Here is a 56959-nt window from a genome sequence, read left to right on the forward strand (position 1 = left end):
CTTGATTCAGGGGCAGCTAACTGCAACTGCTCCAATACCTCAATGGAAAGCGGGTAGGCTTTGCGGTTCAGGTAGTTTGCTGCGAAGTAACCGATAATCCCTACCGGAATACAGATCAGCAGGCCGATAATCGTCAGCCATCCTATGTCGGCGTGCAGTAACCCCGCAGCGGCCACCGGGCCCGGGTGCGGCGGCAGCGCAACGTGCACGGTCAGCATGACGCCCGCCATCGGCAAGCCGAATTTCAGCGGGGAAACTTTAGCCACCTTGGCAAAACCGTAGATAATCGGGGCCAGAATGATAAAGCCGACGTCGAAGAACACCGGGATGCCCAGAATAAAGGCGGCCATGGTCAGCGCGGCGATGGTACGTTTTGGCCCCAGCGCTTTACTGAAGCGCTGCGCCAGCGATTCGGCACCGCCGGAGTGTTCAATCATTCTGCCGAGCATAGCACCCAGGCCGATGATAATCGTCACTGAGCCCAACACGCCGCCCATGCCGGCGGTCATCACTTTCATCACTTCACCGGTTGGGATGCCGCTGGCCAAGGCGACCAGCAGGCTGACTACCAGCAGGGCGACGAACGGCTGAACTTTGGCCTTGATCACCATCAGCAGGAGCAGCAGTACGCCCAAAAGGGCGATGATCAGTAGCATAGAGGTAGACATGGTATAGCCTTTATTCTGATAAGAGTCCGGCACCGCGATCGCCCAAAGGCGATACGGGTGCGTTTGATGTTTTTATAGGGTTTAGAACCTGGTGTTGGCCGATGCCCGATTACAGGTAAGGTTTCACCCAGCCGAGCCCGGCGGTAGTTTCACCCCGCGGTTTATATTCACAACCGATCCAGCCCTGATAACCCACCTTGTCCAACAGCGCGAACAGCCAAGGGTAATTCAATTCCCCGCTGTCTGGCTCGTTACGATCAGGCACCGAGGCAATCTGAATATGGGCATAACGCCCGGCCAGTGAGGTGACCAGATTACTGATGTTGCCGTCCACCAACTGTGCATGGAAGAAATCGAACTGGATAAAGGCGTTGGGGCGATCGATCGCGCTAACCAGCTCCGCCGCCTGATGTTGGCTGGCGAACAGGTAGTTGGGCTTGACCGGCGGGCTGAGTGCTTCAATGAGCACCTTGATGCCATGAGGCGCGAAGCTATCGGCAGCGTAACGGAGATTGCTGATAAAGGTTTCCTGGTAACGGGCACGGTCCTCACCCGGCGGCACCACGCCAGCCATGACGTGCACACAGGGGCATTTCAGCGCGATTGCGTACTCCAGAGCGCGGTCAATGTCCGCGCGGGCATCCGCTTCGCGGCCGGGCAGCGCCGCCAGCCCCCATTCGCCTGCGCTGACGTCACCGGGGGCGGTATTGAACAGCACCTGTGAGAGCCCGTGCTGGCGCAGTTTTTCTGCCAGCAAATCGGCAGGATATTCATAGGGGAACAGGAATTCTACCGCTTTGAATCCGGCGGCTGCGGCGGCAGCAAAGCGATCCAGAAACGGCAGTTCGGTAAACATCATCGATAGGTTAGCAGCAAATTTTGGCATTTTTTCAACTCCGTAATTCGGCAATTTCATCGGCGGTTAAATAACGAATCGGGCGATCGCCGAGGGTGAAAATCAGCTTCGCCGCATCTTCCATTTCTTCGGTATTGTTCGCGGCTTCGCGCAGGCTTTCACCGGTTACAACGGGCCCGTGGTTGGCCAACAGGAAAGCCTTATACGCCGGTGCCAGCTTGGCGAGATCTTCCGCCAACCGCGTATCGCCAGGGCGGTAGTAAGGCACAACCGGCACCTGGCCGACGCGCATCACCACATACGGGGTAAAAGGCTTGATGGCATTTTCCGTATCCAACCCCTGCAGGCAGGAAAGGGCGGTGAGGTAAGTGCAGTGCAGATGTACCACCGCCTTGCAGGCCGGGTTATGTTGATACAGCGCACGGTGAAAACTGATCTCTTTTGACGGTTTATCACCGGAGATCCACTCACCGCTCAGGCTGACTTTTGACAGCCGATCGGCCTGTAGCTCCCCTAGGCAAGAGCCAGTGGGGGTCGCCAACAGGGTGCCATCTGGCAGCAGCAGCGAGAGGTTACCCGCTGAACCGGTGGCGTAGCCACGTTGGAAGAAAGAGGCGCCCAGGCGCACCATTTCTTCTCTGGCCTGCAGCTCGGCGGCAGAGGGCTGTGCAGCAGCGATCGTCATACAGGAAACTCCGTTTGTGCTCTGGCGAAAAAGTTTTCATCGCCGAAGTTGCCCGATTTCAGGGCCAGTGAGACAGGTTGTTCGATAGCGCGTACCCAAGGGACGCCGGGGGAAATGCAGGGGCCGATGTGGAACCCGCGGATCCCCAACGCCTGGGTGACGACGCCAGAAGTTTCGCCGCCAGCAACGATGAAACGGCTGAATCCACGCTGCTGCAGGCGTGTGACCACGTCGGCAAACAGCGCCTCCACCGCCTGACTGGCCGCCTCAACACCATATTGCTGCTGAGTCTGCTGCAACTGCTCCGGTTCGGCGGTGGCATACAACAGCGGAGCCAGCGCTGCTCGCGCATGCTGTTCCACCCAACTGCTGAGTTCGTCGGCATAGGCGCTGCGATCGGCGTTATCCATGCAACGTGCGACCTCAATGGCCTGAGCGGCAGCCTGCTGGCGATAGCGGGCAACCTGCTTATTGGTCATGGTCGAGCAGGAACCGGAAAGCACCACGGCTTTTTGGCCCTGTGGTGCCCCGGCGGATTGCGCCTTTTCCTGGCCCGGCTGCGCCCATTGGCGAGCAATGCCGATCGCCAGCCCGGAACCACCGGTCACCAGCTTCATGGTTTTCAGCGCTTCACCTTGGGTGAGCAAATGCTGCTCATTAAGGGTATCTAACACGGCGTAGCGCACGCCTTGCTGTGCTAGCTGCTGCAGTTTCTCTTTTACCGCACCGGCCCCGCGATCCATCTCTGCCGCATTAACCAGCCCACAGCGCCCGCTTGCCTGCGCCTCCATCAGCCGCAGCAGATTACTGTCGGTCATCGGTGTGACCGGGTGGTTGCGCATGCCGGATTCAGACAGCAGTTGATCCATCACGAACAGATACCCTTGATACACCGTGCGCCCATTGACCGGCAGCGCAGGGGAGATCACCGTTTGCTGTTCGCCCAACGCATCGAGTAAGGCATCGGTCACCGGGCCGATATTGCCCTGCGCAGTGCTGTCGAAGGTGGAACAGTATTTGAAATAGAACTGACGGCAGCCTTGCCGTTGCAACCAGGCCAGCGCCTGCAGCGATTGCTCTACTGCCTGATCGACCGGGCAGGAGCGTGACTTCAGGCTGATCACCACAGCCTGAGCATTCACCGGGGCATCGTCCTGTGGCACGCCGTTCAGTTGAACGGTGGGTAAGCCGTTTTCTACCAGGAAGCTGGCGATATCGGTCGCACCGGTAAAATCATCGGCAATCACTCCGAGTAGCATTAGGCGTTCCTCTTGTTGTCTGGCAGGTTGATGCCGGAGAAAATCTTGATCACTGCGCTGTCGTCTTCTTTACCGTAACCGGCATTGCTGGCGGAGGTGAACATATTGAATGCCGTGGACGCCAGCGGCAGCGGGAAGTGCAGCGCTTTGGCGGTGTCGGCCACCAGCCCGAGATCTTTAACGAAGATGTCCACGGCGGATTTTGGCGTATAGTCGCCATCTACTACGTGACGCATACGGTTCTCAAACATCCAGGAATTCCCCGCAGCATGCGTGACCACATCGTACATGACGTCCAGCGGAATACCGGCGCGTGACGCCAGCGCCATCGCTTCGGCCCCGGCGGCAATGTGCACGCCAGCCAGCAACTGGTGGATGATCTTCACCGTAGCACCCAGGCCGATCTCTTCGCCGATGCGATAGACTTTACCGGCAACGGCGTCTAATACCGGTTGTAACTGGGCGAAGGTAGCTTCGCTGCCGGATGCCATTACCGTCATCTGGCCCTCAGCGGCTTTAGCTGCGCCGCCGGAAACCGGGGCGTCCAGCATGTTAAGGCCATAGGCTTTCAGCCCCTGTTCAATCTCTTTGGCATCGGCGGCGGCAATAGTGGAAGACACCATCACTGCGGTGTTAGGTTTTAGCTGTGGTGCCAACCCGTTGTCGCCAAAAAGAATGTGTTTGACCTGTGCTGCATTGACCACCAGCAGCAAGACGGCATCCAGTTCAGCCGCAAACCCTGCTGCGCTGGTGGCCGCCTGTTTGGCCCCGGCCTGCTGCAGTGCAGCCAGTGCCTGTGGGTTGAGATCGACACCATAAGTGGTGAGCCCGGCGTTGATGCATGAGGTTGCCGCGCCCATGCCCATGGAGCCCAAGCCGACGATACAGACTGAATAATTTCCTGGCTGTGTCATGAGATACTCCTGTTAATTTTAGTGATTATTTGTTTTGTTGTGTTAAATGTAAGCGTTTTTTCGCCTGATATCGGTGATCGCCTTCACAATTATTAACAATGTATAAGAGCATCAATCACAACAGAAAATCTAATTAATATAATGTTTTTAAAGGTTTTTTATGATTGCGTTCGGTTTCGCAGTCTGAAAAGCTTTGTTTTCGCTGCACGAGAATTGACGTAAAATCACAATTATTATCACTGCGGTCATTGAGAGGAAATCGTGATACCTGTTGAACGCCACCAACAAATTCTCGCGCTGGTGTCTGAGCGCGGCGTGGTCAGCATTGCTGAACTGACCGAAAGGCTGGGGGTGTCGCATATGACTATCCGGCGTGATCTGCAAAAGCTGGAAGAGCAGGGCGCGGTATTGACCGTGTCTGGCGGCGTACAGTCTGCTGAGCGGGTGGCGATGGAGCCTTCGCATCAAGATAAAGAGGGCATGTTCAGCCAGCAGAAAGCGGCAATTGGGCAACTGGCCGCGCGCCAGATCCCCATTAACAGTTGTATCTACCTGGATGCGGGCACCACTACGTTGGCATTGGCCCGGCAGATTGGCGATCGCGACGATCTCACCGTCGTTACCAACGACTTTGTGATCGCGGCTTACCTGCTGGAGCACAGCCAATGCAAGCTGATCCACACCGGGGGCACCGTATGCCGTGAGAACCGTTCCTGCGTCGGGGCCGCAGCGGCTCAGGCTTTGTCTCATCTGTTTATCGATCTGGCGTTTATCTCAGCGTCTTCGTGGAGTATGCGCGGGCTGTCAACGCCCAGCGAGGATAAGGTGATGGTGAAAAAGGCGATTGTTGAAGCCAGTCGCCGCTGTATTCTGCTGAGCGATACCTCTAAACATGGCAAGGTGGCGACTTATCTGGCGCTGCCGATTTCTGCGTTTGATGCCATCATCACGGACAGCAATCTGCCGGAAGCGGTGCAGGCTGCGATTCGGCAAGCAAATATTACGCTGCTGATGGCCAATATCTGACCTATTACTTACCGGTTTGTCGAGTTCGCCAGCAAAGCACCCGCTGGCGGTAGCTGGCAAGTTCTCTTTGTTAACATTTTTTCACTTATCTGCAGATGGAAATGCTGATTTTAACGTGATGTAATGAAAGTTTTTATTTTCATTTGAGAATAGAAAACGTTAAATCATATTGATTTTAAAGCCAAATCCTCGTCAAAAGTCACTGCTTACTCTCATTTATCTCTGATCAGATTTATTTTTAAGCTTAAAGTGTCACTATTTTTACATTAAAAATTAATGAAAAATGTAATTTATATCTTTTTTGGGCTTAAAATTGATTATTTTCAATATAAAAAACTAACTTTAAGATGTTTAACATATAAATATATCAATGTGCGGCATGTTTGTATAACCTTGGCATCGGGTTATGAGAAAATTCTTACTCCAGGGAGGGGGAAGCCAAGATGGGAGTTTCTTGGTGTTAACATATTGAAAATAATGCGTAAAGCAGGACTTACGAAAGTTAGCTTCTTACACTTTAGTTAATATTTTATTAACAACAGATGCCAGGATTAGGCTGTTCTTATAGTGAAAACCCGTGGATAGAATGAAATATAGATTTAATGACCGTATTCTTTTCGACGCTGATACCGGAGCGTTGAGCCTGTGTGATTTCTCCGATGACCCAGTACCCATCTCGAACCCTTCAAAACGCTTGTTGCAGTTATTGATTGCTCACCATGGCGAGGCTGTCAGCCGAGAAGTGATATTCAAGAAAGTATGGGACGACTACGGTATGGTCTCGAGCAACAATAACCTTAACCAGTGCGTAAGTAAATTACGTAGAGTGATCAAAGCATTAGGTATTGATGATGATATCATTGTGACCGTACCTAAAGTGGGTTTTATGCTGCGGCGCGAAATATTGGTGGAAGTTTGCGAACATGAGGCCGCAGCGCTTAACGATGATGAAGATGTGCTATTAGTCAAACCACCGGTCTACGTGGAGACGCCGCCGCCCTTACCGACGGTGCGAACTTCGCCTCCCAAGTATGCGCATTATGGTTGGGGATTGTTGGTGTTCTTATTCGTGGTGATTAGCGGCCTGGTGATTTACACCTTTGCTCCCATCTCTCGTCAGGAAACCTACCTGGGTCAGGCTGTGGGATGTAAGGTATTCATGTCACCTTCGACAGATGCAGAACTTGGTAATGACGTTCTGGCGTATGCCGAACGGCAAAAAGTACAATGCAACGCGGATGAATATCTCCTGCTGGTGCGCAGTAATCAGGTTAAATCGTATATATCTGGCATCTCGAGGCTATTTTTTCTGCGCTGTAAGGTCTTCCGTGAGTATAAAGTAGAAATATGTTCAGGGCTGGAAAGTGAAAGTTCATCGCTAATGTAATAAGGTTCATCGGGTTTCAGGATGAAACACATGCAGGGGGAATGGATTATGCCACCAAAAAAATACCCTTAGAATTAAATGTCCAAGCCATCGCGGTTTAACAAATGTCCCTTTATATTCGGGCAGTGAAAAGCTTCGTGTATTGCGTTTGCACCAATACTCTTATAGTTATTATATGGTGAATTTTCATGAGTAAAGTCATCTATGAAGGCGATTTCATTTTTTTTGATCCTTCTCCTTTGGTGAGAAAAGGATTACAAACGCTAATTGATCCTGCTTATACGCGTACTTTTAACTTTCAACACCTGAAAGAGATCGGTGTGGCGCTGGATAGTAATGAGAAGCAAACCGTTATTATGGAACTCTACAGCCACTCCGAAAATCTGTATGACGTTATTCAGTTTATTCTCACTGCCAGAGTGTTCTGGCCTGAGGCTGCCTTTGTGATATTCACCGATATTACGCATCCTGGCATTCTCGCTATTTTGGCAATGGAACCGCACTTATCTTTGGTGTCCAAGCGCGATGCATTGGATTGTCTGCCTACTGCGATTAGCGCTGCGCGCGATATGCAAGGGTATCGCAGCCCATCGATTCAGAGCCAGCTTCCTTTAGGCGAACCGATACAGCCACTTTCGCACAGCGAATGGCGTATTTTGGCGTTAATGACCGGTGGTGCCGACCCGCAGCGTATTGCTCAAGTCACCCAACGCAGTTATAAAACGGTCAGCACCCATAAGCTTAATATCATGCGCAAGCTCCAGTTAAATCAGGCGGACTTTATGCGCCTTATTCTGGTATTCCGTACCCGCTATACGCCTTTATGAATGGCATACTACGTGGTCTATTTACCGCTAACCTTGAGCATTAAATAAAACCAGCGGTTGATTTTTACAGAACACTTGCCAAGTAAATAAAGGCCAATGATTGCAATTGCCCTTAATGCTCTCAGTACACCGGAACTGAAAAGCGGAAACAGGCACCCAGATGCGTCTGTTCCACCAGGGTAATATCGCTGTCATGTAATTGCAGAATGCGTCTTACAATCATCAGGCCTAAACCCCCGGCATGGCGGCGAGCATTATTTAGAATTGACGGGCGGACAAACAGATCTGCCCGCAACTCCTGCGGGATCCCTGGCCCGCTATCATTAACCTGTACCAGTACCTTATTGCCTTGCGCCCATAGGCGTACCATGATTTCACCGCCTTGCGGCGTATGCCGGATAGCGTTGTCCAGCAGATTGGTCAGTACTCGCTCCATCATGCTCAGATCGGCATTCACCAGCGGGATGCCCGGCTGAATATCGGTGTGCAACTGCTGCTGGCGCGCTTCCGCAGCCAGCTCAAATTTCTGAAACACATCCTGCACCAATTCACTGAGAGAGAAGGGCTCCTTCTGCGGTTTGACTACCCCATATTCCAGCCGCGCCAGTTCGAACAACTCCTGAGCCAAACGGCCTACTTTGCGGCTCTGTGCCAGTGCGATCTCCAGGTAACGCTGGCGATCGTTTTCCGTCAGGCTGGCGGATTTCACCGACAGCGTTTCCAGATAGCCATGCAGTGAAGTGAGCGGGGTGCGCAGATCGTGCGAGATATTGGCGATAAACTCGCGCCGTTGCTGGTCCTGTTGCGACAGCGTTTGCCACTGCTCAGCAATCCGCTGCGCCATGCGGCGAAACGCTTGCCGTAACTGGCTGACCTCGTCACGACCAGAGTTATCGGGGGTGCTATGGGCGTAGGCCTGTAGGGCCGCAATGCCATCGCTGTCCAATTCACTGACCTGTTGCGTGAGGTGGCGGATAGGGCGTGTAACCCAGCGGAAGGCAAAAGCCCCCGCCAGCAGCCCGAACAGCACCACCAGCCCCATCGACCATAGCGCCGAATAGAGTGCAGAATTCATCTGCGCGCTGTTGGCCAAGGCATCGTAATCTTCACCGAGCAGCACCACATACAGGTAGCCTTCGATCTCACCGTTAACCTTCAGCGGTGCAACGCTAAACACTTTGCCGCTATGCAGATTACGTGGATCGTCGCCATAAATCGGCATTTTTGCCCCATCCAGTAGTGCCTGAATCGGCGACAGATCGACTTTCTGACGTTTTAGCCGCCCGGGCGGAGCGGCATTGCCAACGATATTGCCCTCCTTATCCAGCAGGTAAACCTCTACGCTCGGATTGACCGCCATCAGGCGATCGAACAGGGTATGCACCGAGCTGTCGTCCCAGCCTTTGGGGCTTAGTAGCGGATTGCTGGTGGCAATATGCAGCGCCAGATTAGCAGAAAGCCGTTGGATGACCGCCTGGCTGTATTGAGTGCTGCTGCGTACCTGCAGCACGCCGGAGATCGAACAGCAGATCAGCAGCAACAGCGCGAAAACCAGCGTCAGACGTTGTGTGAGCGTGAGATTTTTCATTATTCACTCTTGCGGCGTGGCCGCGAATTTATAGCCCATACCCCATACGGTGAGGATGCGCTCGGGTTCCGCCGGGTTGCTTTCGATCTTGATTCGCAGCCGGTTGATATGCGTATTGACGGTGTGTTCATAGCCTTCGTGCTGGTATCCCCACACCTGATTCAGCAAGCTGAGGCGTGAGAACACTTTGCCCGGGTGGCGGGCGAAAAAGTACAACAGATCGAATTCACGCGGGGTCAGCTCCACCGCTTGCTGGTTCAGATGCACCTCGCGGGCGATAGGATCGATGCTCAGCCCGTGGAAGCTCAGGGTGCCCGCCTCCATGCGCAGGTTACGAGTCATCGCCTCCTGGCGGCGGAATAGCGCTTTCACCCGCGCTACCAATTCCAGCATAGAGAAAGGTTTGGCGAGATAATCGTCAGCGCCCAGTTCTAACCCCAGCACCCGGTGAACTTCGCTGGAGCGCGCGCTGGTAATGATGATGGGGGTGTAACGCGTCATGTTGCGCGCGCGGCGGCAGATCTCCAGCCCATCAATCCCCGGCAGCATCAGATCGAGGATCAGGGCGTCCCAACCGCCTTGTTCCAGCATCGCCATCCCCAGATTGCCGTCGGCGGCGTGGCTGATGACATAACCCTCATCGCGCAGATGCAACTGCAACAGTTCAGCGATATCAGCATCGTCCTCGACGATTAAAATACGTTTTGCCTTATCCATGCTTCCCACCGCGTTTTTTGGCTATTAGTGAAGTTTACACAACCGCCGCCGTCAGAGTTGTCACATTTTATTTAACTTTGCGTGAGGTATTGGGGAACACATCTGGCCAATACTCAGCTCATCGAAACAGGTGCTGTCAGGAGAGACTCCATGAGTATGTCGATGACGCCAGAAAAAATCAGCCTTATCCACCCGCTGTGGCTGCGCTTGACACACTGGCTGAATGCGTTGGCGATGCTGATTATGGTGACTAGCGGTTGGCGGATCTACAACGCATCGCCGCTGTTTAATTTCCGCTTTATGAATGAGCTCACTTTAGGAGGTTGGTTGGGGGGCGCACTGCAATGGCATTTTGCCGGGATGTGGCTGTTCGGCCTCAACGGCCTGTGCTACTTGCTGATTAACCTGTTCAGCGGCCGTTTTAAACGCCAGTACTGGCCACTCAGCCCGCGCCAATTTTTTATCGATCTGTGGGCGGCGCTGCGTGGCAAATTACAGCATGCCGATTTGCGCCATTACAACATGGTGCAACGTGCGGCTTATCTGTTGGTGATGGTTGTAAGCATCCTGAGCGTGCTTTCTGGGTTGGTGATGTGGAAGTCGGTGCAGTTTCCGCTGCTGCGTGTGCTGCTGGGGGGCTATGAGATGGCTCGCTATATCCACTTCTTTGCCATGTCGGTGCTGGTAGGGTTTGTGGTGATCCATCTGGTGATGGTGGCCTTAGTGCCCCGAACTCTGCTTGCCATGCTGCGTGGGCGCTAAGGAATAGGTGATGAAAACAGAAAAACAGTCGATGAGCCTGCAAGAAGGCCAGGAGCTGATTAAAGAAGCGCAGCGCCTGCTGGCACGCCAGCTTGAGTCTTCATCCCGCCGTCGTTTTCTGCGCAACGGGCTGACTCTGGGGGGCATTGCAATGCTTACCGGGTGCGATCTGAGTGATAACACCCACGTCGAACAGGCGCTGAGCCGGATTTCACGCTTTAACGATCGGGTTCAGGGCTGGCTGTTTAATGCCGAGGATCTGGCACCGGTCTACCCAGAATCGATGATCACCCGGCCATTCCCATTCAACGCATTTTACGCCGAGGATGAAGCTCCAGAGATCGATGGGGAAGACTACCAGTTGGAAGTGGCTGGCCTGGTGCTGCACAAACAGCCCTGGACGCTGCCGCAGTTGCACAAGATGACGCAAATCAGCCAGATAACACGCCATATCTGCGTTGAAGGCTGGAGTGCCATTGGTAAATGGAGTGGGGTGCCGTTTGCGGCGTTCTTACAAGCGATCGGGGCCGATCTGCAGGCGAAGTATGTCAGCTTTAAATGTGCTGATGACTATTACACCAGCATCGATATGGCTACTGCGTTGCATCCGCAGACCATTATGGCGTTGACCTACGACGGGCAAATTCTGCCGCGGAAATACGGTTACCCGATGAAGCTGCGTATGCCCACCAAATTGGGCTACAAAAATCCGAAACATATTCAGGTGATCGAAGTCACCAATCGCTTTCCGGGCGGCTACTGGGAAGATCAAGGTTACAACTGGTTTGGTGGCAGCTGACAGCTGCTCTGAACAACCCTAATGCACTGAAAGGTGCTTTTTAAATGACAGAAGGAAATACCATGAAAAATTTATTCGCAGTGATGATGTGCAGCGCGTTGATGTTGGGGGCCACTGGTGCTTATGCGGCAGACAATATGAGCCACGACGGGATGAAGAAAGATGAGATGAGCCAGATGTCACACGACGGCATGGCCAAAGACGATATGGCAAAGGACAGCATGAAAAAAGACTGTATGGGCAAAGACTGCGATAAAAAAGATCATATGAAGAAAGATCATATGGGTAAGGATGCCATGAAGAAAGATGAAATGAAAAAAGGTGCAATGAGCCAGTAAATCCAGGCCGACATCCGGCGGCTAAGGTCGCCGGTCATTTCCAGTTATCGAGAGGGTTTTATCATGAAAAACATTATTCTGGCCGCAGTTTTGGCCTGTATCAGCAGTGCCGCGTTGGCCGCTATGCCAGTAAGCAGTACCGACGCGCAAAAATTGCAGAAAATCGGTGTAATTTCCAGCCAGGCAGGCACCTTGAGTGATTTTGAACGGATGATTGCCACCGATGCTCAACGGCAGGGGGCCAGCGCTTACCGCATTACGTCGGCTACGGTGAATAACCATGTCTACGGCACCGCGGAGCTGTATAAATAGGGAGAGTTATGCCTTCAAATACTGGCATATTTAGGAAACGGGACGGAGTCTGACTGCGTCCCTTTTGTTATCAGCGCTGCCCCATCCACTGGGTGCACTTACCATCGGTACACTTACCGTTGTACAACAGATGCAGGTTGGGTGATTCGTTGTGATAATTGGGCTGCTGCGCGCTGCTCTGTGGAGATGCTTCTGTCATACCTTGCGCTGGCGTGCGGCGATAGACCGCTGGCGTTTTGCCAAACTGCTTTTTAAATGCCCGTGAAAATGAAGGCTGGGAATCAAAATGAAATTGCAGGGCAATATCCAGAATTGATCGAGGGGTGGAACGTAAAGCCTGCGCTGCTTGTGACAGACGGCGCTCGCGTATATAGCTGCCAAGCGCATGCCCGGTGGTGCTGCGGAACATACGCTGTAGATGCCATTTAGAGTAGCCTGATTTTGCCGCCACGTTGTCCAGCAGAAGCGGTTGATCCAGATGTGTTTCGATCCAGTCCAGCAAGTCGTGAATGATATTGGCGCGATCCATTGTTTAAATTCTCCCGCAGTTACGACATTCAGGTCACAAAATATAAGAGTAATAATCCAAGTTTATTCTTTGATAATGGGCCTGTGTGACAGGTGACGCAAGCGTTAACTGGGGGCATCCAGGTGGCGAAAAATGCTCTACTACGAAAAGGGAGATTAGGTGAGCACGATGTACGTTTGTTGAGGTTTTATATAAACTCTTTAATATCATATTGTTATGCTATTTTTTGTTTTATTTTGCTTTTCTTATGCTGGTTTTTTGTTCATTATCGGTTTTTTTTAAAGAAACTTGTGCATAAATTTGGAAAGGAATATAATTTTTACAGAAATATATTCTATTTTCGTAGAAATAAATAATGTAGTTTCTTGCATGAACCTAGACTTGTCTGGTCTGGCCTTGTTAGAACAATACTGTGATTTTTATTTTTTTATACTTAACTATCAACAGGTTATGGTCTAAGAGCACTAGTCTCGGTATGCTACAGGTATAATATTGAGCATCCGCGAATAGTGTTAATTTAGTGAAGATAGCAATGAAAGTGAGGCTGGTCTTGTGTATATCTGTGCCTCAATAGAGTTTTCTTAGGTAGCGTGCTAATGGTTTAGTTTTGAGCGGTGTTAGGGGGTTCTCATGGCGACTTGGAACTTGGTCTGTTGATAGAGTGTTAAGTGATTAATGGAATTTTAATAACAATGAAACTATCTGAGATTATAAAGAAGGGTAATAATAATTTAGATATATTCAGATTGATTGCGGCATTGATGGTTATCTATGGGCATGCATATGCCATATCTCCTCAGGAAGGAAAGGAAGATGTTTTACTTCACATAATTGGTTTTGATTACTCTGGCTCATTAGCTGTGAAAATCTTCTTCTTCTTAAGTGGGTTAGTGGTTACCAATAGCTTAATGGCTAATCAGAATGTTGTTAAGTTTTTCATTTCAAGGCTGTTCAGAATATGGCCTGCATTAATTGTTACAGTGGTTTTTTCGTCACTTGTTTTAGGCCCGTTGCTTACCGAGTTAAGTTTTCTAGATTATCTGTCGAGCAGGGAAGTGTATAGCTATATTTATAAAAATATTTTTATGGATATACAGTACTCTTTACCGGGTGTTTTTGTTGATAATAAACGTGATGCAGTGAATGGTTCATTATGGACTATTCCTTATGAAGTGTCAGCTTACCTTATTCTTGTGGCTGCATTCATGCTTGGTGTTTTGAAAAGGAAAATTTTCGCAAGTATACTTTTTTTGATTATAGTGGCTGAGCCGTTGTTTGGTAATAAAATTCTTTTTACATGGATTTCTGCGGATAATCGAGAAATATCTATGTTGGCACCATGTTTTGCTTTTGGGGCGATATTAGCTATATGGAAAGATGAGATATTTATAGATCGATACTCTTTCTTAGGTGTTTGGATTTTATTTTACTTCTTCAGAACTTCAGAGTTTTCATTCTATTTTTTTTACTTTTCTATTTTCATCAGTATGTTATATATATCAACAACGCCTTTCTTCATTCGTTTGAAACCGCCATTTGATATATCTTACGGTGTTTATCTTTGGGCTTGGCCAATTCAACAAGTAATTGCTAGAAGTTTCGATTATAAAGGAGTCCTCTTTAATCAGTTATCATCATCGATATTGGCTATAATTATGGGGCTGATATCATGGTATGTCATTGAAAAGAAATGTATCAAGGCAGGCGTTAACTTCTCAGTATGGTTATCGGATAGATGGTCGAATTTGAGAAGTAATGTAGCTGTCAAAAGTGATTCATGACTTTAACTATCGTACATAATGACTGTTGGCAATAGGTTGTAAGCAACCTATTGCTAATTTTTATGTCTTTTTAGACTCATTTGCTGGTGATAGATCTTCATATATAGGTAAGTTGGCTCTGAAATAATGCTAGCAAGATTCAAACCATCAACTGTTATTAAGTTGCGAGCGGTGGTTTAAATATGCACTGCTCGCATTGAATGGATTAACTCTTGGCAGGAATATTCACTCCGTGCTGCACTGCTGGCCTGGCTAATCCGCGTTCCAACCATTGGCCGACCAGCGGGAAGCTGTCGAACTCCACCAGTTCCCGTGCGTCGTAGAAACCAATCAGATTGCGTACCCAACCCAGCAGTGAAATATCGGCAATAGTGTAATCGGCACCCATGATCCAGCCACGCCCTGCCAACCGGTTTTCCAACACGCCGAGCAGGCGTTTTGACTCTTGTTGATAGCGCTTCAATGGTCGTTTGTCTTCGTACTCGCGTCCGGCGAATTTGTGGAAAAAGCCGAGCTGACCGAACATCGGGCCAACCGCGGCCATTTGGAAGAAGACCCACTGGATCGTTTCATAACGCAGCGCCGCATCTTTCGGCAGGAATTGGCCACTTTTTTCTGCCAGATACAGCAGGATCGCGCCCGATTCGAACAGCGCCAAGGGTTTGCCATCTGGGCCGTGTGGATCGAGGATCGCCGGGATTTTACCGTTTGGATTCAGCGCCAGAAACTCTGGCGTCCAGGTTTCGTTTTTACCGATATCAACCAGATGCGCTTCATAAGGTAAGCCGATCTCCTCCAGCATGATGGAGACTTTCACCCCGTTTGGCGTTGGCAGAGAATAGAGCTGCAAGCGCTCGGGATGCTTAGCGGGCCAGCGTTGGGTGATCGGGAATTGAGTTTGATCGAACATGGTCACTCCTCAGACTTTACGGATTCGTCAACAGACTATCCTATGAATGTGGCAGTAAACCTAGCCTGTTAACCTGCTAAAAGGATATGCCAAAATGTGCGTTCAACGCCTTTTTACCCGCGGCAGTAAGTTGCAAGGCGCGGCTGTCTAACTGGCGCTGAACCCAGCCACGTTTTTCAAACGCCGCTAGCAGTGCGGCACCGAGCGCGCCGCCAAGATGGGCTTTGCGTTCGCTCCAGTCTAGGCAACCGCAGGCAAAACGCCGTCGGGAAGAGGCCGGTGAACAGTTAATGCCCAACTGCGCCAATGCCTCTTGCCCTTGGTTGCTGAGCTGATAGTCGTTGTCGCCGTTCAACCATGCCAGCTCAAACAGGCGGTTATGCAACAGAACAGCGACTTCGCCCGCCATATGATCGTAACAGGTGCGAGCAAAGCGCAGCGAGGTTGGCGTGGTGCTTTTCACCACTGGCTGTTCAACGCCCGCCAGTGCCATTAAGGTTTCCAGCACCTCGGCCACAGCTTGACTAGCCAGCCGATAAAAACGGTAGCGCCCTTGCTTTACACAGGCGATCAAACGTTGTTCCTGCAGGCGCGCCAGATGGCTGCTGGCGGTTGAGGCGGCCACATCCACCGCTGCGCTAAGCTCTGTGGCCGTATAGGCTCGGCCATCCATCAACAGGCACAGCATGCGCGCTCTGGTGCGGTCGGCGATGGCAGCAGTCAGTGCCGTTAGGCGATCTTCAATATCGGTATCATTCATATTTCGAGCATAAACGAAGTGTAATCGTTCGTCTAACGCCACAATGCTGATTCTTTTGTTTAACCTGAAGGTATACCTATGGCGCTCTGCCCCTTTTCCGTTGCGACGCCGCAAGCGGTGCGCGCAGCCTTAACCCATGCCGATCTTGGTGTGCGGCCACCGCATGAACCCGTGCCAACGCTGTTACTGGCAACCCCGGCACAGCCCTTGTTTGCCGCATTGGTACGTATGCGGGATGACGCCGGGCACCCTGAACTTAAGGCGGCAATCAGCTCGGCTTTAGCGTCGTTCAGCGATAATGAAATCTACCAGCTAGCAACCCGTGTGGCGCAATCATTGGCTCCCGGCATGTTAACCGCCGAACAACTCACCCGGTTCAGTTACGCGTTACCGATTGGCGTATTGGCAGAACTGCTGGGGGTGGCTTATCAGGAACGCACCGTGCTGGTAGATAATGTATTGGATTTTGTGCGCTGCATTGCCCCTGGCGGCAGCGAACAGCAGATGGCGAGCGGTGCCATTGCCGCCGGGAAATTACATGAATGGCTGCAGGCTGCCGATGGCCCGTTGTTCATTCGCCTGTGCCAACACATTGGCGATCGTACGGTGGCGATCGCCAACGCTATCGGGCTGTTTTTCCAGGCCTGTGAGGGCACCGCCGGATTATTAGGGCAAACGCTGTTATTGATGCAGGAGCGGCATATAGCAGCAGAAGAAGGCATTTCTAGCGTGCTACAGCATACGCCGCCGATCTATTCCACCCGCCGTTTTGCGTTGCGCGCTACCGAACTGGGTGGGGAGCCGTTAACCATCGGGCAGGCGGTGCTGATATCGTTGCAGACCGAAGGGGAAAGTTTTGCCTTCGGTTATGGCAGCCACCGCTGCCCTGGAGCCGGATGGGCGCAAGCTATTGCCTTGAGCGGCATTCACCATTTGTTGACGCTCAAGATTGAGCCAGAATTATTGGCTCACTTTCGCTGGCGCGTTTCGCAGAATGCGCGGGTGCCGGAATTTTTTACTGCTGAGGAGTGATGATGATCGCGGTTATTTTTGAATTACGGGCTGCCGAAGGGCAGCGGGAAACCTACCTTGATCTGGCGGCAGAGCTGAAACCGCTGTTGGCGGAGATCGACGGATTTATTTCTATCGAGCGCTTTCAGAGCCTGAGCGATCCACAAAAATTGCTGTCGTTATCCTTCTGGCGCGATGAAGCGGCGGTGCAGCAGTGGCGTAATCTTGAACAACACCGCAGGGCGCAGGCGCGCGGGCGGCACGATGTGCTGGAATACTATCGGCTGCGGGTAGCTGATGTGGTGCGTGATTATGGGCTTGAGCCGCGCGAACAGGCACCGGCAGATAGCCAGAATTTTCATCAGATGTAGAAGTCGTCTGGGGCGAGCTTGAAGGTAGCCCTCACCAAAAGTTATTAAAAGCAGTCGGTTAGCCAAGTGATTTTGTCACGTCAGCCTGAACAGTCGGTGTCAGTTGTGCCTGTTCCAGCGTAACGATTTTCCCTTGCCGGGTTATCAGCACCTGTTGCAATGGCTGGCCGCTTTCTTTTTCTGTCAACATGACATGGGGCGCATTGCCCAGCAGATACTTGTGCCCCCATTCCATCGTCGCCATCAGAATTGGCCCCAAGCTGCGGCCTTTTTCGGTTAACACATATTCATAGCGTTCCCGTGTTCCCGGTTCTTGATAGGCACTTTTGCTCAATAAGCCCCCTTCGACCATAGCCGCCAGACGGCTGCTCAAGGTGTGCCTGGATGCGCCAATATCAGTGCGTAAATCTTCGAACCGCGTCACGCCATAGAAGGCTTCACGCAGGATCAAGAGCGTCCAGCGATCGCCGATGATTTCTGCAGCCTGCGCTAAGCCACATAATTCGGCAGAGAGAGGGGGGATCCTGAGCATTTTTGACACGGGCGGTAACCTTGCTTATCCTGAGTCTGATATTCAGACTTATATCAATACAAGGAGATTAGCGTGCCTTTTGTTAATGTGCAAACCATCAAAGGAATTATGAACGAGGAACAGAAAAGCGAGCTGCTCAAACGTATCACTGATTTAATGGTGGAAGTTGAAGGGCGGGGAGATCCGGCTTTCAGAGCGTCGGTTTGGGTCAGAATCGATGAACATGAGCCAGAGCAATGGAGCCTTGGTGGGCTGCAGCCCAATGCCGCGATGATCGCCGCCAAGTTTCCGCCACGAGAATAATATACTGATCATTGCGGAGATATTTCTTGAAGCCTATCTCCGCAGCTTCCTCACCGCACAAATCTTCATCAAAACTCCCCACGATATCTGCGTTCCGTTATGGCATAATGCGCGCCAAATCACATTCCTTATGACATAAAGAGCGAGCGCTGTGTTAAGCACTAACAACATCACCATGCAGTTTGGCAGTAAGCCGTTGTTTGAAAATATCTCCGTCAAGTTTGGCGGCGGTAACCGTTACGGCTTGATCGGAGCTAACGGCTGCGGTAAATCCACCTTTATGAAAATCCTCGGCGGCGATCTGGTGCCAAGCGCTGGTAACGTGTTCCTCGATCCGAACGAGCGCCTGGGTAAACTGCGCCAGGATCAGTTCGCGTTTGAAGAGTTCAGCGTGCTGGATACCGTGATCATGGGCCATACCGAGCTGTGGGCGGTAAAAGAAGAGCGCGATCGCATTTACGCCATGGCGGAGATGAGCGAAGAAGACGGCTACAAAGTGGCCGATCTGGAAGTCGCCTACGGTGAGATGGACGGTTACACTGCTGAAGCCCGTGCGGGTGAACTGCTGCTTGGCGTGGGGATTCCGGTTGAACAGCATTACGGCCCAATGAGCGAAATCGCGCCAGGCTTTAAGCTGCGGGTGCTGTTGGCGCAGGCGCTGTTCTCTGATCCAGAAATTCTGCTGCTCGACGAACCCACCAACAACCTGGACATCGATACCATTCGCTGGCTGGAGCAGGTGCTGAACGAGCGTAACAGCACCATGATTATCATTTCGCACGACCGTCACTTCCTGAACATGGTGTGTACTCACATGGCGGATCTGGACTATGGCGAACTGCGCGTTTATCCAGGCAACTACGACGAATACATGACGGCAGCGACTCAGGCGCGTGAACGTCTGATGTCAGACAACGCCAAGAAGAAGGCGCAGATTAACGAGTTGCAGGCATTCGTCAGCCGCTTTAGCGCCAACGCTTCCAAATCCAAGCAGGCGACTTCTCGTGCCCGTCAGATCGACAAGATCCAACTGGAAGAGGTGAAAGCCTCCAGCCGTCAGAACCCGTTCATCCGTTTCGAGCAGGATAAGAAGCTGTTCCGTAACGCGCTGGAAGTGGAAGCGTTGACCAAAGGTTTTGACAACGGCCCGCTGTTCAGCAAGCTCAACCTGATGGTTGAAGTGGGTGAGAAAGTCGCGATTCTGGGCGCCAACGGTATCGGTAAATCCACCTTGCTGAAAACGCTGGTCGGGGATGAGCAGCCGGATCACGGTAGCGTGAAATGGTCGGAAAACGCCAAGATCGGTTACTACGCGCAGGATCACGAATACGAGTTTGATGACCAACTGACGGTGTTCGACTGGATGAGCCAGTGGAAGCAGGAGAAAGACGACGAGCAGGCGGTACGTAGCGTGCTGGGCCGTTTGCTGTTCAGCCAGGACGACATCAAAAAGCGCGTTAAGGTGCTGTCGGGCGGTGAGAAGGGCCGTATGCTCTTTGGCAAGATCATGATGCAGCGCCCGAACATTCTGGTGATGGATGAGCCAACCAACCACATGGATATGGAATCTATCGAATCACTGAATATGGCGTTGGAAATGTACGAAGGTACGCTGATCTTCGTTTCCCACGATCGCGAATTCGTGAGCTCGCTGGCTTCCCGTATTCTGGAGATTACCCCGAACAAGGTGATCGACTTTACCGGCAACTACGAAGATTATCTGCGTAGTCAGGGTATCGCTTAAGCTCTGCTCCTCACCTTCCCTGTGGGTGAGGGAACCGCTCGAGTCTGAGTCTGCCGATGAATTCTTCTTTCTCGATAGCAGCAGGCGTAACGCAAATCTGCATCGAACGGTGAGCTTCTCCCTCTCCGTGTGGGAGGGCGGGGGTGAGGGGCTTGTCGTCCGGCGATTGTCCCCTCACCCTAACCCTCTCCCCAAGGGAGAGGGAGCTGGTTAGTCTTAACTGACAAATAGTTGCCGCTGATGCGGCCTTTTTAGCATTCGGCTTTGTTCAGCCGCACTCCATAGCGGCTAACCTGTTCTACCACGTGTATCTTATCCATTCCTTTCTGACGGCAATAATTCAGCTCTTCACTATTTGATCTTATTAGCTATGGAGCGCAATACGCTCCGTTTACGGTAAATAAACATAATCGGTTGGTTTATACCCTTCATACTTCAAGTCGCTTGGGTGTTGGCTGCGTTACTCGGCCCATATTGGGCCTCGCCCCTTCGGGGCCGCTGCAAGCAGCGTTCAAATCTGCTTGCGCAGATTTGTCACTCACCCCAGTCACTTACCTGAGTAAGCTCCTGGGGATTATGAGCCTCTTCGAGGCTCACCCTACGGGCCAGCGCAAGCGCTGTTCAAATCAGTCTTTGACTGATTTGTCGCTCAGTTGCCGCCTACAAGCAACTCGAATTATTTTGGGTATATGCATCCTTGCGGGGAAATTCAGGTGTTTTTGCTACACACTTCGCACTGCGGATCCTTCGGCAGCTTCATCTCGCGGAACTGCATGCTCATGGCGTCAAACATCAGCAATTTCCCCACCAGCGGTTGGCCGTAATGGGCCAGCAGTTTGATTGCTTCCATTGCCTGTAGCGTGCCGATCGTGCCGACTAACGGTGCCATTACCCCGGCCTCCACGCAGGTGAGGGCATTTTCACCAAATAAGCGGCTCAGGCAGCGATAGCAGGGTTCCCCAGGCTGATAGGTAAACACGCTGAGTTGGCCTTCCATGCGGATAGCAGCACCCGAAACCAGCGGCTTACGCTGTGCATGGCACAGGCGGTTTAGCAGATCGCGTGTGGCAACGTTATCGGTGCAGTCCAGCACCACATCACAGGCGGCAATCTGCGCCGCCATGTGTGCCTCATCCAGCTGATCGGCGAGCGTATCGATACGGATGTGCGGATTGATCGCGCTCAGCTCAGCGCGCGCCGAATCCACTTTCGCCATGCCGATGCGGGCATCGCGGTGCAGGATCTGGCGCTGCAGATTAGAGAGTGAAACGGTGTCGAAATCAACCAAGGTCAAGTGGCCGACGCCTGCGGCAGCCAGATAAGGCGCTGCCGCACAGCCCAAACCGCCGAGCCCGACGATCAACACGTGTGCAGCTTTCAGCTTTTCCTGGCCGTCGAAGTCAAAACCACGCAGCACGATCTGGCGGTTATAACGCAGCGTTTCAGCATCGGTTAATTCCGGCAGCATGTTCAGTTCCCCAGTAATCCGTTGAAAGGTTCGATATCCACCATTTCACCGGCAGCGACAAATCCGCGTTCGCGCTCCAGTACGATAAAGCAGTTGCCCTGGCTGTAGGAACTGAACACGTGTGAACCTTGATGGCCGGTGCTGCTCACTTCCAGCTCGCCTGCGGCGTTGCTGCTGAAGATGCCGCGTTGGAAATCGAGGCGGCCCGGTGATTTCTTCAGCGGCGTCAGCGCGCGTGCTTTCAGGCGGGCCGGTAAGCGCCATTCGCTGTGCCCGGCCAGCTTGGCGAGCAACGGTTGCACCAATTGATAGAAAGTCAGTGCGGCAGAAACCGGGTTACCCGGCAGGCCGCAGAACCAGGCGTGTTGCAGCTTACCGAAGGCGAAAGGTTTGCCGGGTTTGATCGCCAGCTTCCAGAAGCCGACTTGGCCGAGTTCATCCAGCATCTGCTTGGTGTAATCGGCCTCACCGACCGAAACGCCACCGCTGCTGATCACCACGTCCGCCTGGCTGTCTGCCTGATTGAACGCGGCGCGAAGGGTTGCCTGATCGTCGCGGATAATCCCCAGATCGATCACCGTGCAGCCAAGCTGTTCCAGCATCAGGCGCACCGCAAAGCGGTTGGTATCGTAAATCTGCCCCGCCTGTAACGGTTGGCCGACAGGTTGCAGTTCGTCACCGGTAGAGAACACCGCGACCTTCAGCTTGCGCATCACCTGCACCTCGGCCACGCCCAGCGAAGCCAGCAGCGGCAACTGTGCCGCCCCGAGCTTAACCCCGGCAGGCAAGACGCTGGCACCCTGACGAATATCTTCTCCCGCCAGCCGGATATTCTGCCCGCTGCGTACTGGTGCGTTGAAGCGCACACCGGCCTCGCTCACCTCTGCCTGTTCCTGCATGATCACCGCATCGGCCCCCGTTGGGATCGGCGCGCCGGTCATAATGCGGATACAGGTCTTGGCTGGCCACTCGCCGGTGTATGGCGCGCCGGCAAAGGCTTTACCCGCCACCGGTAACGGCGCGTTGGTGTTTAATTCGTTGGTGCGCACCGCGTAACCGTCCATCGCCGAGTTAGCGAAAGGGGGCACATCGATAGGGGAAATCACTGCCGCGGCCGTAATGCGCCCGGCGGCGCTGGTCAGCGCAATGGATTCACTCTCTTGCAGTGGCGCAACCTGGGAGAGCATGGTCTCCAGTGCCTGCTCAAGGGAGATAAGGTCGGAAGTATGGCAATGATCCATAAAATAAGCTCCATAATCAGCGTGCGCGAGTTTTTCGGCAAAGTGCGGCTATTATGGCAGATAACGCCGGAGGGGAGAATGATGCCCCTGAGGTCAACAATAGGAAACGACAATGCACAGACAGATACTGGATTTCTGGTTTACAGAGATTAACCCGGTGATGTGGTTTAAAAAAGACGATGATTTTGATCGTCTGCTACATACCCGCTTCAGCCAGGTTTGGCATGCGGCGTCACAGGGGGAATTGGCACACTGGCGCGCCACGATAGAAGGGCGGTTGGCGGAGATTATCGTGCTCGATCAGTTCAGCCGTAATCTGTTTCGCGACACGCCGCGTGCTTTTTCCTGTGATGGTATGGCACTGGTATTGGCACAGGAGGCGATCGTGAGCGGATTATGCGAACAGCTCAGCATTGAGCAGCGCGGTTTTCTTTATTTGCCGTTTATGCATTCCGAATCCGTGCAGATCCATCAACAGGCATTGGCGTTGTACAGCGAATTAAATAATGGCGATCAACTGGAATATGAAATACGTCATAAAGCCATTATTGAGCGTTTTGGCCGTTATCCACATCGTAATGCGATATTAGGCCGGGAATCGACGCCAGATGAGCGTGAATTTCTGCTGCAACCGGGCTCGGGGTTCTGAATATTTTGCTGCGCGTCCAGCGGGCTGGGCGCGACAGCATTACGTTGCAGGTACGGAGATAACAGGATGTTTTTATTCTATTAAGTTCTTTCAACGTACAAAATAATCTAAGCAAATCCTGGCCGAAGACTTTGTGCTTTACATCGTATGCCGGGCTAAATATAGTCGAAAAAGACAGAATAATAATTATCCCCTTCAAGTATGACGGGTATATCAGTTCCGCCAGATATTGAGTTAACACAGGATGTCAGGTCAATGAGCAAACCAGTGATTGCCATTCATGGCGGAGCGGGGGCAATTACCCGTGCCGCGTTGAGTGCTGAAAAGGAACAACGTTATATTCAGGCGCTTTTCGATATTGTTGCCGCCGGGCAGGTGATTCTGGCACAGGGCGGCAGCGCGCTGGATGCGGTTACGGAAGCAGTCAGGCTGTTGGAAGAGTGCCCGTTATTTAATGCGGGCAAAGGGGCGGTATTTACCCATCAGGGCACCCATGAGCTGGACGCCTGCGTGATGGATGGCCGCACCCGTGACGCAGGGGCGGTTGCCGCTGTCAGCCGGATACGTAACCCAATCCTCGCGGCGCGTGCGGTGCTTGAGAACAGCAATCACGTGCTGTTTGCCGCTGAAGGTGCCGAACGCTTTGCCGCTGCCCACGGCCTGGAAATGGTCGAGCCCGACTTCTTCTTTACTCAGGAACGCTTTGACCAACTGCACCGCGCCCAGGCGGAGCTGGGGCGCGTGCTGCTCGATCATGACGGTGCGGCGCTGCACGGTGACGATCCCCTCGATCCCGATCGCAAGTTTGGCACCGTAGGGGCCGTGGCGCTGGATGCTTTGGGTAACCTGGCGGCCGCGACCTCGACCGGCGGCATGACCAATAAACAGGCTGGGCGCATTGGCGATACGCCGATTATTGGCGCTGGCTGCTATGCCAACAATGCTACCGTCGCGGTGTCCAGCACCGGCACCGGTGAAATCTTTATGCGTAATGTCTCGGCCTATGACGTTTCCGCATTGATTGAATATGCTGGGCTAAGCCTGCAACAGGCCTGCGATAAAGTGGTGATGGAAAAGCTGCTGGCGATGGGCGGCAGCGGCGGGTTGATCGCCATCGATCGCTTCGGCAATGTAGCACTGCCGTTCAACAGTGAAGGCATGTACCGTGGCTTTGGCTATGTCGGTGATGCCCCTTCCGTCGGTATCTATCGCTGAACGTTAAGCGGAGGGGCGCATGAGCGATGCCATCATCTTGCCGCCGCAGCGCGTGCTGGCGGTGAGCGATCTGAGCGTACAATTCCGTCAGGAAGGAGAAACCATTGCGGCGGTGCGCAATCTGGCCTTCAACGTGGATCGCGCCGAAACGCTGGCGATTGTGGGTGAATCCGGTTCCGGTAAATCCGTCACCTCGCTGGCGCTGATGCGTCTGGTGGAACAGGGCGGCGGTGAACTGACCCGCGGGGTGATGCAGTTTCGCCGCCGCAACGGCCAGGTGCTCGATCTGGCGCAGGCCAGGCAGAGCACCTTGCGCACCCTGCGCGGTGCCGATATGGCGATGATTTTTCAGGAGCCGATGACCTCGCTCAACCCGGTATTCCCAGTGGGGGAGCAGATCGCCGAGTCGTTACGCCTGCATCAGCACATGGATCACCGCAGCGCCAAACGCGAAGCGTTACGCATGCTTGATCGGGTGCGCATCCCCGAAGCGAAAAATGTGTTGGATCGCTATCCGCACCAGCTTTCCGGCGGTATGCGCCAGCGGGTGATGATCGCCATGGCGCTGTCGTGCAAACCGGCGTTGCTGATCGCCGATGAACCCACCACCGCGCTGGATGTCACCATTCAGGCGCAAATCTTGCAGTTGATCCGCGAATTGCAGCAGGAAATGCAAATGGCGGTGATCTTTATCACCCACGATATGGGCGTGGTCGCCGAGATTGCCGATCGGGTGCTGGTGATGCATCAGGGAGCAAAGGTAGAAGAAGGCGACGTGCGCGCGCTGTTTGCCGCGCCGCAACAGCCTTATACCCAAGCGCTGCTGGCAGCGGTGCCAAGGTTGGGTTCGATGAAGGATCAAGACCTGCCGGCCAAATTCCCCTTGCCCGGCAGTGCAAACAATGGCGCACCGCAGGATACCTTGCAGGCCGGAGCGGCACCGATCCTGCAGGTGGAAAACCTGGTCGCGCGTTTTGATTTGCGCAGCGGCATTCTCAACCGCGTCACCCGCCGCGTGCACGCGGTGGAAAACATCAGTTTCGATTTATACCCCGGCGAAACGCTGGGGCTGGTGGGGGAGTCCGGCTGCGGCAAGTCCACCACCGGGCGCGCGCTGCTGAAGCTGGTCGATAGCCAGCACGGCACCATTACCTTCAACGGCCAGCGGATCAATCAGCTTAAAGGCGCGGCGTTGCAGCATTTGCGGCGCGATATCCAGTTTATCTTTCAAGACCCTTACGCTTCATTGGATCCGCGTTTGACCGTGGGTTTCTCGATCATGGAACCGTTGTTGGTGCATAACGTGGCGCGCGGTGCCGAGGCGGAAAAGCGCGTGGCCTGGCTGCTGGAGCGGGTTGGGCTGCTGCCGGAACATGCGCGGCGTTATCCGCACGAGTTTTCCGGCGGCCAACGCCAACGGATCTGCATTGCGCGCGCGCTGGCGCTCAACCCGAAAGTGGTGGTGGCGGATGAAGCCGTTTCTGCGCTGGATGTGTCGATACAGGCGCAGATCGTGAATCTGTTACTCGATCTGCAGCGTGAGTTTGGCATCGCTTTCCTGTTTATTTCCCATGATATGGCGGTGGTGGAGCGCATCAGCCACCGCGTAGCCGTGATGTATCTCGGCCAGATTGTCGAGATCGGCCCGCGCCGCAGCGTATTTGAAAACCCACAGCATGCCTATACCCGCAAGCTGATGGCTGCGGTGCCGGTTGCCGATCCGGCCCAAGCTCATCAACGCCAGCCACTGCTGGTGGATGACATACCCAGCCCGATCCGCGCGCTGGGCGACGACCCCATTACCGCACCTCTAGTGCAGGTTGGGCCGGGGCACTTTGTGGCCCGCCATCCGATTGCCGGTGCCTTTTAGCCTTGCCTCAGGAGAGAAAACGATATGACCATGCAGAGATTTAAACGCAATGTTCTGGCCGCCGCTCTACTGGCTGTGGCCGCTGGCCCGGCCTGGGCCGCCAAAGATGCGGTGATTGCCGTGGCGTCTAACTTCACCACGCTCGATCCGTACGATGCCAACGACACTCTGTCGCAGGCGGTGGCTAAATCCTTCTATCAGGGGCTGTTCGGCTTCGACAAAGACATGAAGCTGGTTAACGTGCTGGCGGATAGCTATGAGGTGAGCCCGGACGGCCTGACCTATACCATCAAGCTGCATCCGGGAGTGAAATTCCACGATGGCAGCGATTTCAACGCCGAAGCGGTGAAAATTAACCTGGATCGCGCCAGTAACCCGGAGAACCGCCTCAAGCGTTACAACCTGTTCAGAATGATCGATAAGACCGAGGTGGTGGCACCGGATACCGTCAAGATTGTGTTGAAAACGCCTTTTGCGGCGTTTATCAACAACCTGGCACATCCGGCAGCGGTGATGATCTCCCCGGCGGCGCTGAAACAGTACGGTAAGGAGATCGGTTTCCATCCGGTGGGAACCGGCCCTTACCAGTTTGAAACCTGGAACCAGACCGATTTTGTCAAAGTGAAGAAGTTTGACGGTTACTGGAAAGCCGGGCTGCCGAAACTCGATACCATCACCTGGCGCCCGGTGGTAGATAACAACACCCGTGCGGCGATGCTGCAAACCGGCGAAGCCACCTTTGCCTTCCCGATCCCTTATGAGCAGGCCAGCGTGCTGGAAAAAAACGCCAAGTTGGATCTGGTGGCCGCCCCGTCAATTCTGCAGCGCTATATCAGCATGAACGTAACGCAAAAGCCGTTCGACAACCCGAAAGTGCGCCAGGCGCTGAACTACGCCATCAATAAAGACGCGCTGATTAAAGTGGCGTTTGCAGGCTATGCCGTGCCGGCCGAAGGGCCGGTGCCACCGGCAATCGACTTTGCTGCTCGCTATCAACCTTGGCCCTACGATCCGGCTAAGGCGCGTGAACTGCTGAAAGAAGCCGGTTACCCGAACGGTTTTACCACCACGTTATGGTCTTCTCATAACCACAGCACCGCGCAGAAGGTGCTGCAGTTTGCCCAGCAACAGCTGGCGCAGGTTGGGGTGAAGGTGACGGTTACGGCAATGGATGCGGGCCAGCGCGCGGCGCAGGTGGAGAGCGTGGGCGTGAAGGACACCGGCGTGCGGATGTTCTATACCGGCTGGTCGGCGTCCACCGGTGAGGCCGATTGGGCGCTGTCGCCGCTGTTTTCCACCCAGGCGGCACCGCCGAAGCAGTTTAACACCGCGTTCTACAGCAACCCGCAGGTGGATGAGGATCTGGCTGCGGCGCTGGCAACCACCGATCGCACCAAGCGGCAGGCGCTTTACCAACAGGTGCAGGACCGTATTTGGGCCGATGCCCCGTGGATCTTCCTGGTCACCGAGCGCCTGCTCTCGGCCAATAACAAACAGTTGAGCGGTTTCTATGTGATGCCGGATACGTCATTCAACTTTGACAACGCAGACCTGAAATAAGGCACCTCTGCACAGTATCAGGTCGATAATAAAAATCTCCTCCGGCAACATCTGCCCGGAGGAGAAAAGGGGCGATTATTTACGCGCATCCAACAACTGCTGAGCGTTGTCGGCGGTCACCACGGTCCATGGAATGTAGTAATGCTTCTGTGTACCACCATCCCACTTCATCTCTTGTGCGTACTGCTGCCAGATATCGGACTGCGGCTGGTAGCTCTCGCCTTTTACCGCACGCAGCGCCACGTCGATAGACCCCTGGATCTGGCCTTTCGCATCTTGCAGGATGGAAACCATTTCCCCGGCCTGTACAGCATGAATGGCGTCGGACACACCGTCTACTCCGGCAATAGCGAAGTCTTTCACGTTCAGGCCCGCGCCTTTGATGGCTTCAATGGCACCCAGCGCCATTTCATCGTTCTGACCAATCACGCCGTTGATTTTGCCGCGGTGTTTTTGCAGCCAGTTTTCCATCAGCGGCTGGGCTTCGGCGCGCGACCAGTTAGCGGTTTTACGTTCCAACACCGTCACCTGGCCTGCGCCGCACTCCGCGATGGCTTTGTCGTTCCCTTTACCGCGTTGGATTTCACCGCTGCCGCCTTTCGGGCCTTCGATGATCACCACGTTCACCTTGTGGTTCTTACAGTCGAGCTTATCCAGTACCGCTTTGGCTTCAAGATAGCCGCCAAGTTCGTCGTTAGAAACCACTTCGGCAGTCATCTCTTCGGTATTCAACCGTGCATTTGTCACCACCACCGGGATTTTGGCTGCGTTGGCGTTGGTGACGATATCGATATTCGCTTCAAAATCCATCGGGTTGACGATAATCGCATCGGCACGCGTCTGGATGGCGGTTGCTGCCTGATCGTTCTGCACTGAGGCATCGTAACGCCCGTCATAGAAGGTCAGCACGGCTTCACCGCTTTTCACCGCAGGATGTTCTTTACCGTATCTCTCCATCAACTGCACGAATTCAGCTTTGTTGCCGTACATCAGTACCGCAATTTTGGTTGGTGCAGCCTGGGCGGCCGCCATACTGCCGATCATCATGGCTGAAGCAAACAAGGCAATTTTAGTTTTATTCATTACTTTCTCCTGGGAGGGTTGTTGCAGGTTTATACCCTTCATACTTCAAGTTGCATGTGCGTTGGCTTTGTTACTCGACCCATCCGTGGGCCTCGCCCCTCTGGGCCAGCGCAAGCGCTGTTCAAAAACGCACTGCGTTTCTGTCAAGCAACTCGAATTATTTTGGGTAATTAATCGCGTTGTTGCTTACGCGATGGGTCAAGCAATACGGCGACGACAATCAAGGCGCCTTTAATGATTTGTTGGTAATACGACTGCACGCCGAGCAGATCGAGGCCGTTATTCATTACCCCGATAATCAGCACGCCGAAGAAAGTCCCTACCAGCGTACCGACGCCACCGGCCATGCTGGTGCCGCCAATCACTACCGCAGCGATGGCATCCAGCTCATAGCCTGCGCCGGCGTTGGTTTGTGCCGAGCCGGTACGGGCGGTGAGGATCAACCCCGCAATGCCCGCCAGCGCACCACAGAGGGTGTATACCAGCACTTTAATGCGGGTGACGTTAATGCCTGAGGTGCGAGCGCTTTTCGGGTTACCGCCAACTGCGTAAACGTAGCGGCCAAAGATGGTTTTATTCAGCAGCAGCCAGGCGAGGGCAAACAGCAGAATGAAGATAATCACTGGCACTGGAATACCGGCGGTATAGCCGTTACCCAGCCAGCGGAAATCGTTGTTCAACTGCGAAACCGGATTGCCATCGGTGGTCAGCATGGTCAACCCGCGCGCTGCGGAGAGCATCCCCATGGTGACGATGAACGGTTGCAGACGATAACGGGCTAACACCGTGCCGTTGATCAACCCGCAGACGATGCCGATACCCAGCGCGACAATCAGCGGCATCATCACCGCCGTCGCGGTATCGCCAATCGCCAGCCCGCTGTTATTGGTGGCGAAACGGGCGGCGACGATGCCACTGAGTGCCAGCACCGAACCGACCGACAGATCCACCCCGGCGGTGATAATGACGAAGGTCATGCCAATCGCCAGAATGCCGTTGATAGAAACCTGGCGCAGCACAATCAGCATGTTTTCATTACTGAGAAAATAGTTACTGCTCCAGGCACCTTGAGCCAGTTGATATTCGCCAATCAGCGCCACGATCAGGCACAGGGCGAAGAAGGCGATGATAATGCCGTACTTGTGCATACGGCGCTTATTGCGGGTGAAAAACGATGCCCCTGGTGCTAAGGAGTGGGTACTGTTCATGTTATTATCTCTCTGTTAAACCGCGAGTTTCATCAGTTCAGTCTGGGTAGCGTTGGCTGCCGTCAGCTCTCCGGCCAACTGGCCGTCGCGAAACACCAGAATGCGATCGCTCATGCCAATAATTTCCGACAGCTCGGACGAAACCATGATGATTCCCTTATTTTTCAGGGCGAATTCCGACATAAAGCGGTAGATCTCTTTCTTTGCCCCCACGTCGATGCCGCGTGTCGGCTCATCCAGCAACAGAACCTCAGGATCGAGCAACGCCCAGCGCCCCAGCACCACTTTTTGCTGATTCCCGCCGCTGAGATGACCGACGGGCTGTTCACCGTCGTGAGTTTTTACGTTAAAACGTTCAATCATCTCTTGGGTGCGCACCTGCTCCTGCTTTTCATTGATAAAACCGGCGCGGCTGATATCCGCGAGCGAAGAGAGGTTGATGTTTTCGCTGACCGAGCGACACAGCACCAGACCGGTATCTTTACGATCCTCGGTGACATAGGCGATGCCGCAATCGATCGCTTCTTTGGGTGAGTGGCGGCCAAGCGTCTTATCTCCTAGCTGGATGGTGCCGCTATCAGCATGCTGAATGCCGAAAACCAGATCGAGAAACTCGCTGCGCCCGGAACCAACCAGGCCATAGATACCGAGGATCTCGCCGCGCTTGAGCTGTAGGCTGATATCTTTGATCTTGTTGCGCCAGTTCAGGTTTTTCACTTCCATCATCACTGCTTCGCCAGGCTGATTGAACTTGGCGAACTCGCTGTCGTACTCGCCGCCAATGATGTGCTCAATCAACTGCTCACGGGTGATATCCGCGATATAACCTTCGTGAATGTATGCGCCATCGCGAAAGATGGTGTAACTGTCGGCAATCTGGAAAATCTCTGACAGGCGGTGTGAGACATAGATGATCCCTTTGCCCTTGGCCGCCAGGCGCGTGATGGTCTGGAAGATCTTCTGCGCATCTTCTTCACCAATCGCCGATGTGGGTTCATCCATAATGATGATGTCGGCGTTGGCGTGCGACAGCGCTTTGGCGATCTCCACCAGTTGCTGCTCGGCAACGCTCAAGTTGCGCATTTTCTCCGTAGCGTCGATATGGAATTCGAGCTCGTTGAGCAGGGCGGTGGTGCGCTGATTCAGCGTGGCGAAGTCAACAAAACCAAAGCGCCTGGGTTCGCGGCCAAGCCAGATGTTCTCTGCCACCGTCAGATCCGGGATCGCGCTCAATTCCTGCTGCACAATTGCCACTCCGGCATTCAATGCATCACGCGGATGGTGAAATTCGCAGCGTTCGCCGTTGATAAAGATGTCGCCGCCGTCGGGTTGAATAAAACCCATCAGGATGCTGAGAAATGTTGATTTACCCGCGCCGTTACCACCGCACAGTGCGTGGATCGAGCCACGGCGCAGACAGAACTCGGCGTTCTTTAATGCAACGACCGGGCCGAACGCTTTTTTGACTCCGGTGACTTCCAGCAGATAGGCAGGTTGTTGTGTATGCGGATCGCGTGTCACAGTTGTACCTCCGGATGAGTCTGTTGCAGGCGTTGCAGATACCGCTGATAAAGTGCGTTGTACTGCACCTGACGGGCGGCATCAGGCTGCGCGCGGGTAGAGGGATCCAGTGAAACAAAGCGTTGGCACAGTTGTGCCAGCAACGCATTAGCATCCTGATGGGGGTTTTCTGCCAGCGTCGTTGCCCACATGGCCTGAATTGCGCCACCCAGGGCGGCGGTTTCTTTAACGTTCAGGCACACGACCGGGCAACCCATCACATCGGCAACAATCTGCCGCCAACGTGCGCTACGGGCACCGCCACCGGTCAGGCGGATCTCGCGCGCTTCGATACCCTGGCGGCGGAACAGTTCGATGCCGTAGCGCAACCCGTAAGTGGCACTTTCCACGACCGCCATGCACAGGTTGGCGCGGGTAAAGTTATCGCTATCGAGGTTATGCAGGCTGGCGCGGGCGTGCGGCAACTGGGGGACGCGTTCGCCGTTGAAGAAGGGCAGCATTTCCACGCCGCCGGCACCGGGAGTTGCCTGTTCCAGCAGCGCGTTAAAGCTGTGAATATCCTCATCCAGCAAGGTTTGTATTGAGGTAGTGGCTGAGGTGACATTCATGGTGCAAATCAGCGGCAGCCAGCCGTTATTGCTGGAACAGAATCCGGCGATCATTTCAGATGCCGCAGAAACCGGCTCGGCGGACCAGGCGAATAGCGTACCGGAGGTGCCGAGACTCATGGTAACCGTGCCGGAGGTGATATTGCCGGAACCGATGGCCGCCATCATGTTATCGCCGCCGCCGGTGGAGACGCGGGTGGCAGGGCTGAGGCCCAATTTTGCCGCCGCTTCAGGGCGCAATGTGCCAATACAGCTTTCTGCGCTTCTGAGCGGTGGCAGTGCGTTCCACAACCGTCCGCTGTTATCGATCAGATCAACGGTGTATTGGTCCCACTGACGGGTGCGCACATTGAGCAGACCCGTGCCGGAGGCATCGCCATACTCGGCAACGCGCTCACCGGTCAACCAGTAATTCAGGTAATCGTGGGGCAGCAGCACGCTGTGCAGACGTGCCCAACGTTCCGGGTGATGTGTCTTGAACCAAAGGATTTTCGACGCAGTGTAGCCAGTTGCCACCAGCAGACCCAATTTTTCCAGCGACCCCTGAATTCCGCCGAGTTGCTGCAACAAGCGTGCGTTTTCTGCCGCCGTTTCGGTATCACACCAGAGCTTAACGCTGTGCAGCACGTTACCTTGCTCATCCAACGGCACGAATCCGTGTTGCTGGCCGGAGACGCCCAACCCCTTAATGGTATGAGCATCGACGCCCGCTTGAGCAACCGCTTGCTGAAAAGCGCTGACCAGTGCCTCTATCCACCAGTCGGCCTCCTGTTCGCGGCGGCCGTTGGAGTCGCTGATAAGGCGATGAGGAGCGCTGCCCTCACCGAGGATCACGCCCTGTTCGCTGTCGACAATCACGACCTTCGTGCCTTGCGTACCGCAGTCTATACCAGCATAGAGCGTCATAAAGTTACTCCATCTCCAGCATAATCTTGATGTCAGCAGCGTGCCCGGCGGCGGCGCGTTCGAAGGCGGCCACGCTGTCGGCAAATTTATAGGTTTGACTAATCAGTGGTTGAACGTGCAGTTTGCCGCTGCTGAGCAGGCGCAGCGTACGTGGATACATGTTGGCGTAACGGAAAATGGTCTTAAAGGTGATCTCTTTCGCCTGCGCGGCAACGATGTCCAGCGGCGCGGCGTCAATCGGCATACCGACCAGTACGGCGGTGGCTCCAGGTGTGGCGTGCTCGGTCAGCGTGGCAATGGCAGCTTTTGCGCCGCTGCATTCGAAAACGATGTCAACACCGTTGCCGCTGGTTAACTCGGCGACCTTTTGCGCCAGGTTGCCGGTTTTAAGGTTGACCGCGTGCAGGCCATCATAATGCGCCGCGACTGCCAGCTTCTCATCAAACAGATCGCAAATGATCGCTTCAGAACAGCCGCCAGCCAGCGCCGCCAGAGCGGTAACGACGCCGATGGGACCTGCACCGATGATCAGTGCGATATCACCGGGTTTGATCGAGGCTTTAGTGGCGGCATGCATACCAATAGCCAATGGTTCAACCATGGCACCTTCGGCAAAGCTGACGTTGTCAGGCAGCTTGAAGGTGAAGGCCGCCGGGTGAATAACGCTTTCCCGCAAACAACCGTGGATCGGTGGCGTAGCCCAGAAACGGACGGCCGGGTCCAGGTTGTAGAGCCCTGCGCGCGATTGAGATGATTGAGGATCAGGAATGCCTGGTTCCATGCAAACACGGTCACCTGGTTGCAGATGGTGAACATTTTTACCGGTTGCCAATACAACACCAGCGGATTCATGCCCGAGAATCATTGGAGAATTGACCACGAAAGGCCCAATACGGCCATGCTGGTAGTAATGAACATCGCTGCCGCAGATACCGACAGAATGAATCTTGATATGCACATCGTTATCGCCGAGCACTTCATCAAACTGGCAATCCTGGATGGCGATCTTACCTTTCTCTTCTAGGACCAATGCTTTCATTTTTTCATCCTTTTGCATCATTTAATGGTATCGATAACATTCAAGTGAACAAGATATTAAGCATTTGATAGCATCTGATATGTGATTTTGGTTGCACTTTTTAAATTAATGTTAACTTGCACCCATTTTATGGGAATGAATAGCCATAAAGATCACAATAAGTCATCTTTCACTTTACTTATAATGACAACGATTTCATTACCATTGGAGAGGGGATGATGCAGACACGACAAGAGGCAGTAGAACAGACCGTGATGTTTCTTGAGCGCTGTGGAATACAGTTGACTGACAGCGAGAAACAAATGATTGAGGTTGTGGATTTTGGCCTGCACGACTACCCCCGCTCGGGGCTACAGTTACTGACTTATATCAACACACCGCGCTATTGTGCTAAAGAGCTAGTGCTGTTTTCACACCAGACCTGCCCCGAACATCGTCATCCGCCCTTTAACAATACGCCGGGTAAACAAGAGACCTTTCGTTGCCGCTGGGGGGAGGTCTATCTGTTTGTTGAGGATGAAGAATTGACATTGAATACCGCTCAGGAGGAGCCTGTATGCGAGCCGCCAAAAGGTTTCGAGCAGTGGTATACCTGCCAGCGTTATATTTTATTGCGTGCAGGTGAGCAATACACCATTAATCCTAATACACGTCACTGGTTCCAGGCGGGGCAACGGGGAGCAGTGATTTCTGAGTTTTCCTCAGAAAGCCGTGATGATCTGGATATTTTCACCGATCCCAGTGTTAATCGTGTCGGTTAATGATGGAGTAAAATGGGAGCATTTATACTCGTCATACTTCAAGTTGCATGTGCGTTGGCTTTGTAACTCGGCCCCTTCGGGGCCGCTGCAAGCAGCGTTCAAATCTAGATTTGTCACCCCCAGTCACATAGTGGTCTATGCTCTTGGGGATTATGGGCCAGCGTTTGCCGCCTGACTGCAACGCGAAATATATTAATAGTGATAATATTTAATGATTCTTTTATGATACAAAATGACGCATTCCAGTCAGGAGTAAAACGTGGCAGTTGAACGACCACAGAAAGCGACGCTTGAGAGCGTCGCGACGCTTGCAAATGTCAGCAAAATTACCGTATCCCGTGCTTTCTCCCAACCGGATAAAGTTCACCCCGAGACATTGCGTAGGATACTCAGCATGGCGGAGAGTGTCGGGTATGTGGTGAACAGGGCGGCACGTAATCTTCGGACTAATACGAGCAAAACGATAGGTATTGTCAATCCTGATATGACGAACCCGTTTTTTGGTACGCTCACCAAGCTGATGACACTTGAGGCGCAAAAAGCGGGTTATGATACGCTGGCCTTTGACTCTTATGAGTCGCAGATGAATGAGGATCGTATCATCGATAAGCTGATTGGCTACAATGTGGACGCTATCATTTTATCGGTGCTCTCTTCTGATCGTAACTATCTGCCCGGTTATCTGAAAAATTTGGAAAAACTGGGTATTCCGGTGATTTTGGTTGACCGGGAACTGGTGGGGGCAGATTGCAGCGGCGTTTATATCGACAATCTCGACTGTGGGTTACAGGCTGGTCGCTATCTGATAGAGCAGCACTGCCAAAAGGTCGTGGTGGTTTCCGGGCCTGACGATTCTAATGTGGCAAGAGAGCGCATTACTGGGCTGACGGCGGCGTTGCAAGGTAAGGTGACGAGTCTGGATGTTATCTATGCGGATTTCTATATGGATGCTGCCTTGCAGGTGACAAGCGATTATCTCAGCCATCATCAGGCACCTGACTATTTTGTGGGTTGTAATAACCAGATTTCGTTAGGCATCATCAAGGCTTGTATGGACCACCAGCTCATTTTGATGAAAGACGTCTCGTTGTTCAGTATTGATGAAGTCTCTTATGCATCGATTTATGGGTTTAATTTCCCTTATATTTCCCATGATTTATATGAAATTGCCTGGCAGGCGGTAGGGTTGGCTATCCGCCGGGCGGTGGATCACAATGTCAAGCCGGGGAAAGTTATTGTCAGAGGAAAACTGATCGCGGGGTAGTTGATGGCCCCAGGTTCAAAATGCAGTCTTTCAGGTCATTGCTCGCTACACACAGGTATTTGACACCCGGCTTTTTGAGCGGCAGATAGAGAGCGTGAGTGTCAGAAAGTTTGTCATCCTTGGCAGTGTTTTTGGCTGTTTCGATGAGTCATGAAGATTGGCAAAGGGCAGAGAGAGGTTTGTTGAATCAGGGTGAGAGCAACAGACTCATTTGCAACCTCGCTGTAGGAGAGGGTTGGTTGAAGGGACTTGCACGCAATGTTTAATTACTTTCTCAAACGCCTGCTGGGGCTGATCCCAACGCTGCTGATTGTGGCGGTGCTGGTATTCCTGTTTGTGCATCTGCTGCCGGGCGATCCGGCGCGGCTGGTGGCCGGGCAAGACGCCGACGAAGCGGTGGTGCAACTGGTGCGCCAGGATTTGGGGCTGGATAAACCGCTGCCGCAGCAGTTTGTGCGTTTCTTCGTCAACATTCTGCAGGGCGATTTTGGCACCTCGATGGTCTCTAAGCGCCCGGTCAGTGCAGAGATCGCCTCACGCTTTATGCCCACGTTCTGGCTGACGATCGCCAGCATGCTGTGGGCGGTGGTCTTCGGTATGGGGATCGGTATGACTTCCGCCGTGTGGCGCAACCGCTGGCCGGATCGGCTGGGTATGACGCTGGCGGTGTCAGGCATCTCTTTCCCGGCCTTTGCGCTGGGGATGCTGCTGATGCAGGTGTTTTCAGTCAACTTGGGCTGGTTGCCCACGGTGGGGGCAGATAGCTGGCGGCACTATATTCTGCCCTCCGTCACGCTGGGCGCGGCGGTGGCTGCGGTGATGGCGCGTTTTACCCGTGCCTCGTTTGTCGAAGTGATGCAGGAAGACTATATGCGCACCGCGCGCGCCAAGGGCGTGCGGGAGTCGCTGGTGATCGTCAAGCACGGGCTACGCAACGCGATGATCCCGGTGGTGACCATGATGGGCCTGCAGTTTGGTTTTCTGCTGGGTGGCTCGATCGTGGTGGAAAAGGTATTCAACTGGCCGGGATTAGGGCGCTTGCTGGTGGATTCGGTAGAAATGCGCGATTACCCGGTGATCCAGGCCGAAGTGCTGTTGTTTTCCCTGGAGTTTATTCTGATTAACTTGTTGGTGGATATGCTGTATGCGGCGATCAACCCTTCCATTCGCTATCAATAGGCGGCCGCATGATTAAGCATTGGCGGCGAAATGCCGCACTGAAAGCGATGCCGCAGGTGAACCCTCATGCGGTGCGTACCCCTTGGCATGAATTCTGGCGGCGTTTCCGGCGGCAGCATGTGGCCATGGTGGCCGGGCTGTTTGTGCTGTTGCTGGTGGTGGCGGCGCTGTTGGCACCCTATCTGGTGCCCTATGATGCGGAGAACTACTTCGATTACGATCGGCTGAACGACGGCCCTTCGCTGCTGCACTGGCTGGGGGTTGATTCCCTCGGGCGCGATATCTTCAGCCGTATTCTGATGGGCGCGCGTATTTCCCTGGCGGCCGGGGTGTTTTCGGTCTTGGTGGGTGGGGCGATTGGCACGCTGCTTGGTTTATTGGCCGGGTACTATGAAGGCTGGTGGGATCGCATCGTGATGCGCATTAGCGACGTGCTGTTTGCCTTCCCCGGTATTCTGCTGGCGATTGGCGTGGTGGCGATCATGGGCAGCGGCATGGCCAACGTGATTGTTGCAGTGGCGATTTTCAGCATTCCGGCGTTTGCCCGTTTAGTGCGCGGCAATACGCTGGTGTTGAAACACCTGACCTACATTGAATCGGCGCGCAGCATTGGCGCTTCTGATTGGACCATTATCCTGCGGCATATTCTGCCGGGCACCATTTCATCCATTGTGGTCTATTTCACCATGCGTATCGGCACCTCGATTATCACCGCCGCCAGCCTGTCGTTTCTTGGGCTGGGCGCTCAGCCGCCCACGCCGGAGTGGGGGGCGATGCTTAATGAGGCCAGGGCCGATATGGTGATCGCACCGCACGTGGCGATCTTCCCCAGTTTGGCGATTTTCCTCACCGTGCTGGCGTTCAACCTGTTGGGCGATGGGCTGCGCGATGCGCTGGATCCGAAGCTGAAAGGTTAGCAGGGCGTTCGGAGATTTCAGGAAATAAGTGAATTTCAGGCGTAAAAAAACCGACTGGTGAAGTCGGTTTTTTACTTACCGGAGCGGAGTTGGTAACTCTGGCCGGAATGAAGCAGTCCACATCTAACAGGGCAAGTATACGCCGAATATCTTCCATGTTCAAATCACTATATAGTCGGTATCATCAACTGGTTAGCTCTGTTTTACTGCTGAGTTCTGGCATGCGCGTAAACGTATTCAAGCCCTGACTGGATTACGGGTGGTGCCGGTTCCGGTGCTCTGGCCGGAGTGAAGCAGTCCACATCTAACAATGAAGGGCAGCCTCTGTGACAGGCAGTGTAAGGGTAAGCAGGGGTGTTCTCACTCCATTTAATGGAGAAACGGGTGAAAACTTTGATTGATAAAGTTCTCATCGTTCTGAAGGCGCTTGTTGCGCTGCTGGAACTGATCCGACAGTTCATCGATTGATGATCGTGGAAACGTAGCTAAGGCCGGGGGGCTGACCACTCCCCGGCCTTTAACATTTCTGTTCATAAATGCAGTAGTAGCGGTTATTCCTGCATCCAGGTGACTTCATAATGGTAGTGATTCGCCGTTAGCAGGAACTCGGGGCTGACGCTGGGGCTCCAGGAGTCATCACCGCCCACGCCCATATGGAAACCGTCCAGGTTGAGCCAGGTGCCCGCTTCTTCCTGCAGCAAATGCTGATGCGTTGTCTCCATCAGCTGCTGCTGGCTGTAACGGCTCAGGCCAAAGTGGAAACGGCCCTGCCACTGCCAGCGGCCAAAGGTGAGCTGGCGGGTATCACAGCGCAGGCCGTTTTCACTGGGGAAGATATACGGCGTGTGCAGGGCTGCTAACGGCAGCACCCAGCGCCCTTGCTGCGCCGCGAGCTGGCGATCCGGGTAGTTCTCGTGCGGCCCCAGGCCCAGCCACTCAACCGCTGCGGCGGTTTCTGCCAACTGGCAGCTCAAGCCGATGCGCGCGGGTGCAGGTACGCCGCAGGCGAGACCGACATCCACGCTGATATGCAGCTTTCCAGCGCGATCGAGCAAATAGGTTTTGCGGCTGATAAACAGCGATTGTTGCTGGCTGCTGTAGCTGTGCACCGTCGAGATTTGCACGCCATGCCCAAGGGCGTCGGCGTTGAAGGACAACAGTTGGCTTTCCAGCGCGTACATACCGGCTTTTTTCCAGCGTTCTACCCAGGCATTGGGATCGATACGCGTTGCTTCGCTGACGCCGATATCGTTATCCAGCGGTGCCCGCACAAACTGGTCGCGCAGCGGGCTCAATAATTGCGGCTCACCGTCACGCCACCATTGGCTGAGTAAACCGCGGGTGGTACAAAATTGCCAGCGTTGCTGGCCGTGGGTGATTTCCACCGTCTCTGGATGAGCGATCAACTGCGGCAACGGGCCGCTGCTGATATCGGGCAGTGCCAGCGCGTGCGGTAAGCGCCATTGGTCCCAGGCGCAGCGGTGGCCCGCGGCGGCCCAGGCCGTTGCCCTTGGCTGGCGGACCTCAACATTCAGCCACAGCTCACCGCTGCCTTGTACCTGTGGCATCTCACCCAGCACTAGGCGTTGGGTGCCTTGCGGTGGGATGTCCAGTAACTGCTCGCCTTGGGCGATGCACTGCCCGTCCAGATCCAGCCGCCAGAACAACTGTTCATTGTCGGTAGCGCGGAACAGGTATTCACTGGTGACCTCAATGGTCAGCGGCGCCTCTGGCTGATGCTGAAATTGGAAAAACTGCTGCGCGCGCTGCGCCTCATACAGCGCGGGATGGGGGGTACGATCGGGGAACACCAGGCCGTTCATACAGAACTGGCGATCGTTAGGGGTATCGCCGAAATCACCGCCGTAGGCCCAGTAACGTGTGCCATCTTCACCGGTGCGGGTCAGCGCCTGATCCACCCAATCCCAGACAAAGCCGCCCTGCAAGCGTGGGTGCTTACGGAATGCCTGCCAGTAGCGGTCAAAACCACCGAAGCTGTTGCCCATCGCGTGAGCATATTCACATAGGATCAGCGGGCGATGTTCATTCGGCAGGCCGATCCATTTTTTGATCGACCACTTCGGCACCTGCGGGAAGGGCTGGTCCTGATCTACGCGCGCGTACATCGGGCAGACAATGTCGGTGGCAGCGGTATCGGCACCGCCACCTTCGTACTGCACCGGTCGGGTTGGATCGCTGCTCTTGATCCAGCGGTACAGGGCGTCGTGCGTGCTGCCGTGGCCGGACTCATTGCCCAGTGACCAAATGATAATGCAAGGATGGTTGCGATCGCGCTGCACCATGCGCGTGACGCGCTCACTCAGGGCAGGAAACCATACCGGATCGTCCGTCAGGCGGTTCATCGGCTGCATACCATGGGTTTCGATATTGGCTTCATCCACCACGTACAGGCCGTAGCGATCGCACAACCGATACCAAAGCGGATGGTTAGGATAGTGAGAGCAGCGCACCGCGTTGAAGTTATGCCGCTTCATTAGCAGGATATCTTGTAGCATGGTGGCTTCGTCCATCACCTGCCCCTGTTCCGGGTGATGCTCATGGCGGTTGGTGCCGCGAATCAGAACGGGTTTGCCATTCACCTTTAGCAGGCCGTCGCTGATTTCTACCTGGCGGAAACCCACGTCATAGGCTTCTGCCTCAATCAATGAACCGTCGGCCGCCAGCAAGGAGACCACGGCGCGGTACAGATGAGGCTGTTCGGCGCTCCACAGCGCGGGCTGTTCCACCGCTAAGCGTAGGGTGGTGCGATCGTCATAGCAGCCGCGTTCGTCAATAATTTCGCTGCCCAGTGGCTGCTGGTGTGTGGCGGTGAGTTGCTCACCCTGCCAAAGCTGAACGCGTATGGAGCAGCCCGCCGTTGGCGATTGAACCTGTACCAGCGCCTCTAGCTCAGCGTGATAAAAACCCGGGGCTAGATGGGTGCGTAACTGAATATCGCTCAGATGGCTGCTTGGCTTATGCAACAGGCTAACATCGCGGAAAATACCGCTCATGCGCCACATGTCTTGATCTTCCAGATAGCTGCCGTCGCTCCAGCGCAGCACCATCACCGCCAGTCGGTTTTCGCCGGGCCGCAATGCGTTGCTCAAATCAAACTCGGCGGGCAGGCGGCTGTCTTGCGAATAGCCAATCCAAACACCGTTACACCACAGATAGAACGCTGAATTGACGCCGTCGAAAATAACCCGCGTCTGCCCCTGTTGCAGCCAGCTTTCGGCTACCTCAAAGGTGAGCGAGTAACAGCCGGTAGGGTTCTGCTGCGGCACGAATGGCGGTGTGACCGGGATCGGATAGGTGATATTGGTGTAGATCGGCACGTCGTAACCGGCCATCTGCCAGTTAGACGGCACCTGCAGCGTATCGGCATCGTCCAGATCCTGCTGTAACCAGCGTTCTGGCACGGCTTCTGGCTGGGTGAAATAGCTGAACCTCCAGGCACCGTTGAGCAAGGTTCGCTGCGCTGAAGGTTGGTCAAGCCGTGCCTGCTGTTCGTCACGCCAGCTGGCAAACGGCGGGTGTGCTGGCAGGCGGTTATAGTGGGTACAGGCTGGGTTTTCCCAGTCGCGCCGGGCAAGGATTGAGGCTAATGAGGCAGGAGCAGACGGAATATCAACAGGATTCATGGGGATACCTTGGCTGAAATGTCGTATCAATGATGTGCGGTAACATGAAGGGCAAAGATCCGCTTGTAAAGGCGTTCACGCCGCTAAAGCGAAGAGGATCACAAATGGGGGGCAGGCCGGTAAAACCGGGGCCTTAAGCGATAAGGAAATCGCTGTTTGTGGCTACCGAGTGCAGCCACAAACAGCTAAAAAAATCAGCGGAAGAGATGCTCGGCGTGGAAGCGCAGGTGATCTTCGACAAACGTAGCAATAGTGAAATAGCTGTGGTCGTAACCCGGTTGAGTACGCAGCGTTAGCGGCCAGTCGAGCTGGCGTGCCAGCTCGGCCAGCTTCGCCGGTTGCAGTTGATCGGCCAGAAACTGGTCGCCATCCCCCTGATCCACCAGGATAGGCAGTTTTTCTGCACCGTTCGCCAGCAGGTGGCAACTGTCGTACTGCAGCCACTGGCTCTCGTCGTCACCCAGGTAGGCGGCAAAGGCTTTGCGCCCCCACGGCACCTGACAAGGGTTAACAATCGGAGCAAAGGCCGATACGGAGCGGAAGCGCTGCGGATTGCGCAAGGCCATCATCAGCGCGCCGTGGCCGCCCATCGAGTGACCGAAGATGGAATGACGATCGCTGATGCTGAAATGCTGCTGAATCAGCGCGGGCAGCTCATCACTGATGTAATCGTACATGCGAAAGTGCTTATCCCAAGGGGCCTGGGTGGCGTTGAGATAAAAACCAGCCCCCTGACCCAGATCGTAACTCGCGTCGTTGGGCACGTCGTCGCCGCGCGGGCTGGTGTCGGGCATCACCAATACCAACCCCAGTTCGGCAGCGATGCGTTGGGCACCCGCCTTCAGCGTGAAGTTTTCATCATTGCAGGTCAGCCCCGACAGCCAATACAACACCGGCGGGGGATTGTCATCGCGCGGCGGCGGCAGATAGATGCTGAAAGTCATGTTGCAATTCAGGCTCTGCGCCGCGTGGCGGTAACGCTGTTGCCAGCCACCGAACATGCGGTGCTCTTCGAGAAGTTCTAATGACGTGTTCATCTCCCTGCCTCCAGGCTTATTGGCCAAAATGGATCACCGAGCGGATCGACTTGCCTTCATGCATCAAATCGAAGGCGTCGTTGATCTGCTCTAACCCCATGGTGTGGGTAATAAAGTCATTCAGGGCAAATTCGCCGTCCATGTAGCGCTGCACAATGCCGGGGAGCTGGCTGCGGCCTTTCACGCCACCGAACGCGGAACCGCGCCATACGCGGCCGGTTACCAGTTGGAATGGGCGGGTAGCAATCTCTTCACCAGCACCGGCAACGCCGATAATCACCGATTCCCCCCAGCCTTTGTGGCAGCACTCCAGCGCCGAGCGCATCACGTTGACGTTACCGATGCATTCGAAGGAGAAATCAACGCCGCCGTCGGTCAGCTCAACGATCACTTCCTGAATCGGCTTGCTGTAATCTTGCGGGTTGATCAGATCGGTGGCACCCAGCTTACGTGCCAGCTCGAACTTGCTGGTGTTGATGTCGATGCCGATAATGCGGCTCGCACCGGCCATCTGAGCGCCGATAATCGCCGAAAGGCCAATGCCGCCCAGGCCGAAGATTGCTACAGTATCGCCCGCTTGCACTTTGGCGGTGTTCAATACTGCACCCATACCGGTGGTGACGCCGCAACCCAGCAGGCAGACCTCTTCCAGCGGCGCTTCTTTGCTGATTTTGGCCAGCGAGATTTCTGGCACCACGGTGCGTTCGGCGAAGGTGGACGTGCCCATATAGTGGAAAATCGGCTTGCCGTCTTTAAAGAAGCGGGTGGTGCCGTCGGGCATCAGCCCCTTGCCCTGGGTAGCGCGGATCGCCTGACACAGGTTGGTTTTACCGGATTTACAGAATTTGCACTCGCCGCATTCCGGGGTGTAGAGCGGGATGACGTGATCGCCCACGGCGACGCTGGTTACGCCTTCACCGATCGCTTCCACGATGCCACCGCCTTCGTGGCCGAGGATCGCCGGGAATACCCCTTCAGGATCTTTACCAGACAGCGTGTAGGCATCTGTATGGCAAACGCCGGTGGCGACGATCCGCACCAGCACTTCGCCTTTCTGCGGTGGCATCAGATCGACTTCTTCGATCGTCAGCGGCTGATTCGGGCCCCAAGCTACGGCCGCGCGGGTTTTGATCATCTCCATTCTACTTCTCCTCAGTGTTTTCAGTGGCCGCAGTATCAGCCTGCTCAATAATCAGTTCTTTCAATGCGCGGACGTTGGGCCCGAACGCATCGCGTCGCCACAATAGCCAGGTGGCGGTTTCTGCAATTTCTGGCGGTAACGGGTGCACTTTTACCCGTTCAAAGCCCGGTAATAAATTAAGTACCGAATGCGGGATCATTGCTAACCCGGCACCGCTGGCCACGCAGGCCAGCATGGCGTGATAGGACTGGATCTCCATAATCTGGCCGGGCACTGCGCCGCTGTGTTTGAACCAGGATTCCAGCCGCAAACGGTAAGAACAGCTGGCACGGAAGGCGAACAGGGTTTCCCCTTTGGCATCGTGCGCGTTTTCGATCGGGGCATGGTCCAGACAGGAAATCACCACCATGCGCTCTGGGAAGGCGATACAGCCGTTCAGTTCATCGTGCTGCAATGGGCCATCTACCAACGCTGCTGCCAGCGTACCGGCGCGGACCCGTTCGATAATTTCCCCCGAGGTGCCGGTAGTGAGCGACAGCGCGGCCAGCGGGTAACGCTGGTGATAGGCTGCCAGCAAACTCGGCAGGCGGGTGGCGGCGGTGCTTTCCATTGACCCCAGGGCAAAGTTGCCTGCCGGTTTCCCGGCATGAGTGATGCTCATGGCCTCTTCGCTCAGCGCCAGGATCCGCTGGGCGTAACAGAGAAAATTATGGCCCATTGGCGAAAGCCGTAGCCGCTGTTTTTCACGAATAAACAGATCGGCCCCCAACTCCTGCTCAAGCTGGCGCAAACGCGTGGTCAGGTTCGATGGGACGCGGTGCAACTGCTCGGCGGCACGGGCGACGGAGCCGGTTTCGGCCACGCTGCAAAACATGCGCAGTTGGGTCAGATCCATTACTTTCTCTTTTTGTGATGAACTTGGTGAGTATTATTCAGTTTTTGTGAGTGTAATACTGCTGCATGATAGTCGCAACTTTCTTCTAACATTCAGGAATCACCCATGGCGTTAAGAATTGCTCTGAGTGGCTTTATTGCGTTGATTGTCGCGATGGGCATTGGCCGTTTTGCCTTTACGCCACAGGTGCCGCTGATGATAGCTGAGCAGCAGTTTACCCTGACCGGGGCCGGGCTGGTGGCAGCGCTGAACTACCTGGGCTACCTGTGTGGCGCTTTTGACGCCATGCGCGCCAGCCGCCACGTCGAGTGCCGTTTGTGGCTCGGTGTTTGGGGTGTAGTGCTCCTCACTCTGTTGTCGGCAGTGGTTGATGGCGTATGGTGGCACGGAGCGGTGCGCTTGGTGATTGGCTGGGCCAGCGGCTGGTCGATGGTGCTGGTGGCGGCGTGGACCAATGAGCGCTTGGCTCATTTTGGCCGCCCGGCGTTAAGCGCCGCCGTATTTGCCGGGCCGGGAGCCGGGATTTTTATCAGCGGTATGTTGGCGGTGGCAATCAACAGCCTGGCACTGAGTGCAGCACAGGCATGGCTGGTGTATGGCGTGCTGGCCTTGGTGTTGGTTGGTGTTATCAGCATTAATCTGCCGCGGGCTGGAGATCTGCACCGCCCGGATACGGCTCCGGAACCGCTGGTGCTGACTCCGGCCTTGAAGCGCCTGGTATGGAGCTATAGCCTGGCTGGCTTTGGCTATATCCTGCCCGCCACCTTTCTTTCGCAGATGGCGGCGGCGCGTTTCCCCGGCAGCCTGTTTGCCCAGTTTGTCTGGCCGATTTTTGGTGGTGCGGCGGTGCTGGGGATCGTCATCGGTATTCTGACGCGCCATAAGCTCACGACGCAAAGCCGGTTGGCCATCACCTTATGGGTGCAGGCGCTGGGCGTGCTGTGTGCTGAGTTGGTGCCGGGTGTAAGCGGGCTGGTGCTGGGCGCACTATTTACCGGCGGTGGCTTCCTCAGTGTGGTACAGCTTTCCATTCTGCACGGCAGGGAGTTGGCCCCTCATCATGCGCGCTACATGGCAGGGTTGCTGACCACCGGTTATGCGTTAGGGCAACTGGTTGGCCCCGTCTTGTCGGCGGTTTCAACCGCCCTGACCCAACGGTTGGAGCCCGCACTGTATGTCGCGGTGGTGGCGTTGGCGATCGCCGGTTTGCTGGTGATCAATACGCCGGCGCGGGCCGCGACAAAAAACGAGCATAACGCTGATTGAATTCCGTACAAAAAACACGGGATAGCCGCAGCCCGCCTGCCAGGGGCTGGATGCGGATATTTCACTCAATGATGAAGCACAATCACTGGATAAACGCTTCGCTCTCATCTAGAGTGGGTGAAAATCTTGACCGAGTTCACGCTATACGGCGTATGAACTCAGTAGTTAAAAAGAATGAGACACCGCAAATCTGCTAGTGATTGGCCTAGCAGGCATTGTCGGAGCCGCCTGCCGGAGAAATATACCCATGACATCGTTAAGTAATGAAGCTGCACTGGTGCACGCAGCGCTTGAAGCGCGCGGCCTGGAGACCCCCCTGTGCGGGGAAATGTTAGACCGAGAAACGCGTAAAAGCCGCATCAAAGAACACATGACAGAAATCATGAAGTTGCTGAATCTCGATCTGTCTGATGACAGCCTGGCAGAAACGCCGCATCGCATTGCGAAAATGTATGTCGACGAAATTTTCTCCGGGCTGGATTATGCCAACTTCCCGAAAATCACCGTCATTGAGAACAAAATGAAGGTGGATGAAATGGTCACGGTGCGGGATATCACCCTGACCAGCACCTGCGAACACCATTTTGTGACCATCGATGGGAAAGCCACGGTGGCGTATATCCCGAAAGACGCGGTGATAGGCCTGTCGAAAATCAACCGTATCGTGCAGTTCTTCGCCCAGCGCCCGCAGGTGCAGGAACGTTTGACCCAGCAGATTCTGGTGGCGCTGCAAACCTTGCTCGGTACTAATAACGTGGCGGTATCGATTGATGCGGTCCATTATTGTGTTAAGGCCCGTGGGATCCGCGATGCGACCAGCGCCACGACCACCACCTCTCTGGGAGGGCTGTTTAAATCCAGCCAGAACACCCGTCAGGAGTTCCTGCGTGCGGTGCGTCACCATCAGGGGTGAGAATGAGTGCTTCGGTAACGAAGAGAATAGGCGCCTGCGGGTAATACCGGTCGGTGAGGCGCAAAGCGGCATAATCTGCGTTAATTGCTCAAGGCGTCGCCCCCTCTCCCTGTGGGAGAGGGCCGGGGTGAGGGGCAAATCGCGCACAGATCATCCCCTCACCCTAACCCTCTCCCCAAAGGAGAGGGAACTGGCTAGCCTTAACTGACCAGCATTAGGCGCCTGCGGGCGCCTTTTTAACGATCTGAATACAGCGGTATAACATGAACCATCATGCAACAACGTCGCTGCCGCGTATTGCGACGTTGGACTGTGCTCGCGGTATCGCCATTCTCGGCATTCTGCTGATGAATATTAGCGCTTTTGGTCTGCCGAAAGCGGCCTATCTCAACCCGGCTTATCTCGGTATCCCTCCGGCACGCGATGCCTGGACCTGGGCGTTGCTGGATCTGTTTGCTCAGGCCAAGTTTCTGGCAATGTTTGCGCTGTTGTTTGGTGCAGGTCTGCAACTGTTGTTGCACCGCGGTAAAGTATGGATACGCGCCCGCCTGTCGTGGCTGGTGCTGTTTGGTTTGGGGCATGCGGTTTTCCTGTGGGATGGCGACATTCTGCTGGCCTACGGGCTGATCGGCCTGGTGTGCTGGCGCATGATTCGCGATGCCAAAGATACCATTACGCTGTTGAAAACCGGGGCGGTGCTGTACGCGATCGGCATTGCTGTATTGCTGCTGCTGGGATTGATATCGCACGCTGAACCGGGAAGTTTCTGGCAGCCGGGTGCGGCGGAATTGCAGTATGAGAAATTCTGGAAGCTGCAAGGGGGGATGGAAGCCTGGCGCAGCCGCCTGGATCTGCTATCCTCCAGCCTGTTGGCAATTGGCGCACAATATGGCTGGCAACTGGCCGGTTTGATGCTGTTTGGCGCGGGCCTGATGCGCAGCGGCTGGCTGCGAAACAGGTATACCCCTGCTCACTACCGGCGTTTGGCGGCCTGGCTGATACCGCTTTCATTGTTGATTCAGCTGCCGGGTGTGGCGCTGCAGTGGCACCTGAACTGGGACTACCGCTGGAGTGGTTTCTTGCTGCAGGTGCCGCGTGAGCTGGGGGCGTCATTGCAGGCGATGGGCTACCTGGCACTGGTTTACGGTTTCTGGCCCACCTTTTCCCGCTGGCGTATCAGCCATTGGCTGACGCAGGTTGGGCGCATGGCGTTGAGCAATTACCTGCTGCAAACGCTGATCTGCACCACGCTGTTTTACCGTTTTGGTCTTTACCAGCAGTTTGATCGCTTGCAGCTACTGGCGTTTGTCCCGCTGGTGTGGCTGGCTAACCTGTTGTTTTCTAAACTGTGGTTGCGTTATTTCAAGCAAGGCCCGATGGAGTGGCTGTGGCGCTGGCTGACGGCCATGGCCGCTGGTGACAATGCGCAGCAGAAAGCAAATTGAGATCTGGCGCAGGCAGGTTAAAAAAATGTATGTAAACGTTTTCTTTCCTGTGACGTAATTCACGCTGAGGAGGAGGACAATCGGAGTAGGATAGTGCCATTGTCAACTTTTCTGACTCCAGGGCGCTCCATGAATTCTGTCCATCCGATCACCATTCGCGACGTTGCGAAGCGTGCAGGCGTGTCTGTGGCTACCGTCTCGCGGGTGCTGAACAACAGCGCTCTGACTAGCCCGAAGACGCGTGAACAGGTGCTGCAGGCGGTTGCGGAACTGGGCTATCGGCCAAACGCCAATGCCCAAGCGCTGGCCACGCAGAGCAGCGATACGCTCGGTGTGGTGGTGATGGATGTCTCCGATCCATTTTTTGGTGCCTTGGTGAAAGCGGTTGACACCGTGGCGCAGCAAAACCACAAATACCTGCTGATCGGTAACAGTTATCACCAGGCGGACAAAGAGCGTCATGCGATAGAAGTGTTAATCCGCCAGCGGTGTAATGCCTTGATTGTCCATGCAAAAGCGCTGAGTGATGCGGAACTGATCGCCTTTATGGATCAGGTGCCGGGCATGGTGCTGATTAACCGGGTGATAACAGGTTACGAGCATCGCTGCGTCGGGCTGGACAACGTATTCGGGGCCGAGATGGCGCTGCGTCTGCTGTTGTCGCAGGGCCATCAGCGCATCGGCTATCTGGGTTCCAATCATCCGATCGAAGACGGCCCGCTGCGCCAGCAGGGTTACAGCCAGGCCATGATGGCCGCCGGTATTTCGCCAGCAGACAGTTGGCGTGCCTATGGTTCACCCGACTTACAGGGGGGCGAAGCGGCGATGGTGGAACTGCTCGGCCGCAACCTGCACCTGAGCGCGGTCTTTGCCTACAACGATGCCATGGCCGCCGGTGCCATGGCGGTATTGAAAGAAAACGGTATCACGGTGCCACAGCATTTCTCGCTGGTGGGATTCGATGATATTCCCATCGCGCGCTACACCAGCCCAAAATTGACCACTATCCGCTATCCCATTGTTTCTATGGCAACTCTGGCCACCGAACTGGCGCTGAAAGGCGCCGCTGGGGCGCTGGAGCCGCAAACCTCGCATATTTTCATGCCGACGCTGGTGCGCCGCCATTCTGTGGCACCGTGGCAAAGTGAGGTAGCGGTCACTCTCTAAACATTTAGTGTTGTGTAACCGTTTTCAATCTGTGAGAAAATTCACAGAATATTAACATCACGCTGTCTATGCTCTATAACCAAAGTACTGGAAGTAGCAACCTTGTCAGGTGTCGCTTCAAGTACGGTGGGTATCACTTTCATACCGAGTACGACCCTCTACAAACCGGAGACAGACAATGAATAAGAAGGTTTTCACCCTGGCCGCGCTGGCCGCAAGCATGATGTTTGGCGCTGCCGCTCACGCAGAAACTCGTATTGGTGTCACCATTTATAAATACGACGACAACTTTATGTCGGTAGTGCGTAAGGCCATTGAGAAAGATGCCAAGGCGTCTCCGGACGTCACGCTGTTAATGAATGACTCGCAGAATGACCAATCCAAGCAGAACGATCAGATTGACGTGCTGATTGCCAAAGGGGTGAAAGCTCTGGCGATCAACCTGGTGGATCCGGCCGCCGCACCGGTGGTGATTGATAAAGCGCGGGCCAACGATATTCCGGTGGTGTTCTACAACAAAGAACCTTCGCGCAAGGCGCTGGACAGCTACGACAAAGCCTATTACGTCGGTACCGATTCTAAAGAATCCGGTGTGATTCAGGGGGAACTGATTGCCAAACACTGGAAAGCCAACCCGAACTGGGATCTGAATAAAGACGGCCAGATCCAGTATGTGCTGTTGAAAGGCGAACCAGGGCACCCGGATGCCGAAGCGCGTACCGCTTACGTGGTGAAAACGCTGAATGAGAAAGGCTACAAAACTGAGCAGCTCCAGCTGGATACCGCGATGTGGGACACCGCTCAGGCTAAAGACAAGATGGATGCCTGGCTGTCTGGCCCGAATGCCAATAAGATCGAAGTGGTGATTGCCAACAACGATGCGATGGCCATGGGGGCCGTAGAGGCCCTCAAAGCGCATAACAAAACCAGCATTCCAGTCTTTGGCGTGGATGCATTGCCAGAAGCGCTGGCGCTGGTGAAATCGGGCGCGATGGCCGGCACCGTGCTGAATGACGCCGAAAACCAGGCGAAAGCCACCTTCGAACTGGCAAAAAATCTGGCGGCGGGTAAACCAGCGGCCGATGGCACCAAATACAAGATCGAAAATAAAGTCGTGCGTATCCCTTACGTGGGTGTAGATAAAGACAATCTGTCTCAGTTTGTTAAATAAGTATATTGCGATGCAATGACCCCGCCGAATATCGGCGGGGAGTTCATTATTAGAAAACCCAGGTATATTTATGGCCGATAACTCTCGTGAGTGGCTGTTGGAAATGACCGATATTAATAAGTCATTTCCCGGCGTAAAGGCATTGGATAATGTCAACCTGCGCGTTCGTCCGCACTCCATTCATGCGTTGATGGGGGAAAACGGCGCGGGTAAATCGACGTTATTGAAATGTCTGTTTGGCATTTATAAAAAAGATTCCGGCAGTATCCTGTTCCAGGGGCAGGAAATAGATTTCAAGAGTTCAAAAGAGGCGCTGGAACACGGCGTTTCTATGGTGCACCAGGAATTAAACCTGGTTCTGCAACGTTCCGTGATGGACAACATGTGGCTGGGGCGCTATCCGGCCAAAGGCCTGTTTGTCGATCAGGACAAAATGTACAAAGACACCAAAGCCATCTTCGACGAACTGGATATTGATATCGATCCGCGCGCGAAAGTGGGCACGCTGTCGGTATCCCAGATGCAGATGATCGAAATTGCCAAAGCGTTCTCGTATAACGCCAAGATCGTCATTATGGATGAACCGACCTCTTCTTTGACGGAAAAAGAGGTGAAACACCTGTTCACCATTATCCGTAAACTGAAAGATCGTGGCTGCGGTATCGTTTATATCTCCCATAAGATGGAAGAGATTTTCCAGCTGTGCGATGAAATTACCATTCTGCGTGATGGTCAGTGGATTGCCACCCGGCCGCTGGAAGGGTTAGATATGGACAAGATCATTTCGATGATGGTTGGCCGTTCGCTGAGCCAGCGCTTCCCCGATCGCCAGAATACGCCGGGAGAGGTGATTCTGGAGGTGAAGAACCTGACTTCCCTGCGCCAGCCTTCGATCCGCGATGTCTCTTTTGACTTGCACCAAGGCGAGATTCTGGGGATTGCCGGTTTGGTGGGGGCCAAGCGTACCGATATTGTGGAAACCCTGTTTGGTATCCGCGAGAAAGTAGCCGGTACCATCAAGCTGCACGGCAAAAGCATCAATAATCACAGTGCGAATGAAGCCATTAACCACGGCTTTGCATTGGTGACGGAAGAGCGCCGCTCAACCGGTATTTATGCTTATCTGGACGTCGGTTTTAATTCGCTGATCTCCAATATCCGTAATTACAAAAATAAAGTGGGCTTGCTGGACAATACCCGGATGAAAAGCGACACCCAATGGGTGATCGATGCTATGCGGGTAAAAACGCCAGGGCACCGTACCAATATTGGTTCGCTTTCAGGTGGCAATCAGCAGAAAGTGATTATCGGCCGTTGGTTACTGACGCAGCCGGAAATATTGATGATGGATGAGCCGACGCGCGGTATTGACGTGGGAGCCAAGTTTGAAATTTATCAGTTAATGACCGAGTTGGCGAAGAAGGGCAAGGGGATCATTATTATCTCTTCTGAAATGCCAGAGCTGCTGGGAATTACCGACAGAATACTGGTGATGAGTAATGGTCAGGTTGCGGGCATCGTGAATACCAAACAGACCTCGCAAAATGAAATACTGCGATTAGCCTCCTTGCATCTTTAAGGATCGTGATTATGAACGTGCTTAATAAAAAAACTTTGTTCACTTACTTTAAAGAAAGTGGCATTTACGTGGTATTGCTGGTGCTGCTGGCAATTATCATTATTCAGGATCCGACGTTTTTAAGCCTGATGAACCTGAGTAACATCCTGACCCAATCTTCGGTGCGCATTATTATTGCTCTGGGCGTGGCGGGGCTGATCGTGACACAAGGGACCGACCTTTCTGCCGGGCGGCAGGTGGGGCTGGCGGCGGTAGTAGCCGCGACCTTGCTGCAATCGATGGATAACGTCAATAAAGTGTTCCCGCATATGGAAACCTGGTCGATCCCGCTGGTGATCCTGCTGGTGTGTGCGATAGGTGCAGTGATTGGTCTGGTGAACGGCCTGATTATCGCCTACCTTAACGTGACGCCGTTTATTACCACCTTGGGCACTATGATTATCGTCTACGGCATCAACTCGCTGTATTACGATTCCGTGGGGGCTTCACCGGTAGCGGGTTTTGATCCGAAGTTTTCTACCTTTGCTCAGGGGTTCCTGCGTTTTGGCGACTTCAAGCTGTCGTACATTACCTTCTACGCCATTATTGCGATTATCTTTGTCTGGATCCTGTGGAATAAAACCCGCTTCGGTAAAAATATCTTCGCCATCGGCGGTAACCCAGAGGCGGCGAAAGTCTCCGGTGTTAACGTGCCGCTGAACCTGATTATGATCTATGCGCTGTCTGGGGTGTTCTACGCCTTCGGTGGCTTGCTGGAGGCAGGGCGCATCGGCAGTGCCACTAACAACCTCGGCTTTATGTACGAGCTGGATGCGATCGCCGCCTGCGTGGTGGGCGGGGTGTCGTTTGCTGGTGGTGTGGGGACGGTGCTGGGGGTCGTGACCGGGGTGATCATCTTTACCGTGATCAACTACGGGCTGACCTACATCGGCGTTAACCCCTACTGGCAATACATCATCAAGGGCGGCATCATCATCTTTGCCGTCGCGCTGGATTCGCTCAAGTACGCCAAGAAAAAGTAACTCTTCATTTACCGCATACCGCATCCTTCCGCCCGGAGGATGCGGTTTTCTATGTTTTGCCCGCGCCGTATGCCAACTTCCCCGATTTAACTGCTTTGATCCCCTTGCTCTGTGGCGATCTGCGCTTGCTTTGCCGCAACAGCCCAATAGGCCGAAAACGGAGCAATATACAGCGCAAATGTGCTGTGGCAGGCCGTGATTCGACCTGCTTGGCAGCGGGATCCGTTTAATAATCAAAGAGACACCCTCAGTACTTTTCAACCAAGAGAGCCGCTATGCACTTTACCCAAGCCATTGCCCGATTGCCTGCCGACACCTGTGGTGCCGGCCAGACCACCGCCCAACTGGGAGCACCCGATGTGGCTGAAAGCAGCCGCCAGTTTCTGGCGTATGTGCATGCGCTACTGCAGCTCGGCCTGAAGGTTACGGTACTGCCTGCCGCTCCGGCATTCCCTGATGCACATTTTGTTGAAGATACGGCGGTGGTGATACCGGAGTTGGCAGTGATTACCCATCCGGGCGCGCCCAGCCGCCAGGGGGAAGTGGATAGCATTGCGCCGGTGCTGGCGGGTTTCCGCCCGTTGGTACAGATGAGCAACCGTGGTCACCTCGACGGTGGTGACGTGCTGCTGGTCGATCGCCAGTTCTTTATTGGCCTGACTTCCCGCACCGATGAAGCGGGGATCGGCGAGTTTGCCGCGGCGGTGGAACCGCATGGTTACCGGGTGACCGCGATTGAGGTGAGCGCCGGGCTGCACCTGAAGTCGATCGTCAACTACGTTGGCCGCAACACGCTGTTGCTGACCGAAGCCTATCGGCAGCATCCGGCTTTTGCCGCTTTTAATATTGTGGTGATCCCGGAAGAGGAGTCCTATGCGGGCAATACGTTATGGATCAACGATACCCTGTTAACGCCACAGGGTTACCCTTACACCCTGGCACAGCTAGAAAAACTGGGGATGCCGATGGTGCTGCTGGATACCAGCGAATTCAAAAAAATGGACGGCGGGTTAACCTGCCTGTCACTGCGTTTCTGAATCCAAGTCAACAGGGATTAGATAATGAAAAAACTGTTTGCGGTTCTGCTGATAAGTTCGGTATTGAGTGCGCCGCTTGCCGCCAAGGCATTTGACACCATCAGCTTCGGCGTGGACGGCGGCTATCCACCGTTCGACGTACTCGCGCCTAACGGCGAGATCACCGGTTTTGATATTGATATCGCCAATGCATTGTGCACGCAGTTGCAGGCGAAGTGCGTGTTCGTCAAACAGCCGTTCGAGAGCATGATTGCGGCGCTTAACGCCGGTAAGTTTAATGCGATTATCGCTTCGCTCAATATCACCGAAGAGCGCAAGAAGGAGGTCGACTTCACCGATCGTTATTACCGCAGTGCTGCCCAGCTGGTGGCGCGTAAAGGCAGCCCGTTGCAGCCTGATGCTCAGAGCCTGAAAGGCAAAACGGTGGGGGTGCAGACCGGCTCGGTGCATGAGGCTTACGCCAAAAAACAGTGGGCAGGGAATGGGGTGAAGGTCCGTTCTTATGCCAATCAGGATAACGTCTATCTCGATCTGATGTCCGGGCGCATAGATGCGTCGCTGCAAGACAACATCCAGGCGGGCAACAGCTTTATCGATACACCACGCGGCAAAAATTTTGCCTTTGCCGGCCCGGTGATCCGTGATGAGAGTATCTCTTCAGAAGTGGGGATCGCCGTAGCAAAAGCTAACCCGGCGCTGCGCGATGCACTCAATGAGGCCATCAAGGCCATCCGCGCCGATGGGACTTACGATGCTATCCAGAAAAAATATTTCAGCTTCGATATCTACGGCGAATAATTCAACCTTATGAAGCGGCTGGTTTATGGAGAGATAGCATGGTAACCGACTATTTACCGCTGCTGTTGCAGGGGGCCGGGCTTTCGCTGTGCGTAATGCTGTTGGCGCTGGTGTTGGCATTGTTGCTTGGCCTGATCAATGCGGCTATCAAGCTGTTTGGCCCGCCCTGGTTACGCTGGCTGTCGACTGGCTATACCACGCTGGTGCGCGGCATCCCTGAACTGGTGATCATGCTGCTGCTGTTCTTCGGCGGTGAAATGCTGGTGAACGGCCTGCTCGGGCTGTTGGGCGTTGGGCAGGTGCACTTCAATACCTTTATCTCTGGGGTATTGGCGATAGGCTTTGTGTTCGGCGCTTACTATACCGAAACCTTCCGCGGCGCATTTCAGACGGTGGATCACGGTCAGTTGGAAGCGGCCATCGCCTATGGGATGCGGCCTGGGCAGGTGTTCCGCCGCGTCATGTTGCCGCAGATGCTGAGTTTTGCCATTCCCGGCATCAACAATAACTGGCTGGGGCTGATGAAGGCCTCGGCGCTGGTGTCGATTCTTGGGCTGGAGGATATGGTGTGGCTGGCGGAGCAGGCCGGGCGGGCGACCCAGAAACCCTTCCTGTTCTATTTCCTGGTATCGCTGATCTACATGGTGATTACCGCGCTTTCCAGCTGGCTGTTTAACCGCCTGGCGCGGCGCTATGCGCTGTATTCTTCAACGGCCAGGGACATCTACTGATGAATCTGCAAACGATCCTGGATACGCTACCCGCGTTCTTATGGAGCGACGGTAACGATGCTACCGGGCTGGCGGTGACCGCCAGGCTATTCCTGCTGTCGGTGGTGCCCGGCATGCTCTTGGCGGTGCTGATGGCGGTTGGCCAGGTTTATGGCCCGCGTCCGCTGGCGATGCTGATCCGCAGCCTGAGTTACTTTTTCCGCAGCACGCCGCTCTACCTGCAATTGATGCTGATTTACTACGGCCTGTCGCAGTTCGATGTGGTGCAACTGGGTTGGCAGAACGATCAGCCATTCTGGCTGCTGTTCCGCGATGCCACCTTTTGCGCCACGCTGGCACTGGTGCTGAACACCAGCGCCTATGTGACTGAGCTGCTGGCCGGGATGATGGTCACTTTTCCACGCCAGGAATGGGTAGCCGGCGAGGCCTTTGGCATGAGCCGTGCGCAGATTATCCGCCGGTTGGTGTTGCCGGCAACCCTGCGGCGCGGGATCCCGGCGTTAAACAATGAGATGGTGTTTCTGCTGCACGCGACGTCTTTGGCC

At 54.3% G+C, this 56959-nt stretch carries 54 protein-coding genes (2 of these 54 running past the window's edge); 32 read left to right on the top strand and 22 right to left on the bottom strand.

What is annotated here, in order from left to right:
* The 5 genes from BMI79_RS05610 to ltnD all read right to left on the bottom strand — a co-directional run.
* Positions 1–668, bottom strand: the 5' portion of a protein-coding gene (locus tag BMI79_RS05610; RefSeq protein ID WP_076941150.1) for a GntP family transporter. It extends 703 nt beyond the left edge of the window; the window shows 668 of its 1371 coding nt (coding positions 1–668); its start codon is at positions 666–668; its stop codon lies off the left edge, out of view.
* A gap of 109 nt (positions 669–777) precedes the next feature.
* Positions 778–1554, bottom strand: a complete 777-nt coding sequence (locus tag BMI79_RS05615; protein WP_076941151.1) for an HPr family phosphocarrier protein — start codon at positions 1552–1554, stop codon at positions 778–780.
* A 4-nt stretch (positions 1555–1558) separates the two neighbouring features.
* Positions 1559–2209, bottom strand: a complete 651-nt coding sequence (otnC, locus tag BMI79_RS05620) for a 3-oxo-tetronate 4-phosphate decarboxylase (RefSeq protein ID WP_076941152.1) — start codon at positions 2207–2209, stop codon at positions 1559–1561.
* Positions 2206–3468, bottom strand: a complete 1263-nt coding sequence (otnK, locus tag BMI79_RS05625) for a 3-oxo-tetronate kinase (protein WP_076941153.1) — start codon at positions 3466–3468, stop codon at positions 2206–2208. Before otnK ends, otnC begins: the two co-directional genes overlap by 4 nt.
* Positions 3468–4382 (bottom strand): L-threonate dehydrogenase, encoded by a 915-nt coding sequence (gene ltnD, locus BMI79_RS05630; RefSeq protein WP_076941154.1) that lies wholly within the window; start codon positions 4380–4382, stop codon positions 3468–3470. Before ltnD ends, otnK begins: the two co-directional genes overlap by 1 nt.
* Positions 4383–4643: 261 nt before the next feature.
* On the opposite strand from ltnD, the gene ygbI reads away from it, so the two are divergent.
* The 3 genes from ygbI to BMI79_RS05645 all read left to right on the top strand — a co-directional run bounded on the left by ygbI (position 4644) and on the right by BMI79_RS05645 (position 7622).
* Positions 4644–5408 (top strand): DNA-binding transcriptional repressor YgbI, encoded by a 765-nt coding sequence (gene ygbI / locus BMI79_RS05635; protein WP_076941155.1) that lies wholly within the window; start codon positions 4644–4646, stop codon positions 5406–5408.
* A gap of 586 nt (positions 5409–5994) precedes the next feature.
* Positions 5995–6795, top strand: a complete 801-nt coding sequence (locus BMI79_RS05640) for a winged helix-turn-helix domain-containing protein (RefSeq protein ID WP_076941156.1) — start codon at positions 5995–5997, stop codon at positions 6793–6795.
* Positions 6796–6983: 188 nt separating this feature from the next.
* Entirely contained in the window at positions 6984–7622 is a 639-nt protein-coding gene (locus tag BMI79_RS05645) for a helix-turn-helix transcriptional regulator (protein ID WP_076941157.1), read from the top strand.
* Positions 7623–7743: 121 nt separating this feature from the next.
* Here BMI79_RS05645 and BMI79_RS05650 read toward each other — a convergent pair whose 3' ends face one another.
* On the bottom strand, positions 7744–9210 hold the full coding sequence (locus tag BMI79_RS05650) for a HAMP domain-containing sensor histidine kinase (RefSeq protein WP_076941158.1): 1467 nt from the start codon (positions 9208–9210) through the stop codon (positions 7744–7746).
* Between the two features lie 3 nt (positions 9211–9213).
* Complete coding sequence (locus tag BMI79_RS05655; RefSeq protein ID WP_076941159.1) at positions 9214–9927, bottom strand: response regulator transcription factor; 714 nt, start codon at positions 9925–9927, stop codon at positions 9214–9216.
* A 150-nt stretch (positions 9928–10077) separates the two neighbouring features.
* On the opposite strand from BMI79_RS05655, the gene BMI79_RS05660 reads away from it, so the two are divergent.
* From BMI79_RS05660 to BMI79_RS05675, 4 genes are all read left to right on the top strand, one after another.
* Positions 10078–10689, top strand: a complete 612-nt coding sequence (locus BMI79_RS05660) for a cytochrome b/b6 domain-containing protein (RefSeq protein WP_076941160.1) — start codon at positions 10078–10080, stop codon at positions 10687–10689.
* Between the two features lie 10 nt (positions 10690–10699).
* Positions 10700–11488 (top strand): molybdopterin-dependent oxidoreductase, encoded by a 789-nt coding sequence (locus BMI79_RS05665; protein ID WP_076941161.1) that lies wholly within the window; start codon positions 10700–10702, stop codon positions 11486–11488.
* A gap of 62 nt (positions 11489–11550) precedes the next feature.
* On the top strand, positions 11551–11826 hold the full coding sequence (locus BMI79_RS05670; RefSeq protein ID WP_076941162.1) for a pentapeptide MXKDX repeat protein: 276 nt from the start codon (positions 11551–11553) through the stop codon (positions 11824–11826).
* 63 nt (positions 11827–11889) lie between these two features.
* Positions 11890–12138, top strand: coding sequence for a YdgH/BhsA/McbA-like domain containing protein (locus BMI79_RS05675; RefSeq protein ID WP_076941163.1), 249 nt, complete (start codon positions 11890–11892; stop codon positions 12136–12138).
* Positions 12139–12208: 70 nt separating this feature from the next.
* Here BMI79_RS05675 and BMI79_RS05680 read toward each other — a convergent pair whose 3' ends face one another.
* Positions 12209–12667, bottom strand: a complete 459-nt coding sequence (locus BMI79_RS05680) for a helix-turn-helix domain-containing protein (RefSeq protein ID WP_076941164.1) — start codon at positions 12665–12667, stop codon at positions 12209–12211.
* A gap of 692 nt (positions 12668–13359) precedes the next feature.
* Here BMI79_RS05680 and BMI79_RS05685 point away from each other — a divergent pair.
* On the top strand, positions 13360–14448 hold the full coding sequence (locus tag BMI79_RS05685; RefSeq protein WP_083704373.1) for an acyltransferase family protein: 1089 nt from the start codon (positions 13360–13362) through the stop codon (positions 14446–14448).
* A gap of 205 nt (positions 14449–14653) precedes the next feature.
* Here the strand turns inward: BMI79_RS05685 and BMI79_RS05690 are convergent, their stop codons facing one another.
* Both BMI79_RS05690 and BMI79_RS05695 read right to left on the bottom strand, forming a co-directional pair.
* Entirely contained in the window at positions 14654–15358 is a 705-nt protein-coding gene (locus BMI79_RS05690) for a glutathione S-transferase N-terminal domain-containing protein (RefSeq protein WP_076941165.1), read from the bottom strand.
* 76 nt (positions 15359–15434) lie between these two features.
* Complete coding sequence (locus BMI79_RS05695) at positions 15435–16118, bottom strand: ArsR/SmtB family transcription factor (RefSeq protein WP_076941166.1); 684 nt, start codon at positions 16116–16118, stop codon at positions 15435–15437.
* Between the two features lie 78 nt (positions 16119–16196).
* On the opposite strand from BMI79_RS05695, the gene BMI79_RS05700 reads away from it, so the two are divergent.
* Entirely contained in the window at positions 16197–17150 is a 954-nt protein-coding gene (locus BMI79_RS05700; protein ID WP_076941167.1) for a cytochrome P450 family protein, read from the top strand.
* A gap of 2 nt (positions 17151–17152) precedes the next feature.
* Complete coding sequence (locus BMI79_RS05705) at positions 17153–17500, top strand: antibiotic biosynthesis monooxygenase family protein (RefSeq protein WP_076941168.1); 348 nt, start codon at positions 17153–17155, stop codon at positions 17498–17500.
* 58 nt (positions 17501–17558) lie between these two features.
* On the opposite strand, the gene BMI79_RS05710 is transcribed toward BMI79_RS05705, so the two are convergent.
* The gene (locus BMI79_RS05710; RefSeq protein ID WP_076941169.1) at positions 17559–18041 is read right to left on the bottom strand and encodes a winged helix-turn-helix transcriptional regulator; all 483 of its coding nucleotides are present in this window, start codon (positions 18039–18041) and stop codon (positions 17559–17561) included.
* A gap of 63 nt (positions 18042–18104) precedes the next feature.
* Between BMI79_RS05710 and BMI79_RS05715 the strand changes: the two genes are divergently transcribed.
* Together BMI79_RS05715 and BMI79_RS05720 are read left to right on the top strand one after the other, a co-directional pair.
* On the top strand, positions 18105–18335 hold the full coding sequence (locus BMI79_RS05715; RefSeq protein WP_076941170.1) for a tautomerase family protein: 231 nt from the start codon (positions 18105–18107) through the stop codon (positions 18333–18335).
* A gap of 151 nt (positions 18336–18486) precedes the next feature.
* Positions 18487–20079, top strand: coding sequence for an ABC-F family ATPase (locus BMI79_RS05720; RefSeq protein ID WP_076941171.1), 1593 nt, complete (start codon positions 18487–18489; stop codon positions 20077–20079).
* 709 nt (positions 20080–20788) lie between these two features.
* Here the strand turns inward: BMI79_RS05720 and moeB are convergent.
* Both moeB and moeA read right to left on the bottom strand, forming a co-directional pair.
* The gene (gene moeB / locus BMI79_RS05725; protein WP_076941172.1) at positions 20789–21547 is read right to left on the bottom strand and encodes a molybdopterin-synthase adenylyltransferase MoeB; all 759 of its coding nucleotides are present in this window, start codon (positions 21545–21547) and stop codon (positions 20789–20791) included.
* A 2-nt stretch (positions 21548–21549) separates the two neighbouring features.
* A complete protein-coding gene (moeA, locus tag BMI79_RS05730) occupies positions 21550–22788 on the bottom strand; it encodes a molybdopterin molybdotransferase MoeA (RefSeq protein ID WP_076941173.1) in 1239 nt (412 codons plus the stop codon).
* A 112-nt stretch (positions 22789–22900) separates the two neighbouring features.
* Here moeA and BMI79_RS05735 point away from each other — a divergent pair, with 112 nt between their 5' ends.
* From BMI79_RS05735 to gsiB, 4 genes are all read left to right on the top strand, one after another.
* Positions 22901–23437 carry a DUF924 family protein gene (locus BMI79_RS05735; protein WP_076941174.1) on the top strand — a complete coding sequence of 179 codons (537 nt, stop codon included), beginning with the start codon at positions 22901–22903 and terminating at the stop codon, positions 23435–23437.
* Positions 23438–23692: 255 nt separating this feature from the next.
* Entirely contained in the window at positions 23693–24652 is a 960-nt protein-coding gene (locus tag BMI79_RS05740; protein ID WP_076941175.1) for an isoaspartyl peptidase/L-asparaginase family protein, read from the top strand.
* Between the two features lie 19 nt (positions 24653–24671).
* Complete coding sequence (locus tag BMI79_RS05745; protein WP_076941176.1) at positions 24672–26522, top strand: dipeptide ABC transporter ATP-binding protein; 1851 nt, start codon at positions 24672–24674, stop codon at positions 26520–26522.
* A 30-nt stretch (positions 26523–26552) separates the two neighbouring features.
* Complete coding sequence (gene gsiB, locus BMI79_RS05750; RefSeq protein WP_425272342.1) at positions 26553–28082, top strand: glutathione ABC transporter substrate-binding protein GsiB; 1530 nt, start codon at positions 26553–26555, stop codon at positions 28080–28082.
* A gap of 75 nt (positions 28083–28157) precedes the next feature.
* Here gsiB and BMI79_RS05755 read toward each other — a convergent pair whose 3' ends face one another.
* The 5 genes from BMI79_RS05755 to BMI79_RS05775 form a co-directional block, all read right to left on the bottom strand.
* The gene (locus tag BMI79_RS05755) at positions 28158–29165 is read right to left on the bottom strand and encodes a substrate-binding domain-containing protein (RefSeq protein WP_076941178.1); all 1008 of its coding nucleotides are present in this window, start codon (positions 29163–29165) and stop codon (positions 28158–28160) included.
* Between the two features lie 170 nt (positions 29166–29335).
* Positions 29336–30313, bottom strand: coding sequence for an ABC transporter permease (locus BMI79_RS05760; RefSeq protein ID WP_425272344.1), 978 nt, complete (start codon positions 30311–30313; stop codon positions 29336–29338).
* Positions 30314–30388: 75 nt separating this feature from the next.
* Entirely contained in the window at positions 30389–31894 is a 1506-nt protein-coding gene (locus BMI79_RS05765) for a sugar ABC transporter ATP-binding protein (RefSeq protein ID WP_076941180.1), read from the bottom strand.
* A complete protein-coding gene (gene xylB, locus BMI79_RS05770; RefSeq protein ID WP_076941181.1) occupies positions 31891–33408 on the bottom strand; it encodes a xylulokinase in 1518 nt (505 codons plus the stop codon). Before xylB ends, BMI79_RS05765 begins: the two co-directional genes overlap by 4 nt.
* Positions 33409–33412: 4 nt before the next feature.
* Positions 33413–34447 (bottom strand): NAD(P)-dependent alcohol dehydrogenase, encoded by a 1035-nt coding sequence (locus BMI79_RS05775; RefSeq protein ID WP_076941182.1) that lies wholly within the window; start codon positions 34445–34447, stop codon positions 33413–33415.
* Between the two features lie 218 nt (positions 34448–34665).
* On the opposite strand from BMI79_RS05775, the gene BMI79_RS05780 reads away from it, so the two are divergent.
* The 5 genes from BMI79_RS05780 (at position 34666) to dinQ (ending at position 39036) form a co-directional block, all read left to right on the top strand.
* Positions 34666–35208 (top strand): D-lyxose/D-mannose family sugar isomerase, encoded by a 543-nt coding sequence (locus BMI79_RS05780; protein WP_076941244.1) that lies wholly within the window; start codon positions 34666–34668, stop codon positions 35206–35208.
* A gap of 259 nt (positions 35209–35467) precedes the next feature.
* Positions 35468–36472: a LacI family DNA-binding transcriptional regulator gene (locus BMI79_RS05785; RefSeq protein ID WP_076941183.1), complete on the top strand. Its 1005-nt coding sequence runs from the start codon at positions 35468–35470 to the stop codon at positions 36470–36472.
* 258 nt (positions 36473–36730) lie between these two features.
* Positions 36731–37651, top strand: a complete 921-nt coding sequence (gene gsiC / locus BMI79_RS05790) for a glutathione ABC transporter permease GsiC (RefSeq protein WP_076941184.1) — start codon at positions 36731–36733, stop codon at positions 37649–37651.
* Between the two features lie 8 nt (positions 37652–37659).
* Complete coding sequence (gene gsiD, locus BMI79_RS05795) at positions 37660–38568, top strand: glutathione ABC transporter permease GsiD (protein WP_076941185.1); 909 nt, start codon at positions 37660–37662, stop codon at positions 38566–38568.
* Between the two features lie 372 nt (positions 38569–38940).
* Positions 38941–39036 (top strand): damage-inducible type I toxin DinQ, encoded by a 96-nt coding sequence (gene dinQ / locus BMI79_RS24545; RefSeq protein WP_417903543.1) that lies wholly within the window; start codon positions 38941–38943, stop codon positions 39034–39036.
* A gap of 83 nt (positions 39037–39119) precedes the next feature.
* Here the strand turns inward: dinQ and BMI79_RS05800 are convergent, their stop codons facing one another.
* The 4 genes from BMI79_RS05800 to ptrR form a co-directional block, all read right to left on the bottom strand.
* Entirely contained in the window at positions 39120–42197 is a 3078-nt protein-coding gene (locus tag BMI79_RS05800; protein ID WP_425272345.1) for a beta-galactosidase, read from the bottom strand.
* Positions 42198–42406: 209 nt separating this feature from the next.
* A complete protein-coding gene (gene fghA / locus BMI79_RS05805; RefSeq protein ID WP_076941187.1) occupies positions 42407–43249 on the bottom strand; it encodes an S-formylglutathione hydrolase in 843 nt (280 codons plus the stop codon).
* A gap of 16 nt (positions 43250–43265) precedes the next feature.
* Entirely contained in the window at positions 43266–44390 is a 1125-nt protein-coding gene (locus BMI79_RS05810) for an S-(hydroxymethyl)glutathione dehydrogenase/class III alcohol dehydrogenase (RefSeq protein ID WP_076941188.1), read from the bottom strand.
* A 1-nt stretch (position 44391) separates the two neighbouring features.
* Entirely contained in the window at positions 44392–45285 is an 894-nt protein-coding gene (gene ptrR, locus BMI79_RS05815) for a putrescine utilization regulator PtrR (protein ID WP_076941189.1), read from the bottom strand.
* A gap of 105 nt (positions 45286–45390) precedes the next feature.
* Here ptrR and BMI79_RS05820 point away from each other — a divergent pair, with 105 nt between their 5' ends.
* The 11 genes from BMI79_RS05820 to BMI79_RS05870 form a co-directional block, all read left to right on the top strand.
* On the top strand, positions 45391–46551 hold the full coding sequence (locus BMI79_RS05820) for a YbfB/YjiJ family MFS transporter (protein ID WP_076941190.1): 1161 nt from the start codon (positions 45391–45393) through the stop codon (positions 46549–46551).
* Positions 46552–46798: 247 nt separating this feature from the next.
* Positions 46799–47464, top strand: a complete 666-nt coding sequence (gene folE, locus BMI79_RS05825; protein ID WP_076941191.1) for a GTP cyclohydrolase I FolE — start codon at positions 46799–46801, stop codon at positions 47462–47464.
* Between the two features lie 263 nt (positions 47465–47727).
* A complete protein-coding gene (gene yeiB, locus BMI79_RS05830) occupies positions 47728–48909 on the top strand; it encodes a DUF418 domain-containing protein YeiB (RefSeq protein ID WP_076941192.1) in 1182 nt (393 codons plus the stop codon).
* A 129-nt stretch (positions 48910–49038) separates the two neighbouring features.
* Positions 49039–50076, top strand: a complete 1038-nt coding sequence (galS, locus tag BMI79_RS05835) for an HTH-type transcriptional regulator GalS (protein WP_076941193.1) — start codon at positions 49039–49041, stop codon at positions 50074–50076.
* A gap of 178 nt (positions 50077–50254) precedes the next feature.
* On the top strand, positions 50255–51247 hold the full coding sequence (gene mglB, locus BMI79_RS05840) for a galactose/glucose ABC transporter substrate-binding protein MglB (protein WP_076941194.1): 993 nt from the start codon (positions 50255–50257) through the stop codon (positions 51245–51247).
* A gap of 70 nt (positions 51248–51317) precedes the next feature.
* Positions 51318–52826: a galactose/methyl galactoside ABC transporter ATP-binding protein MglA gene (mglA, locus tag BMI79_RS05845; protein ID WP_076941195.1), complete on the top strand. Its 1509-nt coding sequence runs from the start codon at positions 51318–51320 to the stop codon at positions 52824–52826.
* An 11-nt stretch (positions 52827–52837) separates the two neighbouring features.
* Entirely contained in the window at positions 52838–53848 is a 1011-nt protein-coding gene (mglC, locus tag BMI79_RS05850) for a galactose/methyl galactoside ABC transporter permease MglC (protein ID WP_076941196.1), read from the top strand.
* A gap of 275 nt (positions 53849–54123) precedes the next feature.
* Positions 54124–54885: a dimethylarginine dimethylaminohydrolase family protein gene (locus BMI79_RS05855; RefSeq protein WP_076941197.1), complete on the top strand. Its 762-nt coding sequence runs from the start codon at positions 54124–54126 to the stop codon at positions 54883–54885.
* 24 nt (positions 54886–54909) lie between these two features.
* Positions 54910–55683, top strand: coding sequence for an ABC transporter substrate-binding protein (locus tag BMI79_RS05860; RefSeq protein WP_076941198.1), 774 nt, complete (start codon positions 54910–54912; stop codon positions 55681–55683).
* 38 nt (positions 55684–55721) lie between these two features.
* On the top strand, positions 55722–56414 hold the full coding sequence (locus BMI79_RS05865; RefSeq protein WP_076941199.1) for an ABC transporter permease: 693 nt from the start codon (positions 55722–55724) through the stop codon (positions 56412–56414).
* Positions 56414–56959, top strand: partial view of an ABC transporter permease gene (locus tag BMI79_RS05870; protein WP_076941200.1) — the 5' portion only. 177 nt of this gene lie beyond the right edge of the window; the window shows 546 of its 723 coding nt (coding positions 1–546); the start codon lies at positions 56414–56416; the stop codon falls past the right edge of the window. The genes BMI79_RS05865 and BMI79_RS05870 overlap by 1 nt, the downstream gene beginning before the upstream one ends.

This window comes from Serratia oryzae (assembly GCF_001976145.1).
Lineage (GTDB): Bacteria > Pseudomonadota > Gammaproteobacteria > Enterobacterales > Enterobacteriaceae > Chania > Chania oryzae.

Excerpts from the sequence above, each read along its gene's own strand:
- BMI79_RS05615 (WP_076941151.1), bottom strand. The coding sequence starts at position 1,554 with ATGCCAAAATTTGCTGCTAACCTATCGATGATGTTTACCGAACTGCCG.
- otnC (WP_076941152.1), bottom strand. The coding sequence starts at position 2,209 with ATGACGATCGCTGCTGCACAGCCCTCTGCCGCCGAGCTGCAGGCCAGA.
- otnK (WP_076941153.1), bottom strand. The coding sequence starts at position 3,468 with ATGCTACTCGGAGTGATTGCCGATGATTTTACCGGTGCGACCGATATC.
- ltnD (WP_076941154.1), bottom strand. The coding sequence starts at position 4,382 with ATGACACAGCCAGGAAATTATTCAGTCTGTATCGTCGGCTTGGGCTCC.
- BMI79_RS05640 (WP_076941156.1), top strand. The coding sequence starts at position 5,995 with ATGAAATATAGATTTAATGACCGTATTCTTTTCGACGCTGATACCGGA.
- BMI79_RS05645 (WP_076941157.1), top strand. The coding sequence starts at position 6,984 with ATGAGTAAAGTCATCTATGAAGGCGATTTCATTTTTTTTGATCCTTCT.
- BMI79_RS05650 (WP_076941158.1), bottom strand. The coding sequence starts at position 9,210 with ATGAAAAATCTCACGCTCACACAACGTCTGACGCTGGTTTTCGCGCTG.
- BMI79_RS05655 (WP_076941159.1), bottom strand. The coding sequence starts at position 9,927 with ATGGATAAGGCAAAACGTATTTTAATCGTCGAGGACGATGCTGATATC.
- BMI79_RS05660 (WP_076941160.1), top strand. The coding sequence starts at position 10,078 with ATGAGTATGTCGATGACGCCAGAAAAAATCAGCCTTATCCACCCGCTG.
- BMI79_RS05665 (WP_076941161.1), top strand. The coding sequence starts at position 10,700 with ATGAAAACAGAAAAACAGTCGATGAGCCTGCAAGAAGGCCAGGAGCTG.
- BMI79_RS05670 (WP_076941162.1), top strand. The coding sequence starts at position 11,551 with ATGAAAAATTTATTCGCAGTGATGATGTGCAGCGCGTTGATGTTGGGG.
- BMI79_RS05675 (WP_076941163.1), top strand. The coding sequence starts at position 11,890 with ATGAAAAACATTATTCTGGCCGCAGTTTTGGCCTGTATCAGCAGTGCC.
- BMI79_RS05680 (WP_076941164.1), bottom strand. The coding sequence starts at position 12,667 with ATGGATCGCGCCAATATCATTCACGACTTGCTGGACTGGATCGAAACA.
- BMI79_RS05685 (WP_083704373.1), top strand. The coding sequence starts at position 13,360 with ATGAAACTATCTGAGATTATAAAGAAGGGTAATAATAATTTAGATATA.
- BMI79_RS05690 (WP_076941165.1), bottom strand. The coding sequence starts at position 15,358 with ATGTTCGATCAAACTCAATTCCCGATCACCCAACGCTGGCCCGCTAAG.
- BMI79_RS05695 (WP_076941166.1), bottom strand. The coding sequence starts at position 16,118 with ATGAATGATACCGATATTGAAGATCGCCTAACGGCACTGACTGCTGCC.
- BMI79_RS05700 (WP_076941167.1), top strand. The coding sequence starts at position 16,197 with ATGGCGCTCTGCCCCTTTTCCGTTGCGACGCCGCAAGCGGTGCGCGCA.
- BMI79_RS05705 (WP_076941168.1), top strand. The coding sequence starts at position 17,153 with ATGATCGCGGTTATTTTTGAATTACGGGCTGCCGAAGGGCAGCGGGAA.
- moeB (WP_076941172.1), bottom strand. The coding sequence starts at position 21,547 with ATGCTGCCGGAATTAACCGATGCTGAAACGCTGCGTTATAACCGCCAG.
- moeA (WP_076941173.1), bottom strand. The coding sequence starts at position 22,788 with ATGGATCATTGCCATACTTCCGACCTTATCTCCCTTGAGCAGGCACTG.
- BMI79_RS05735 (WP_076941174.1), top strand. The coding sequence starts at position 22,901 with ATGCACAGACAGATACTGGATTTCTGGTTTACAGAGATTAACCCGGTG.
- BMI79_RS05740 (WP_076941175.1), top strand. The coding sequence starts at position 23,693 with ATGAGCAAACCAGTGATTGCCATTCATGGCGGAGCGGGGGCAATTACC.
- BMI79_RS05745 (WP_076941176.1), top strand. The coding sequence starts at position 24,672 with ATGAGCGATGCCATCATCTTGCCGCCGCAGCGCGTGCTGGCGGTGAGC.
- gsiB (WP_425272342.1), top strand. The coding sequence starts at position 26,553 with ATGCAGAGATTTAAACGCAATGTTCTGGCCGCCGCTCTACTGGCTGTG.
- BMI79_RS05755 (WP_076941178.1), bottom strand. The coding sequence starts at position 29,165 with ATGAATAAAACTAAAATTGCCTTGTTTGCTTCAGCCATGATGATCGGC.
- BMI79_RS05760 (WP_425272344.1), bottom strand. The coding sequence starts at position 30,313 with ATGCACAAGTACGGCATTATCATCGCCTTCTTCGCCCTGTGCCTGATC.
- xylB (WP_076941181.1), bottom strand. The coding sequence starts at position 33,408 with ATGACGCTCTATGCTGGTATAGACTGCGGTACGCAAGGCACGAAGGTC.
- BMI79_RS05775 (WP_076941182.1), bottom strand. The coding sequence starts at position 34,447 with ATGAAAGCATTGGTCCTAGAAGAGAAAGGTAAGATCGCCATCCAGGAT.
- BMI79_RS05780 (WP_076941244.1), top strand. The coding sequence starts at position 34,666 with ATGCAGACACGACAAGAGGCAGTAGAACAGACCGTGATGTTTCTTGAG.
- gsiC (WP_076941184.1), top strand. The coding sequence starts at position 36,731 with ATGTTTAATTACTTTCTCAAACGCCTGCTGGGGCTGATCCCAACGCTG.
- gsiD (WP_076941185.1), top strand. The coding sequence starts at position 37,660 with ATGATTAAGCATTGGCGGCGAAATGCCGCACTGAAAGCGATGCCGCAG.
- dinQ (WP_417903543.1), top strand. The coding sequence starts at position 38,941 with ATGGAGAAACGGGTGAAAACTTTGATTGATAAAGTTCTCATCGTTCTG.
- fghA (WP_076941187.1), bottom strand. The coding sequence starts at position 43,249 with ATGAACACGTCATTAGAACTTCTCGAAGAGCACCGCATGTTCGGTGGC.
- BMI79_RS05810 (WP_076941188.1), bottom strand. The coding sequence starts at position 44,390 with ATGGAGATGATCAAAACCCGCGCGGCCGTAGCTTGGGGCCCGAATCAG.
- ptrR (WP_076941189.1), bottom strand. The coding sequence starts at position 45,285 with ATGGATCTGACCCAACTGCGCATGTTTTGCAGCGTGGCCGAAACCGGC.
- BMI79_RS05820 (WP_076941190.1), top strand. The coding sequence starts at position 45,391 with ATGGCGTTAAGAATTGCTCTGAGTGGCTTTATTGCGTTGATTGTCGCG.
- folE (WP_076941191.1), top strand. The coding sequence starts at position 46,799 with ATGACATCGTTAAGTAATGAAGCTGCACTGGTGCACGCAGCGCTTGAA.
- yeiB (WP_076941192.1), top strand. The coding sequence starts at position 47,728 with ATGAACCATCATGCAACAACGTCGCTGCCGCGTATTGCGACGTTGGAC.
- galS (WP_076941193.1), top strand. The coding sequence starts at position 49,039 with ATGAATTCTGTCCATCCGATCACCATTCGCGACGTTGCGAAGCGTGCA.
- mglB (WP_076941194.1), top strand. The coding sequence starts at position 50,255 with ATGAATAAGAAGGTTTTCACCCTGGCCGCGCTGGCCGCAAGCATGATG.
- mglA (WP_076941195.1), top strand. The coding sequence starts at position 51,318 with ATGGCCGATAACTCTCGTGAGTGGCTGTTGGAAATGACCGATATTAAT.
- mglC (WP_076941196.1), top strand. The coding sequence starts at position 52,838 with ATGAACGTGCTTAATAAAAAAACTTTGTTCACTTACTTTAAAGAAAGT.
- BMI79_RS05855 (WP_076941197.1), top strand. The coding sequence starts at position 54,124 with ATGCACTTTACCCAAGCCATTGCCCGATTGCCTGCCGACACCTGTGGT.
- BMI79_RS05860 (WP_076941198.1), top strand. The coding sequence starts at position 54,910 with ATGAAAAAACTGTTTGCGGTTCTGCTGATAAGTTCGGTATTGAGTGCG.
- BMI79_RS05865 (WP_076941199.1), top strand. The coding sequence starts at position 55,722 with ATGGTAACCGACTATTTACCGCTGCTGTTGCAGGGGGCCGGGCTTTCG.